General features: G+C 65.5%; 57 protein-coding genes and 1 pseudogene (1 of these 58 only partly in view). 36 read left to right on the plus strand and 22 right to left on the minus strand.

Going from position 1 to position 55,102, the window contains the following annotated elements:
- From aceB to ACOZ4I_RS17905, 3 genes are all read left to right on the plus strand, one after another.
- A protein-coding gene (gene aceB / locus ACOZ4I_RS17895) for a malate synthase AceB (RefSeq protein WP_424005250.1) crosses the window boundary here: on the plus strand, nt 1-56 show its 3' end. 1,252 nt of this gene lie to the left of the window's left edge; only the last 56 of its 1,308 coding nucleotides appear in the window; the start codon falls outside the window, past its left edge; its stop codon occupies nt 54-56.
- Nucleotides 57-223: 167 nt separating this feature from the next.
- On the plus strand, nt 224-3,244 hold the full coding sequence (locus tag ACOZ4I_RS17900; protein WP_424005251.1) for an FAD-binding and (Fe-S)-binding domain-containing protein: 3,021 nt from the start codon (nt 224-226) through the stop codon (nt 3,242-3,244).
- 62 nt (nt 3,245-3,306) lie between these two features.
- Nucleotides 3,307-4,029, plus strand: coding sequence for a fumarylacetoacetate hydrolase family protein (locus ACOZ4I_RS17905; RefSeq protein ID WP_424005253.1), 723 nt, complete (start codon nt 3,307-3,309; stop codon nt 4,027-4,029).
- Between the two features lie 287 nt (nt 4,030-4,316).
- On the opposite strand, the gene ACOZ4I_RS17910 is transcribed toward ACOZ4I_RS17905, so the two are convergent.
- The 3 genes from ACOZ4I_RS17910 to ACOZ4I_RS17920 all read right to left on the minus strand — a co-directional run bounded on the left by ACOZ4I_RS17910 (nt 4,317) and on the right by ACOZ4I_RS17920 (nt 5,718).
- Nucleotides 4,317-4,745 carry a CopG family ribbon-helix-helix protein gene (locus ACOZ4I_RS17910; RefSeq protein WP_424005255.1) on the minus strand — a complete coding sequence of 143 codons (429 nt, stop codon included), beginning with the start codon at nt 4,743-4,745 and terminating at the stop codon, nt 4,317-4,319.
- 379 nt (nt 4,746-5,124) lie between these two features.
- Nucleotides 5,125-5,283: a hypothetical protein gene (locus ACOZ4I_RS17915; RefSeq protein WP_424005256.1), complete on the minus strand. Its 159-nt coding sequence runs from the start codon at nt 5,281-5,283 to the stop codon at nt 5,125-5,127.
- A 78-nt stretch (nt 5,284-5,361) separates the two neighbouring features.
- Nucleotides 5,362-5,718, minus strand: coding sequence for a DUF7344 domain-containing protein (locus tag ACOZ4I_RS17920; RefSeq protein WP_424005258.1), 357 nt, complete (start codon nt 5,716-5,718; stop codon nt 5,362-5,364).
- 330 nt (nt 5,719-6,048) lie between these two features.
- Between ACOZ4I_RS17920 and ACOZ4I_RS17925 the strand changes: the two genes are divergently transcribed.
- Together ACOZ4I_RS17925 and ACOZ4I_RS17930 are read left to right on the plus strand one after the other, a co-directional pair.
- The gene (locus ACOZ4I_RS17925) at nt 6,049-9,279 is read left to right on the plus strand and encodes a PAS domain-containing protein (RefSeq protein WP_424005260.1); all 3,231 of its coding nucleotides are present in this window, start codon (nt 6,049-6,051) and stop codon (nt 9,277-9,279) included.
- Between the two features lie 83 nt (nt 9,280-9,362).
- A complete protein-coding gene (locus ACOZ4I_RS17930; protein WP_424005262.1) occupies nt 9,363-9,881 on the plus strand; it encodes an HTH domain-containing protein in 519 nt (172 codons plus the stop codon).
- 47 nt (nt 9,882-9,928) lie between these two features.
- Here the strand turns inward: ACOZ4I_RS17930 and ACOZ4I_RS17935 are convergent, their stop codons facing one another.
- Nucleotides 9,929-10,567 (minus strand): NAD(P)-dependent oxidoreductase, encoded by a 639-nt coding sequence (locus ACOZ4I_RS17935; protein WP_424005263.1) that lies wholly within the window; start codon nt 10,565-10,567, stop codon nt 9,929-9,931.
- A 677-nt stretch (nt 10,568-11,244) separates the two neighbouring features.
- Here ACOZ4I_RS17935 and ACOZ4I_RS17940 point away from each other — a divergent pair.
- The 4 genes from ACOZ4I_RS17940 to ACOZ4I_RS17955 all read left to right on the plus strand — a co-directional run bounded on the left by ACOZ4I_RS17940 (nt 11,245) and on the right by ACOZ4I_RS17955 (nt 14,339).
- A complete protein-coding gene (locus ACOZ4I_RS17940; RefSeq protein ID WP_424005265.1) occupies nt 11,245-11,847 on the plus strand; it encodes a hypothetical protein in 603 nt (200 codons plus the stop codon).
- 277 nt (nt 11,848-12,124) lie between these two features.
- Entirely contained in the window at nt 12,125-13,024 is a 900-nt protein-coding gene (locus tag ACOZ4I_RS17945) for an ABC transporter permease (protein ID WP_424005266.1), read from the plus strand.
- Nucleotides 13,021-13,770 carry an ABC transporter ATP-binding protein gene (locus tag ACOZ4I_RS17950; protein WP_424005268.1) on the plus strand — a complete coding sequence of 250 codons (750 nt, stop codon included), beginning with the start codon at nt 13,021-13,023 and terminating at the stop codon, nt 13,768-13,770. Before ACOZ4I_RS17945 ends, ACOZ4I_RS17950 begins: the two co-directional genes overlap by 4 nt.
- A complete protein-coding gene (locus ACOZ4I_RS17955; protein WP_424005269.1) occupies nt 13,767-14,339 on the plus strand; it encodes a hypothetical protein in 573 nt (190 codons plus the stop codon). The genes ACOZ4I_RS17950 and ACOZ4I_RS17955 overlap by 4 nt, the downstream gene beginning before the upstream one ends.
- 45 nt (nt 14,340-14,384) lie before the next feature.
- Here ACOZ4I_RS17955 and ACOZ4I_RS17960 read toward each other — a convergent pair whose 3' ends face one another.
- The 8 genes and pseudogenes from ACOZ4I_RS17960 to ACOZ4I_RS17995 all read right to left on the minus strand — a co-directional run bounded on the left by ACOZ4I_RS17960 (nt 14,385) and on the right by ACOZ4I_RS17995 (nt 21,171).
- Nucleotides 14,385-15,671 carry a hypothetical protein gene (locus ACOZ4I_RS17960; protein WP_424005271.1) on the minus strand — a complete coding sequence of 429 codons (1,287 nt, stop codon included), beginning with the start codon at nt 15,669-15,671 and terminating at the stop codon, nt 14,385-14,387.
- On the minus strand, nt 15,671-16,375 hold the full coding sequence (locus ACOZ4I_RS17965) for a hypothetical protein (RefSeq protein ID WP_424005273.1): 705 nt from the start codon (nt 16,373-16,375) through the stop codon (nt 15,671-15,673). The genes ACOZ4I_RS17960 and ACOZ4I_RS17965 overlap by 1 nt, the downstream gene beginning before the upstream one ends.
- Before the next feature lie 96 nt (nt 16,376-16,471).
- Nucleotides 16,472-17,251, minus strand: coding sequence for a DUF2270 domain-containing protein (locus ACOZ4I_RS17970; protein WP_424005274.1), 780 nt, complete (start codon nt 17,249-17,251; stop codon nt 16,472-16,474).
- Between the two features lie 87 nt (nt 17,252-17,338).
- Nucleotides 17,339-18,532 (minus strand): MBL fold metallo-hydrolase, encoded by a 1,194-nt coding sequence (locus tag ACOZ4I_RS17975; protein WP_424005275.1) that lies wholly within the window; start codon nt 18,530-18,532, stop codon nt 17,339-17,341.
- A gap of 183 nt (nt 18,533-18,715) precedes the next feature.
- A complete protein-coding gene (locus tag ACOZ4I_RS17980; protein WP_424005389.1) occupies nt 18,716-19,750 on the minus strand; it encodes a sulfite exporter TauE/SafE family protein in 1,035 nt (344 codons plus the stop codon).
- 68 nt (nt 19,751-19,818) lie between these two features.
- Nucleotides 19,819-19,962, minus strand: a pseudogene (locus tag ACOZ4I_RS17985) (DUF7512 family protein); the annotation flags it as partial.
- A gap of 280 nt (nt 19,963-20,242) precedes the next feature.
- Entirely contained in the window at nt 20,243-20,701 is a 459-nt protein-coding gene (locus ACOZ4I_RS17990) for a DUF6691 family protein (RefSeq protein ID WP_424005277.1), read from the minus strand.
- Entirely contained in the window at nt 20,698-21,171 is a 474-nt protein-coding gene (locus ACOZ4I_RS17995; protein ID WP_424005279.1) for a YeeE/YedE family protein, read from the minus strand. Before ACOZ4I_RS17995 ends, ACOZ4I_RS17990 begins: the two co-directional genes overlap by 4 nt.
- Before the next feature lie 241 nt (nt 21,172-21,412).
- Between ACOZ4I_RS17995 and ACOZ4I_RS18000 the strand changes: the two genes are divergently transcribed.
- From ACOZ4I_RS18000 to ACOZ4I_RS18030, 7 genes are all read left to right on the plus strand, one after another.
- Complete coding sequence (locus tag ACOZ4I_RS18000) at nt 21,413-21,670, plus strand: sulfurtransferase TusA family protein (protein ID WP_424005281.1); 258 nt, start codon at nt 21,413-21,415, stop codon at nt 21,668-21,670.
- Nucleotides 21,667-22,266: a DsrE/DsrF/DrsH-like family protein gene (locus tag ACOZ4I_RS18005; protein WP_424005283.1), complete on the plus strand. Its 600-nt coding sequence runs from the start codon at nt 21,667-21,669 to the stop codon at nt 22,264-22,266. Before ACOZ4I_RS18000 ends, ACOZ4I_RS18005 begins: the two co-directional genes overlap by 4 nt.
- A 113-nt stretch (nt 22,267-22,379) precedes the next feature.
- Nucleotides 22,380-22,781 (plus strand): helix-turn-helix domain-containing protein, encoded by a 402-nt coding sequence (locus tag ACOZ4I_RS18010; protein WP_424005285.1) that lies wholly within the window; start codon nt 22,380-22,382, stop codon nt 22,779-22,781.
- 132 nt (nt 22,782-22,913) lie between these two features.
- Nucleotides 22,914-23,312, plus strand: coding sequence for a DsrE/DsrF/DrsH-like family protein (locus ACOZ4I_RS18015; RefSeq protein ID WP_424005286.1), 399 nt, complete (start codon nt 22,914-22,916; stop codon nt 23,310-23,312).
- A 63-nt stretch (nt 23,313-23,375) separates the two neighbouring features.
- Nucleotides 23,376-23,618: a sulfurtransferase TusA family protein gene (locus tag ACOZ4I_RS18020; RefSeq protein ID WP_424005288.1), complete on the plus strand. Its 243-nt coding sequence runs from the start codon at nt 23,376-23,378 to the stop codon at nt 23,616-23,618.
- Nucleotides 23,619-23,654: 36 nt separating this feature from the next.
- Complete coding sequence (locus tag ACOZ4I_RS18025; protein WP_424005289.1) at nt 23,655-24,797, plus strand: NAD(P)/FAD-dependent oxidoreductase; 1,143 nt, start codon at nt 23,655-23,657, stop codon at nt 24,795-24,797.
- A gap of 10 nt (nt 24,798-24,807) precedes the next feature.
- On the plus strand, nt 24,808-25,482 hold the full coding sequence (locus ACOZ4I_RS18030; protein ID WP_424005291.1) for a DUF1641 domain-containing protein: 675 nt from the start codon (nt 24,808-24,810) through the stop codon (nt 25,480-25,482).
- Nucleotides 25,483-25,584: 102 nt separating this feature from the next.
- Here ACOZ4I_RS18030 and trxA read toward each other — a convergent pair whose 3' ends face one another.
- Complete coding sequence (trxA, locus tag ACOZ4I_RS18035; protein ID WP_424005292.1) at nt 25,585-25,980, minus strand: thioredoxin; 396 nt, start codon at nt 25,978-25,980, stop codon at nt 25,585-25,587.
- Between the two features lie 204 nt (nt 25,981-26,184).
- Here trxA and ACOZ4I_RS18040 point away from each other — a divergent pair, with 204 nt between their 5' ends.
- The 15 genes from ACOZ4I_RS18040 to fba all read left to right on the plus strand — a co-directional run bounded on the left by ACOZ4I_RS18040 (nt 26,185) and on the right by fba (nt 42,446).
- Nucleotides 26,185-26,406 carry a YgaP family membrane protein gene (locus ACOZ4I_RS18040; protein ID WP_424005294.1) on the plus strand — a complete coding sequence of 74 codons (222 nt, stop codon included), beginning with the start codon at nt 26,185-26,187 and terminating at the stop codon, nt 26,404-26,406.
- Between the two features lie 4 nt (nt 26,407-26,410).
- Nucleotides 26,411-27,679 (plus strand): M20 family metallopeptidase, encoded by a 1,269-nt coding sequence (locus tag ACOZ4I_RS18045; protein ID WP_424005296.1) that lies wholly within the window; start codon nt 26,411-26,413, stop codon nt 27,677-27,679.
- Nucleotides 27,680-27,768: 89 nt separating this feature from the next.
- Complete coding sequence (locus ACOZ4I_RS18050) at nt 27,769-29,682, plus strand: NosD domain-containing protein (protein WP_424005298.1); 1,914 nt, start codon at nt 27,769-27,771, stop codon at nt 29,680-29,682.
- Entirely contained in the window at nt 29,679-30,404 is a 726-nt protein-coding gene (locus ACOZ4I_RS18055; protein ID WP_424005300.1) for an ABC transporter ATP-binding protein, read from the plus strand. Before ACOZ4I_RS18050 ends, ACOZ4I_RS18055 begins: the two co-directional genes overlap by 4 nt.
- The gene (locus tag ACOZ4I_RS18060; protein ID WP_424005302.1) at nt 30,401-31,216 is read left to right on the plus strand and encodes an ABC transporter permease; all 816 of its coding nucleotides are present in this window, start codon (nt 30,401-30,403) and stop codon (nt 31,214-31,216) included. The genes ACOZ4I_RS18055 and ACOZ4I_RS18060 overlap by 4 nt, the downstream gene beginning before the upstream one ends.
- Nucleotides 31,217-32,022: 806 nt before the next feature.
- Nucleotides 32,023-32,805: an SDR family NAD(P)-dependent oxidoreductase gene (locus ACOZ4I_RS18065; RefSeq protein ID WP_424005304.1), complete on the plus strand. Its 783-nt coding sequence runs from the start codon at nt 32,023-32,025 to the stop codon at nt 32,803-32,805.
- Between the two features lie 60 nt (nt 32,806-32,865).
- Entirely contained in the window at nt 32,866-33,705 is an 840-nt protein-coding gene (locus ACOZ4I_RS18070) for a class I fructose-bisphosphate aldolase (protein WP_424005306.1), read from the plus strand.
- A 75-nt stretch (nt 33,706-33,780) separates the two neighbouring features.
- Nucleotides 33,781-34,560, plus strand: coding sequence for an HTH-type transcriptional regulator GlpR (glpR, locus tag ACOZ4I_RS18075; protein ID WP_424005308.1), 780 nt, complete (start codon nt 33,781-33,783; stop codon nt 34,558-34,560).
- Nucleotides 34,561-34,726: 166 nt separating this feature from the next.
- Nucleotides 34,727-36,190, plus strand: coding sequence for a substrate-binding domain-containing protein (locus ACOZ4I_RS18080; RefSeq protein WP_424005309.1), 1,464 nt, complete (start codon nt 34,727-34,729; stop codon nt 36,188-36,190).
- A gap of 41 nt (nt 36,191-36,231) precedes the next feature.
- Nucleotides 36,232-37,164: a carbohydrate ABC transporter permease gene (locus ACOZ4I_RS18085; RefSeq protein ID WP_424005311.1), complete on the plus strand. Its 933-nt coding sequence runs from the start codon at nt 36,232-36,234 to the stop codon at nt 37,162-37,164.
- Nucleotides 37,164-38,045, plus strand: coding sequence for a carbohydrate ABC transporter permease (locus ACOZ4I_RS18090; RefSeq protein ID WP_424005312.1), 882 nt, complete (start codon nt 37,164-37,166; stop codon nt 38,043-38,045). Before ACOZ4I_RS18085 ends, ACOZ4I_RS18090 begins: the two co-directional genes overlap by 1 nt.
- A 91-nt stretch (nt 38,046-38,136) precedes the next feature.
- Nucleotides 38,137-39,309, plus strand: coding sequence for an ABC transporter ATP-binding protein (locus tag ACOZ4I_RS18095; RefSeq protein ID WP_424005314.1), 1,173 nt, complete (start codon nt 38,137-38,139; stop codon nt 39,307-39,309).
- Nucleotides 39,310-39,454: 145 nt separating this feature from the next.
- A complete protein-coding gene (locus ACOZ4I_RS18100; protein ID WP_424005316.1) occupies nt 39,455-40,444 on the plus strand; it encodes a zinc-dependent alcohol dehydrogenase family protein in 990 nt (329 codons plus the stop codon).
- Nucleotides 40,445-40,604: 160 nt separating this feature from the next.
- Entirely contained in the window at nt 40,605-41,303 is a 699-nt protein-coding gene (locus ACOZ4I_RS18105) for a cyclase family protein (protein WP_424005318.1), read from the plus strand.
- Nucleotides 41,304-41,453: 150 nt separating this feature from the next.
- A complete protein-coding gene (fba, locus tag ACOZ4I_RS18110) occupies nt 41,454-42,446 on the plus strand; it encodes a class II fructose-bisphosphate aldolase (protein WP_424005319.1) in 993 nt (330 codons plus the stop codon).
- A gap of 183 nt (nt 42,447-42,629) precedes the next feature.
- Here the strand turns inward: fba and pdxA are convergent, their stop codons facing one another.
- The gene (pdxA, locus tag ACOZ4I_RS18115; protein ID WP_424005320.1) at nt 42,630-43,625 is read right to left on the minus strand and encodes a 4-hydroxythreonine-4-phosphate dehydrogenase PdxA; all 996 of its coding nucleotides are present in this window, start codon (nt 43,623-43,625) and stop codon (nt 42,630-42,632) included.
- On the minus strand, nt 43,618-44,886 hold the full coding sequence (locus tag ACOZ4I_RS18120) for a four-carbon acid sugar kinase family protein (protein WP_424005322.1): 1,269 nt from the start codon (nt 44,884-44,886) through the stop codon (nt 43,618-43,620). Before ACOZ4I_RS18120 ends, pdxA begins: the two co-directional genes overlap by 8 nt.
- A 163-nt stretch (nt 44,887-45,049) precedes the next feature.
- Here ACOZ4I_RS18120 and ACOZ4I_RS18125 point away from each other — a divergent pair, with 163 nt between their 5' ends.
- Entirely contained in the window at nt 45,050-46,363 is a 1,314-nt protein-coding gene (locus tag ACOZ4I_RS18125) for a DUF362 domain-containing protein (protein ID WP_424005324.1), read from the plus strand.
- 47 nt (nt 46,364-46,410) lie between these two features.
- On the opposite strand, the gene ACOZ4I_RS18130 is transcribed toward ACOZ4I_RS18125, so the two are convergent.
- The 5 genes from ACOZ4I_RS18130 to ACOZ4I_RS18150 all read right to left on the minus strand — a co-directional run bounded on the left by ACOZ4I_RS18130 (nt 46,411) and on the right by ACOZ4I_RS18150 (nt 50,499).
- Nucleotides 46,411-47,538, minus strand: a complete 1,128-nt coding sequence (locus ACOZ4I_RS18130) for a PfkB family carbohydrate kinase (RefSeq protein WP_424005326.1) — start codon at nt 47,536-47,538, stop codon at nt 46,411-46,413.
- 267 nt (nt 47,539-47,805) lie between these two features.
- Entirely contained in the window at nt 47,806-48,582 is a 777-nt protein-coding gene (locus ACOZ4I_RS18135) for an SDR family NAD(P)-dependent oxidoreductase (protein WP_424005328.1), read from the minus strand.
- Between the two features lie 369 nt (nt 48,583-48,951).
- Nucleotides 48,952-49,479 (minus strand): winged helix-turn-helix transcriptional regulator, encoded by a 528-nt coding sequence (locus tag ACOZ4I_RS18140; protein ID WP_424005330.1) that lies wholly within the window; start codon nt 49,477-49,479, stop codon nt 48,952-48,954.
- 71 nt (nt 49,480-49,550) lie between these two features.
- Nucleotides 49,551-50,120 (minus strand): nitrous oxide reductase accessory protein NosL, encoded by a 570-nt coding sequence (locus ACOZ4I_RS18145; RefSeq protein WP_424005332.1) that lies wholly within the window; start codon nt 50,118-50,120, stop codon nt 49,551-49,553.
- A 58-nt stretch (nt 50,121-50,178) separates the two neighbouring features.
- Nucleotides 50,179-50,499 carry a DUF7471 family protein gene (locus tag ACOZ4I_RS18150; protein ID WP_424005333.1) on the minus strand — a complete coding sequence of 107 codons (321 nt, stop codon included), beginning with the start codon at nt 50,497-50,499 and terminating at the stop codon, nt 50,179-50,181.
- Nucleotides 50,500-50,729: 230 nt separating this feature from the next.
- Here ACOZ4I_RS18150 and ACOZ4I_RS18155 point away from each other — a divergent pair, with 230 nt between their 5' ends.
- The gene (locus ACOZ4I_RS18155) at nt 50,730-51,071 is read left to right on the plus strand and encodes a DUF5789 family protein (protein ID WP_424005335.1); all 342 of its coding nucleotides are present in this window, start codon (nt 50,730-50,732) and stop codon (nt 51,069-51,071) included.
- A gap of 36 nt (nt 51,072-51,107) precedes the next feature.
- Here the strand turns inward: ACOZ4I_RS18155 and ACOZ4I_RS18160 are convergent, their stop codons facing one another.
- Nucleotides 51,108-51,326, minus strand: coding sequence for a hypothetical protein (locus tag ACOZ4I_RS18160; protein WP_424005336.1), 219 nt, complete (start codon nt 51,324-51,326; stop codon nt 51,108-51,110).
- A gap of 16 nt (nt 51,327-51,342) precedes the next feature.
- Between ACOZ4I_RS18160 and ACOZ4I_RS18165 the strand changes: the two genes are divergently transcribed.
- The gene (locus ACOZ4I_RS18165; protein WP_424005337.1) at nt 51,343-51,558 is read left to right on the plus strand and encodes a hypothetical protein; all 216 of its coding nucleotides are present in this window, start codon (nt 51,343-51,345) and stop codon (nt 51,556-51,558) included.
- A 410-nt stretch (nt 51,559-51,968) separates the two neighbouring features.
- Nucleotides 51,969-52,808: a VOC family protein gene (locus tag ACOZ4I_RS18170; protein WP_424005338.1), complete on the plus strand. Its 840-nt coding sequence runs from the start codon at nt 51,969-51,971 to the stop codon at nt 52,806-52,808.
- A 140-nt stretch (nt 52,809-52,948) separates the two neighbouring features.
- Here the strand turns inward: ACOZ4I_RS18170 and ACOZ4I_RS18175 are convergent, their stop codons facing one another.
- A complete protein-coding gene (locus tag ACOZ4I_RS18175; RefSeq protein ID WP_424005339.1) occupies nt 52,949-53,272 on the minus strand; it encodes a hypothetical protein in 324 nt (107 codons plus the stop codon).
- Between the two features lie 475 nt (nt 53,273-53,747).
- Between ACOZ4I_RS18175 and ACOZ4I_RS18180 the strand changes: the two genes are divergently transcribed.
- Entirely contained in the window at nt 53,748-55,076 is a 1,329-nt protein-coding gene (locus ACOZ4I_RS18180; protein ID WP_424005341.1) for a permease, read from the plus strand.
- Nucleotides 55,077-55,102: the final 26 nt, after the last annotated feature.

Below are 55,102 nucleotides of genomic sequence, written 5' to 3' on the forward strand. Positions count from 1 at the left end.
TCGAAGATATGTACGGCGAAGACGTCGTCGAGCGCGCGACTGCGGTCGGAAACTGAGCATCCCTCGTTCATCCCGGTGCGTCGACGGTGGTGAGATACCGACACCAGGGCAATTGCCGACGTTGCGTGCCGATACCATAGGTGGTGACCACTCGCGTGTCTCCATCGGGGCTCGTGTGAACACTCCCCACAGGATTTAATTATTATTACTGCGGAATTACAGTATGGCCATCGAGAACGTCGACCAGTCCCGCATAGTCAGTGAACTCGACGCCGACCGACCGGACGCCGATGCGTACCGCAAATTGGCGACGGCCCTCCGTTCGCGCGTCGACGGCGGCGTCGAGTTCGACGAGTACGCTCGCGTCCTCTACGCGACGGACGGGAGTATCTACCGCGCCGAGCCGGCCGGTGTCGTGTTTCCTACTGACGTAGACGATGTCAGAGCGGCGGTAGACGTAGCGACGAGCCACGGAGTGCCCGTCCTCCCGCGGGGAACCGGGTCGTCGCTGGCGGGACAGACAGTCGGTCCGGGATGCGTCGTTCTGGATCTGTCGCGGCACATGACCGATATTCTCGAGGTACGCCCGGACGAGCAGCGGGCGCGAATCCAGCCGGGCGTCGTGCAGGACGACCTGGACGACGCGCTCGCCGCGTACGGACTGAAGTTCGCGCCCGACCCGGCGTCGTCCAACCGGGCCACGGTCGGCGGCGGCATCGGGAACAACTCGACCGGCGCACACTCCGTCAGGTACGGCATCACCGACGCCTACACGGAGGCCGTGACGGCCGTTCTCTCGGACGGGTCGGTCATCGACGCGCGGGAAGTCGTCCTCGATTCGCCCGAATGGGACGAAATCGTCTCGAAGGACGACCGAGAAGCCGAGATTTACCGGACCGTTCGGCGGGTGGTCGAAGACAACGCCGATGAGATCGAGGCCCGCTACCCCGACCTCAAACGTCGCGTGACCGGCTACAACCTCGATCGGGTAATCTACGAGAACGAGGACGGCGACCGAGTGATGAATCTCGCGAAGTTGTTCGTCGGTAGCGAGGGGACACTCGGCGTCATCGTCGAGGCGGAGGTCTCGCTCGTGACAGTGCCCGAGGAGACGGCGCTGGCGCTCTATTGTTTCGACGACCTGGATGCCGCGATGGAGGCCGTTCCCGTCGCGCTCGAGTACGACGTCAGCGCCGTCGAGTTGATGGACGACGAGGTGTTCCGGCTCGCCGCCGACTCCGACGGCTACGCGGAGTACGTGGAGCCGATACCGGACCGGGCGGCCGCCGCGCTCATGCTCGAGTACGACTCCGAACTCCACGACGACTTCGAGGCGGCCGTCGCGCGGACCACAGCGCGGTTCGTCGACGAGGGAGCGGCCTTCGACGTGGTCGAAGCCTACACCGACGATGCCCAGGAGGAACTCTGGAAGCTCCGGAAAGCGGCAATTCCGCTCCTGATGTCGTTGGACGGCGACCCAAAGCCGTACCCGTTCATCGAGGACGCGACGGTGCCGCCGGACGAACTCGCCGACTACGTCCGAAAGTTCGAAGCGGTTCTCGACGACCACGACACGTCGGCCGCGTACTTCGCGCACGCCGGATCCGGGACGCTCCACATCCGGCCGATCCTCAATCTCAAAGCCGAAGCCGGAATCGAAGCGATGCACTCCATCACGGAGGACGTGACCGACCTCGTGCTCGAACATCACGGGTCGTTCTCCGGGGAGCACGGCGACGGGATGGCTCGCACGGAGTTCACTCCGAAGATGTACGGACCGGCACTCTGGGACGCGTTCAAGCAGGTCAAGACGGCGTTCGATCCCGAGTGGTGGATGCACCCCGGAAACGTGGTCTACCGCGACGGCCCGGACGACATCGGGCCGGCCGCCGACCGCGGCGTGGGCGCGGACATGCGCGAGAATCTCCGGTACGGAGCGGACTACCAGTCGATCGAACCGCAGACGACGCTCGACTTCGAAGGCGAAGGCGGGTTCTCGCATCTCGTCGAACTCTGCAACGGCTGTGGGACCTGCCGGCAGACCGGCGACGACGTGATGTGCCCCACCTATCGCGCCTCGAAGGAGGAGATACAGACGACGCGGGGCAGAGCCAATCTCCTGCGGGCGGCCATCAGCGGCGACCTTCCGGAAGAAGAACTCCACTCCGAGCGGTTCCAGGAAGAAGTGCTGGACCTCTGTGTCGGCTGCAAAGGCTGCAAGAGCGACTGCCCGACCGGCGTCGACATGGCGAAGCTCAAGGCCGAACTGAAACACCAGCACCACCGAGCGGCCGGGACAGACCGCCGAGAGCGCCTGTTCGCCAACATCGACACGGCCTCGCGGGTCGGGTCGGCGCTCGCTCCCCTGTCGAACTGGGCGAGCGAACTCCCCGGCGCTCGGCTGGTCATGCAGAAGCTCTTTGGCATCGCCCCGGAGCGAACGTTACCGACGTTCACCCGTGAGACGCTCGTGGACTGGTTCGAGGCGCGCGGGGGCACGACCGTCGCGCGGGCCGACGCCGACCGCTCGGCGCTCCTGTTCCCGGACACCTACACGAACTATTCGTACCCAGCGGCTGGCAAAGCGGCCGTCGAGACGCTCGAAGCGGCTGGAGTCCACGTGACCATCCCCGACGACACTGCCCCGTCCGGTCGCGCGGCGTTCTCGACAGGACTGCTCGACCGTGCCGAAGAACGGGCCCGCGCCAACGTCGACCGATTCGCAGACCGGGTCGCCGGAGGATGGGACGTCGTGTTCGTCGAACCGTCTGACGCGGTGATGTTTCAGGACGAGTACCCAGACCTGCTGGACGGGGCCGACGTGGCGGCCGTCGTCGACAGCGCCTACGGGATCATGGAGTACCTCGACACGTACCGCCTCGACGAAGCGCTGCCCATCGAGGACCGCTCGCTCGGCGTGGCGGACGCGATTAGCTATCACGGACACTGTAACCAGAAGGGGACGAACAAGGACCACCACGCCGTCGGTGTCCTGCGCCGCGTCGGCTACGATGTGGATCCGCTGGACACGACCTGCTGTGGGATGGCCGGAAGTTTCGGCTACCACGACGAGCACTACGACCTCTCGAAGTCCATCGGCCGCCTGCTGTTCGACGCAGTGGACGAGAGCGACGGCGACTACGTCGTCGCCCCCGGCGGGTCCTGTCGGTCGCAGCTCGGCGACCGGGACGGCGTCGACGACATCCCGCCGCATCCGATCGAAGCGGTCGCAGACCGGCTCTGATTCGGGTTCCGGAAGTGGTCCGGCTCCAGTAGACCTTTTACTCGCGACGGACAAGCCCGACTATGAAACTCGCACGGATGCAGACGCCCGACGGCACGGTCGACGGCCGCTACGAAGACGGCATCTTGACCACGGACCACGGAGAGTACGTCGTGGGCCGCGACGGCGACCTGACCGCGCCCTGTTCGCCGTCGGCGCTGTACTGCGTCGGCCGGAACTTCGCCGAGACGCTCGACCAGATGGACTACGACAGACCTGACGAGCCGGACTTCTTCATCAAACCGCCAGCGTCGGTGATCGGCCCCGAGCAGCCCGTTCGCTACCCCGACTGGACCGACGAACTGACCTACGCGGGCGAACTCGTCGCGGTGATCGACGAGCGCTGTCGGAACGTCGACGCCGACGACGTTCCCGAAGTCGTCAGCGGGTACACCGTGCTGAACGACGTCGACGCCCTCGATCAGCAGGGCCGGACGGCGCGCAAAGCCTTCGACACGTCCGCGCCGCTCGGGCCCTGGATCGAGACGGACCTCGACCCGCGAGAGATCGACATGGAGACAGTCATCAACGGCGAGACGCGCCAGGAGGCCAACACGGAACTGATGCTGTTCGACCCGTACGAAATCGTCTCCTTCCTGTCGCGTCGGTTCACGCTCCGCCCGGGCGACGCCATCGCCTTCGGAAGCCCCGCGAACCCCGGAACCGTCGCTCCGGGCGACACCGTCGAGATAACCTACGAGGGCGTGGGTACGCTGCGGAACGATATCGTCTCCGAACGCCGCTGACCAGCCCTGTACCCCATATGGCAAGGCAACCACCCATACGATACACAAAAGGATTTGAGCGCTTGAGAGATAATATGCGATAGTGAGGTTCTAATTAGACATACTAGGCGTAATCAAGATAGTATATGTATCCCTTCCCGTTTCAATCGCATATGTATTTTATGTAGGTCTTAAATGTCCAATTAAAATCCTACTTTGGCTATTTTGGTTCTATGAGAGGTCCTCAGGGCGAGTTTCGCGAAGAGATGTTGCTATCCGGTGCGATTCAGAGAAAGAAGAGAACGGAATCAGGTCATGTCGGCCAGCGGACCGAAGTCGTCCACCGGCAACACGGAGTAGTCGATCGTGAGCGTGTCCTTCGTCGCCCGGATTTTGCCGACGAACGTCGAAATCTCTTCGAGCGAGCCTTCCAGAACGAACAGTTCCATGCAGTGATGCCCGCCGACGTGACTGTGGAAGTTCGACGCGACGATGTCCTCGTGCTCGTGACGGAGGTGCATCATCTTCTCTTCGACGCTCGTCGTCTCGTAATCGAACACCACGGTGACGACACCCATCAGGTCGCGACCTTCGAGTTTCTTGTCCTCGAACTCTCCCAGCAGATTCCGGCTCGCTTCTCGGAGGACCTCACTCCGACCCGTATAGCCGTGGTCGTCCGCGAATTGGTCGATTCGGTCGAGCAGTTCCTCGGGCATCGAGACGCTGACAACGCTCATGTATAACAAATCAGTGCCGTTCAAATATTAAATATTGTTATTTGTAATCTAACGCCTGATAGCAGGCTCGGGTTCGCGCGATCGAACGCGTCGGTCCCGACTGCCCCACGGTGCGCTGTCAGCCGACCGGCAGGTCGATCATCGTTCCGGGACGGTGGCCGAGACTCGTACACAAAAATACAGGACACACGAGCGGAACTCGCCGATGTGCGCGAAGCGGCGATCGGTCTGACCCGGCGCGGCCGTTGACGGTGAACGACGTGATGGAGGCGATAGCCTGTTCGCGGCGGACGGTCCACAACAGGATCGACGAACTCGTCGAACAGATCGCTCACCGTGACCGACGAGTTCGTTCAGTGCGGTCACGGGCCGCGGCCGGTCACCAGTCGTCGGCCGCCGACAGCGGGTCGAAGATCTCGCCCCCGCACTGCTGGCATCTCCCGGCGGTGATACAGAACCCGTCGGCGGTCGGCGTGGCGACGTACACGTTCCCGCAGGCCCGGCACGCGACCGGACACCGCTCGTTCCAGTTTCTCACGTTCCACCCCCCACCGTCCACCGTCGGACGGGTAACCGCTCCGCCGCGACGCGACTCAGAACTCGTCGGCTCATCGCACTAGAGTGGTGAGATATCGGTCTCGTCGAGGTCTATTTCGGCCGCTCGCTCCAGATACGGGCGGAGCTGAGCGGCGTTGCGGTCCAGTTCTAGCATCTCGTCGGAGCGGTCGTACGCGATCACGTCCGCCGCCGCGAGTTTCGGGACGTGAATGTGGACCAGCGACGTGTACATCGCGAGTCGCTCGTCTAAGAACTCCGACGCCGGTGTTCCATGCTCCCACTCGGTAGCGCGACCGGCCACATCGGCCAGCCGCATGGGGTTGGCGTACAGATAGAGGCAGTAGAGAGTGTACCGCCGGCGGCGTGAGGCGATCAATTCGTGAATCGTGTCGAGAGAGAGCTCGGAGTCAGTCACCGGTGTCCCTCTGTCGCTCACCGGCGCGGCGCTCGCTCTCGGGCGACCTCGGCGAACCCGCCCGCTGTCGAGACAGCCACGGCAGGTGTCCTGATTCTGTCATCACTTGCGTCGGTCTCCTCGGGGATTAGTAAGTACGAGAGCGGGCGAGATAGGCACCACCTCTAGACACCTAGGAAAGAGACCGGGAAGGGCGAGCCGTTGCAAGCGCCGAGGTCGGTCGAAATTGGGACGCTTCTGCGGAAACAGATCCGTACGTAGAGGGTATATATCACGAATATTTGGCCGTGATGCTTTTCAGTTGTCACCAAGTGATGGTAGGTATTCAACATGTTGCGAGCGAGGGCCGGGGCGCTCTACGTCGGCCCCGACCACACCACCGCCGAAACGTACAGCACCACGTTGGAGCGAGCGGGATACACGGTCGATACGGCGATCTCTCCGACCTCGTGCGTCGACCGCATCACCCCGGACACGGAGTGCGTGGTCTGTTCGCTCGACCTCGACGACACGGACGGACTCGCGGTTCTCAGGTCGGTCCGCGACGCGTATCCCGACCTCCCGTTCGTCCTCGTCGCGAGCGACGGGAGTGAAGCCGTCGCCAGTGATGCCATCGCGGCTGGCGTGACCGACTACCTCCCGACGGACGGCGGGGTGCCGACCGACCTGGTCGAACGGGTCGACGCTGCCGTGGCGGCTCGGCGAGAGCAGGACTCCGGCGCGACCGAGGGGCGTGTACTGCGGGAGCTCGGCGACATCGTGACCTCCCACGACCAGTCGTTCACCGAGGAGGTCGAGTCACTCCTCCGGGTCGGTCGGGAGACGCTCGACATGGACTACGCGACGCTCTCGCGTGTCGAGGGCGAGGAGTACGTGCTCGAAGCGGTCGACGGACCCCGCGGGACGGACCTGAGCGCCGGCGACCGGTTCCCGCTCGGTGCGACGAACTGCGAGCGCGTCGTCGAGGCCGAACGGACGGTCGTCCGAGCCGGTATCGAGAGCAAGACGGCCGGAGCGGAGGACCCGCCGGTCCGCCTCGACGGGGGCCTCTCGCAGTACGTCGGGACGCCCGTCAGCGACGGGACCGACGTCTGCGGGACGCTGTGTTTTTACACCGAGGAGCCGGGGACCGCCTCGATAACGGACCGTGACGTCGCTGTCGTGGAACTGCTCGGTCGCCTGGTCAGCGACTGCATCCAGCGGGACCGCTACGCCGACCGGCTCTCGTCGTTCGAGGCCGCGTTCCCCGACGTCGGACTAGTCTTCGACGCGGACGGGCGGTTCCGTAACTGCATCGCCGGAGAGACCGCGTCCGCACTGCTCTACGACGACCCCGAGCACATGGTGGGCCGGACCGTCCACGAGGTCCTGCCCGAGGAGACGGCTGTCGCAATCCAGGGAGCGATCGACGAGGCGCTGGAGACCGGACGGCTCCAGTCCGTCGAGTACGAACTGGACGTGCAGGCGGGGACCAGGTACTTCGAGGGGCGAGCCGCCGCAGTCGCGAGGAGGGAATACGGTCGAGAACAAGTCGTGTTCGTCGCGCGCGACATCACCGAGCGCACGGAGCGCGAGCGGCGACTCGAACGGGCCGAGACGAGCTTTCAGAACGCGCAGGACGGGATCTTTCTCGTCGACGTTGCAGACGACGAGTTCGTTATCGAGCGCGTGAACCCCGCCTACGAAGCGATGACCGGACTCTCGGCGGAGGACGTCCGCGGGCGGACGCCACGCGACATCCTCGGCGACGAACTCGGCGGCGAGATCGTGGAACGCTATCGGGAGTGCGTCGAGCGCGGCGAGCCTCTCGAGTACGCCGAGCAGCTGCCACTGCCGACGGAGTCGACGTACTGGAACACGAAGCTCGCGCCGATCAGCGAGGACGGCGAGGTGAAACAGCTCGTCGGCGCGACGCGCGACATCACGGAGCGCACAGAGCGCGAGGAGGAACTCACGTATCGCCGGGCACTGCTCGAGGCGCAGGCCGAGACGGGCATCGACGGACTGCTCGTGGTCGACTCGGACCGGAACGTTCGCTACCACAACGACCGCTTCCTCGACATCTGGAACATCCCCCAGTCGGTCGCGGCTGCGCAGTCGGACCGGGAACTCCTCGACGCGGTTCGCGACACCGTCGCCGACCCAGAGGCGTTCTTCGAGAAGGTAGAGCACCTCTACGACAACCCCGATGAGGTGAGCCGCGACACGATTCGACTGGAGGACGGGCGATACCTCGACAGGTACTCGGCCCCCGTCGTCGACGGCGAGACGCAGTACGGGCGGCTGTGGGTGTTCCGGGACATCACCGACGAGAAGATACGCGAGGTTACGCTCAAACGCCAACGCGACGAGCTGGCCGCGTTGCACCGCGTCGACACGCTCACCCGCGGGATCATGAAGCGCCTCCAGCGCGCCGCGACTCGGGAGGAGATCGAGACGGCGGTCTGTGCACATCTCACCGAGACGGACCTGTATCAGACGGCCTGGATCGGCGCGGTGGAGCAACAGTCGGACGGTGACCCGACGATCACACCGCGGACGGCATCCGGCGTCGACGACGCCTATCTGGAGGGGATGCCGCAGGCGAACAATCCGGCGGTTCGAGCGGCCCGGACGGGGTCCGTCGAAGTCATTCCCGACGTGGAGACAGCTGACGGCGTCCCCGACTCGCGACGGGAGATCGAGATCGAACACGGTCACCACACGCTCGCGACGGTCCCGCTCACGACCGGTGACACGACGTACGGCGTCCTCGTCGTCTACGCCCCGCGAGAGCACGTGATCGACGACGAGGAACGGGCGGTGCTTTCGGACCTCGGACGAATCGTCGCCTACGCCATCCAGCGGGTGCAGAGTCAGCGCTCGCTCACCGCCGAATCCGTCTTCGAACTCCGGATACGGATCGAGGACACCGACCTCGCGTACGGTCGGGTGACCACCGAACTGGGCTGTGAACTCATCTTCGAGCGACAGGTCCCGACCAGCGGCAGCTCGGCGGTCCAGTACTTCGCGGTCGGGGGTGCGGATCCAGACCGCGTCGCGGCCCGGCTCGAATCGGCCGCGTTCGTCGAGACCTGTTCCGTTGCCCGCAACGGCGGCGACGGGACGGGGCTCGTCGAGGTGGTCGTCGACGGCTGCGGCGAGAGTCCGTTCGACGTGGTGACCAACCACGGCGCGTCCCTCACCGAAGCGCGCGTGCGAGACGGCGACATCTCGCTCACGGCGGAGGCTGCACCGGGAATCGACGTTCGCGGGCTGGTCGGCGCGATACAGGACGTCACCCCGGGAGCGACGCTCACGAGTAAGCGCCTCCGTGACCGGCGGACGACGACGGTCCCGGAGGTCAAGGGGTGGATCAGCGACGAACTGACACAGAAGCAAGAAGCGGCCCTGAGTACGGCGTACACCCGCGGCTACTTCGAGTGGCCGCGCGAGAGTAACGCCGAGGAGGTCGCGGCTCCGATGGACGTGTCCTCGGCGACGCTGCACTATCACCTCAGAAACGGTCTCCAGACGCTACTGAGTCTGTACTTCGAACCGGACTGTCGGCACACCCTGTAAGGCACTCGCACGTTCGAAGGGCGGCCCTCGGCTCTAGACACTTGGAAGACACACTTCTGGTCCCTGTCACGAGTGAATATTGTATGATGAATACGGCCGAGCGCCGACCGCGAGCGCGCATAACCGACGCGAGCGAGAACCGCACCGCCCGACCGTCAGCTGACGACTCGGCGGTCGGCACGCACGTCGACGCGTGGATTGGTCGAGACTCGCTTCGGCCGGCGACGTGGGAGCGCACTCGCGAACGGTTGGCGTCGCTGGAAGCGACGGGCCGAATCGAGTCGTACACCGTCCGAGAGTGGGGACAGGTCACGAGTCCGAACGGGCGAGGGAGCGAAGGGCGACCGCTCGGCTACCGGGACGTGCTTAGCGCGTTCGAGAACTGGGCCGAACGCGAAGGTGTCACGCTCCTGCCGGGGTTTCAGACCAGCAACGCGACCGCGAGACAGCCAGCGGAGACCTCGATCGAGTTCGTCCCGCCAGTGCCCTGTCTCGGTGTCTACGAGGCGGGGTCCCTCGACGCCGTCTTCCCGCACATCGACGGCGAGCGCGTCGTGACCGTCACGGACGGCCTCGCCGGCCTCAGGAACCGAAACGCGTAGCCGACCGCGGAAGACGCCCGAACGCAGGAACTGTTCTCCTCTGGGAGTTAGTAGCCAACGGCGAGTTGCGTGTGGACCGCGTCGCCGGTCTCGAGTTCGTCGGCGAACGCGACGGCGAAGTCCTCCATCGAGATGTGGCTGTCGCCGTCCTCGGTGGCGACAAGTTCGCCCCTCGCCGTCCGGTACTCGCCGGTTCGCTCGCCGGGTTCGATGAGCGCTGGGGGCGCGACGTACGTCCACCGGAGGTCGTCGACGCCGTCGAGGATACCGTAGGCGTCGATGGCAGCGCTCGCGACGGGCTTCCACTCCTCGGGGAAGTCCTCAGTCTCGATGAGTTGGGTGTCAGGCCCCACGTTCAGGATGCCCGCACCGCCCGTCCAGACCAGTCGATCGACCGACGCGCGCCGCATCCCGTCGACGACGGCCTCGAGCATCGTCGAGAGGCGGTCAGGTGATTCGTCGTCGCTCGGACCGAGCGCCGAGGCGACTGCGTCGTGACCCGCCGCGAGGCGGGCGATCTGGTCCGGTTGGGTCGCGTCCCCGGCCACGGCGACGAAGTCGGCGTCGTCGATGCCGTCGACCTCGCCGCTCCGTGAGACGCCGGTCACCGCGTGTCCGCGGTCGAGGAGTTCGCTCGCGATTCGTCGTCCGATCCGTCCGCTTGCACCGAGTAGGAGTACATCCATCGTGTGTTAGTTCGTAGTAGTCGTCAGTCGATGCCGTGGCGGTGGGCGTGCGGCCACGCCGCCATAGCTAGTCTTGCAGAGCGACCGTGATATATCTCAGCGAACGGCGGCATAACCAGGTCACATCGACGTCACCGGGGGTCGAATAGCGTGACTGCGCAGGATACACGAGAACCGACAGGGATGGTGGGTCGGTGACCGCCATCGACTGTCAGAGGCGATGGTGGCGAAGGTCCCAATATGACGGTCCCGATCCGAGAAAGATGTAGGTCGCCCTGTGTTGTAAACGTTGGTGGCGGAACAGACGCGGCGTATCGAGGGACTCGCCGCTCACTGGCATCACCGAAACATGGGAGAGGACCCATGTGCCTCTGACAGTGAAATTGGGCAACCCACACAACGGGTGACAGGGCCTGCCCAGTTGTGAGAATTATCACGACCCTCAAAAGTGTTCTGCTACATTCAGAAATCGAAACCGCATTCCTGACCCCGGATCCCTCGAATCGGCCGCCACTAATCCTCCAAGAGTGCCCGCCCTTCGAGTCCAAGATAGCGAGTCCCCGTATTTCTCAGGCTCGAAAAATATCATAAGCAGATAATACCTGCGTGATCGATGGGAGTTTCGAGAATCGGACCAGAACCGCCATACGTTGACGCTCCGACGACTCCCCTATCGTATGAGAGTCCACTCCGATGAGCAGAAGCTTGACCAGTCAACAGAGAAAGTACTGACCCGGCGGCGGGCGCTCGAAGGCGTCCTCAGCGTGGCGGCCACGGCGACCGCGCTCCCCGTTCTGAGCGGCGAGGCGGCGGCACACTTCCCCACGGCGTTGGCCGTCGACGTGCAGCCGGATAACGCACGGAACTTCATCGATCTCGAGGCCCACGACTCGGTGACCGTCGCCGTCAGTCCGTCGACCGTCTTCGAGAACGACGGCGAATCGACGACCTTCGAACCGACGGAGAGAGCAGTCCGGTATCGGTTCGGTTCGCGCCACGCGCTCGAAGGTGACGGTGGCGCACGACCGGTAGACGACGGCGAGGTCGTGCAACTGAACGACGGACACGGGAGCGGGAGCGAAGCGCTCGCACTGACGTTTCCGGTTGCCGACACTGGCTTCGACGGCGGAGAGGAGACCGGGTGGCTCTACTGGGAGCGCGACGAGTCGGGCGACCACGGTTACGCCGGCGTCGACTCCGTGCGGGTGTACGGGACGGACACCTCGAATCGGAAGCTGCTCGACCTCCTCAGACAGCTCGTGAGCGTCGACGACGAGTGACACCGCCCTGCGACCCCGAGCGGACGGGGCGACGAACCGGGTGAGGAGCAGGGAAGCCAGCTCCCGGGCACGGCCGACCAGGAACATCACTCGATCGCAGTGCTCGTCGAGTCGCGGCAGAAGCCGCTCGTGAACGCGTGATCTTCCGTGAGTCAGGAGCAGGCTCTCCGAACACGACGGATAACTGATGTCAATTTTCTCGGTGACAGTGGACGGACCCGTACTATTCATATTCGACGATAGTCACTACTATTGTCACGCAGTGTGGCGAATTCACATGGCCCTCCCCCGCTGGTTCCCGCTCGCGCGTAACGAAGCCAGGATACTTCTCACGTCGAAGGGTCCCTGGGCGCTCGCAGTGCTCCTGATCCTCTGGGCGTACCGTCCGAGTTACATCGCGTGGGACGGACTCGGCCCGGACATGACGGTCGGGTTCGTCCAGACGACCGCGACGATCGTCCTCCCGCTCGGTGCGCTGCTGTTGAGCTATCAGTCGATCGTCGGCGAGCGCCGCTCCGGGAGCCTGAAGTTCGTTCTCGGACTGCCGCTCACACGAACGGACGTACTGCTCGGCAAGGTCCTGGGGCGGAGTGTCGGAATCGCGGTGCCCGTCACGGTGTCCGCATCGGCACTCGGCCTGATCGGTCTCGTCAGGTTTGGACTCTTCTCGCCGCTTCGCTTCCTCGGTGTCCTCCTCGTGACGCACCTGTACGTCCTGGTCCTCGTCTCCGTCGCCACGGCGGTGTCGGCGGTGACGACGAGCACGGTCCGTGCGACGGGCGTGGTCTTCGGCGTCTTCTTCCTCCTGCTGACCGTGTTCTGGAAGGTCATCGCGTCGAACGTCTACAGCACTGTGAGCGGACGTGCGGCGAACCCGTACGACGCGCCCGCCGACGGCCTGCTGTTCGCGCTCCTCAGAGTCTCACCGGACCGGTCCTATCGGCTCCTGACGAACTGGGTTCTCGGCGTCGGGAACTCTGGCGCGGGCTTCGAGGCGGTGATCACGAAACTCCAGACGCCCACGTCCATCAACGTCTTCGCCGTTGAATCGGCGTTCGGGTCGGCGCCGATTCCGGTCTATCTCCACGAAGCGACCGGGGTCGTCGTGCTCGTGGTGTGGCTCGTCGTCCCGCTCGGCATCGCGCGGTACCTCTTCGAGCGAGGTGATCTGGTGTGACGACCCCGGCCATCGAAACGGACGGACTCACGAAACGCTACGGCGAGACCGTCGCCCTCGAGCGCCTCGACCTGTCCGTCACGCGAGGCGAGGTGTTCGGCTTCCTCGGTCCGAACGGTGCCGGCAAGTCGACGACGATCAATCTGCTGTTGAACTACGTCAAACCGACCGAGGGAACGGCCCGGGTCCTCGGATACGATCCCTGGGACGAGGTGGTCGAGTGCCACCGCCGAGTGGGTATTCTACCCGACCGGTACGACACCTACGACGGACTCTCGGCCCGGCGGCACCTCGAACTGGTGAGAGACACCAAGCGAGCGGACGACGACCCCGAGGCGCTGCTCGAACGGGTCGGTCTGGCCGACGCCGTCGATCAGCCGGCGGGCGAGTTCTCCCAGGGGATGGAACAGCGCCTGGCGCTCGCGATGAGTCTCGTCGGGGAACCGGACCTCCTGATCCTCGACGAACCGTTCACCGGACTCGACCCGCACGGTGTGGCGCTGGTGCGAGACGTGGTCGCGGCCGAATCAGAGCGCGGTGCGACCGTGTTCTTCTCCAGTCACGTCCTCGGACAGGTCCAGGTGGTCTGTGATCGGGTCGGGATCCTGCATCAGGGCCGGCTCGTCGACGAGGGGAGCCTCGACGAACTCCGGTCGAAACTCGACCTCGCTGACGACGCGACGGTCGAAGACGTGTTCGTCGATCTCACGGCCGACTCCGCCCGATCCGGGGAGGACGTTCGATGAGACGCCGCCGATACCTCGGCGTCGCGAGTGCGGCCCTCGTGGGGCTTTCGGGCTGTCTCGGTGACGCCGAATACACGGTCAGCGAGGTCTCCGCCCCGGAGACACAGGGACCGCTCACGCTCGGCGTGGAGCTAGTCGACAGTTCTGTGACCGTCGACAGCCCCGCTCGGCTGTCGTTCACGCTCCGAAACGACGGTGGCGGCGCGCTCAGCGTTCGAACCACCGGCGTCTGGCCGTTCGGACTCCTCGCACTCGCGCCGCCGGACGACCGCGGCCCGGAGAAAATTCTCCTCCTGTCCGACCAGTACGCCGAGTCGGACCACGTCGAAGTGTCGAGAAATAGCGTCGGAAACGACAACGAGCCGCTCGTCCGACAGCTAACCCCCGGAGAATCGGTGTCCCGGCAGTACGAGATTCACGGCGACCGGCTCTACGGCGCCGGACCGTACACGCTTCGGGGGTACTTCGAACCGGTCGTGCTCTCCTATCAGAGCCCAGGGGACACGGACTGGACGGCATTTCGTCCCGCGGTCACCGTCACGGTGAGAGAGCGGTCGCTGCTCCCCTGATCGAAGGCCGACGGCCCGGCCCGTCGAGCGGTCGGGACGGTCGACTCACGCCCCGAGCGCTTCGAGCACGCGCTGACACGCCGATGGAACGCTCCGGGCCCGCGCCGCCGCAGTCGTGTACTGTCGGATCTCGTCGTCGAGGCGCTCGGGGCGGACCTCGCCGCGATACCGAGCGAGCGCGTCGTCGGTGAAGGAAACGGCGGTCGCCGCGTCCGCGAGTACCGGCCGGGCCAGTGCCGGACGCGGACTCTCGTCGAGCGCCGTGCGGATCGCATCGAGCGCCCGAGTGCGCGTCGCGCGTACGTCCGAGACGTCTTCGACACGGAACTGCTCGCCGTCTGTGATCCGCTCGCGAACCCGGTCGTGCGCCGAGAAATCGACCAGCCCTCGCGTCGCGGACAGTATCGCACTCGCGGGACCGGGCGCTCCGGCGACCCGCTTGAGGCTCGAGACGGCGTCGTCTCGGAGTTCGGCCCGTAGTCGCCGGGACAGTTCCAGACTGTCTTCGGTCGACTCAGGAGGCAGGTCTGCTCGTCGGTCACGAAGCGCCGATGTAAGCGTGTCGACCGCGTTCGTCAACGACGCTTCGACCGTACCGGCGTCGTCCGCGAGCGACGACCCGAGGCGGTCGTACAGATAGCGGCTGTCGGCCACCAGCGCACGAGCGGTCTCGGCGTGTTCGCCCCACTCGGCGACGGCCAGCAGTGAGCCGGTGGCCGCGTAGATCGACGGGTCTCGCTCGCCGCCGACGCGGTCGAGGTTCCGTTCGATGCGGGCGTGGACTAGCGCCGCGTCGACGGGATCGCCGCCGAGGTATCGGTGGTCCGTTCGGAGCGTCTCGGCGTCGTTCAGGGCCCCGAGGTACTCGGCCCGAAGGTCCTCGTCAGTCGCCGTCCCGTCGGCGAACGCCCACCCGGCGGCGGCGTAGCGGGCCCGGGTGCGTGCGTCCCTGAGCGAGCGGAGCGCCGCGAATCGGGTCCGCGCCGTCCTGGCCTGTTCGACCGCCTCCGACGCGTCGTCGGCCGCATCGACGAGGCGTCGTCTGACGTGTCCGTTCGGGACAGCGTCGGGGCCGAACGGGATCGGGACCGTCTCGAGCAGGTCCGTGACACGGCGCGTCGTTTCGGCGAGTCGAGCGCGCTCGATATCGACCGGCACGCTCTCGACGACGATGGGGTCGGCCGCGCCGTCGTCGGTGAGGTCCGAGAGGTGGTAGCTCCGAATCGGGTCACGTGACGACCCGGAGAGTGAGTCGAGACCGGAACAGCCCGCGAACAGCGTCGCTCCGGCCGCCGCGAGGAACCCGCGACGAGTCGTGGACGCGTCGCGCATTACCGGGCACCTCCGTCAGGTGCTCGTCGCCCCATGCTCGACCCGCCACCACCACCGCTGCCACCTTCTGCCCGAGCGCCGCCGGGCGCACCGCATCGACTGCTTCCGCTGACACTCGTGCCGAACGAGCGCACCGATTCCGCGTCGAGCGCCACGGGGAGGCGAATGAGCCGCGACTCGAACACCGTCGCGCCGTCCCGGCAACGCTCGTCGTAGGGGCGAAGCGGGCGGACGTAGTCCGTCTCGATCTCGGTGGGTCCCCACGAGATCTGACAGAGCCGCAGGCGAAAGCACTCCTCGACCCGTCTCGTTTCGAGGTAGAGCGTCTCGGCGTCGAACGCCGTCTCGGCGACGAACGACGACACGCGGTCTGCGTCCTCGTCGGCGGCGACCCTGAGCTGGTCGGCTCGGTCCCGCGTGTCGATGATCTCGTACTGATCGCGAGTGCGATACGGCGACGGCGGTGGCGAATCCGTCTCGGTCGCGTCGGGGTCGACGAGCCGTATCGGTGGAACGTCAGAGCCGCCCCGGAGGCGGACCATCGGCGGATCGGTCTCGGAATCGCTCGCGGGAGGGGCGTCCTCGCTCTCGGTACTCGATCGGGACGAGCGCGCGCTGCCGCCGGAAAGCGTGTCACAGCCGGCGAGGGCGGTGACCGCTGCCGTCGCTACGTGGAGGAAGCGTCGTCGGGTTCGGGGGACCATTGTGCTACCTAGCTCAGTGTGGACAGCGGCTAAAGGAGATTGTGGAACCCGCCCGCGCCGTGCTGGCGAGCGTGACGGCCGCGGAATCGAGAGTGTCTACGCCTCGCCGTCGGGGTTCTGCCGCAGGTCCTCGTCGAGGAGTTCCCCGCGCGTGTGCCAGGTCCGCGGGCGACAGCAGATGGCGAGCGCGCCGAGGTAGACGACCACGACGGCGGCGGAGACGAACGCACCGGGGAGCGACCCGACGGCCGCGCTCGCCGGCCACGGCGTCTCGGCGAACGCGGTCACGCGCAGCACCCACGCGCCATTGAGGACGGTGAACAGCGGGAAGTACACGCGCCGGAGTCGGTGGGCCAGCGCCTCTTCGACGGAGATTTTGAGGCGAGGCGACAGATAGTCCTGAGCCAGTGACTCGCGCCAGCCCTCGTTCGCGAGGCCGATGTCCGGGTCGAGACCGACGGCCCAGACGTGCTGTTGCAGATCGCGTACGCGCGAACGCCACACGTCGTATGCGCGGTAGCGACGGGCCTCGATGACGAGGAACATCGCCACAGCGGCGTCACCGACCAGGATGACGTAGTGGGGATTCGACTCGCTCGAGAACGCCCACGTGAGGACGGCGGCCATCAGGAGCACCGCCCAGTTGGTCGTCTTGTCGAGGCGCTCGCGCCAGAGCTTCATCCGGTGGATCTCACCACGGTAGAGGTGCGCCATGGCAGAGCTCGGCCCCATGTCCCGGTCGAGGAGCCCCTCGCCGACGAACGGGTCGGAGCCGCGCCGGTCGTTGCCCGACTCGTCTGTGGCCGCGCCGTCTGCGCCGGATTCCGACGCTGTCGCCGAGGACTCGCCGGCGTCGGCCCGCTCGCAATCATTCATTGTCGGGCCTAGGCCGTCACAGTCCATAATGTTTGTGTGAGTATTGTCCAAAATTGTAAGAACTATTCGGCGACAGATCGCGCTACTTCAGTCTCCGGTCAGCGCGTCCTGGCTCGCGGCGCAGTTGTTGGGGCCGAGTTCCAGTTCGAACGCCTCCTCGTCGTCGGCGGACCGCTGGCCGAGGTTCGTCGCGATGATGTCCTCGTAGTTGGCCGGACGCGGAGGCATGTCCGCGAGCACGACGTCGACGAACTCGCCCTCGTCGGCCGTGAGGGCGTCCATCTCCTCGACGAGCGTGCCGATCGTCTCGGTGTAGGTCCCGTCGTCGGCCGGGTCCGCAGCATCGCTGAAGTGCGCGCCGCCGACGAGCACGTCGTCGTCCTGGGCGAGCACCGTCTGCTGGAGCGTCTCGTAGAGTTGCCGGGCCGCGTCGGGAGCCCCCTCGTCGCCCTCCTCCAGATCCGGACGGGCCACGCTCTCGATGAAAAGCCCGTCGCCGGTCGTCAGGAGGCTGTCGCCGACGAGGTAGGATGTCATGCCGGTGGTGTGGCCGGGCGTGTGGAGCGCCTCGACCTCGGCGTCGCCCACTTCGAAGATGTCGCCGTCTGTTGCGGTCTCCAGGTCGTCGGCGTAGGTCACGCCGCGTTGGACGGCCGCCTCTGGGATGACCCCGGTGACGCCCTCGTCGTCGAGCGCGCGAACGCCGCTGATGTGGTCGGCGTGGATGTGCGTGTCGAACGCGTACGTGAGTTCGACGCCCAGTTCCTCGGCGTCCGCGAGGTAGCGGTCGGTGAAGGCCCGCAGCGGGTCGACGATTGCTGCCTCGTCGCCGTCGACGACGAGGTAGCCGAGACAACCGCTGGAGGGGCGCTGGTACTGATAGACCGTGCCCGGTCCGTCGTACCTCGTGACCTCCTCGCGCTCGTAGATCCTGGCCCACTCGTTCATGCCGCCGGCGAGGTGGACCACGTCGCGGCCCGCCTCGGCGAGCGTGCCGGCGACGTACTCGCTGGCCCCGCCCTTCGCGCACAGGACGACCAGCGGGTCACCTTCGGGGACCTGTTCGTACACCTCGTCGTCGACGTCGTCGTCGAGGAAGTGGAAGTACGGGACGTTCGCGATGTCGACGGTCTCGCCCTCGACGTGCCACTCCTCGAAGTCGCCCTCCATCCGGGCGTCGAGGATCGTCACGTCCTCGCCGTCGTCGATGCGTCGCTTGAGTTCGCGCGGTTCGAGTTCGTCGACCTCGGCGTCTGGGGTCGGGAAGTCTTCCGGGTTCATTGTACACTCACCGATTAGCGACTGATCGCCTTATATCTTGTGTGTTTTGTGCAATACTCCAAACTCCAGTGTGGCGGAGACGGGCCCATCGAACACGAACAGTACGTCGCGCGAAAGCAGAAACCATCGGTTCGAGGGGTGACAGTCAAAAATTCGAATTTCCGTCGGTGTGATTGCTCGCGTTCAGGCGTCAAGGTCGACAGGCCGCTCCGAGGGAACGTTGCGTAGTTCGCGCACGGCACTGTAGGTGACCGCTCCGCTGACCAGCAGCGCTGCTCCGAGGATGATGGCGAGGCTGACGGAGTCCAACACCGGCATCTCCAACAGGCCGCCGATCTGCCGCACGGCGACCGCGAGCGCGCCGAGGAGCAACATGATGCCGAAGTACACCTTGATGTCCTCCTCTGCGACGAGGGCCGTCGCCGCCGCACCCAGGCGCGCCCCGAGGGCGCTCCCCGCGAGCAGCGGCACGACGATGCTCAGGTCGACCGCGCCGGACTGCGCGTACAGCAGGCTCCCGATCCCGCCCGAGAAGACGATCTCGAAGAGGTCCGTCCCCACGGCGATGGGGACCGGGACGCCGATGAGGTAGAACAGCGCGGGCATGCGGATGAAGCCGCCGCCGACGCCCAGGAAGCCCGAGAGCAGTCCGGTCGCGAACGCCACGCCGAGGATGAGCCACAGGGAGACGGTGTAGCCCCCACGGAGGTGGATCATCGGCCAGACCCGGTAGGACTGGATTGTCTGTGCGATCTCGGGGATCTCCGCGTCTTCGACGCTGGCGTCCTCGACGTCGTGATCCAGACCGCCCCCACCGTCCCCTTTCAGGGCTTCGCGCGTCACGAACGCGCCGATACCGCCCAGCAACAGGACGTAGGCGACGCTGACGACCGAGTCCGCCAGGCCCATGTGCTGGAGTGCCTCCAGCCCGATCTTCCCGACTTCGAGGCCGGCAGTGGTGCCGGCGATCATCAGGAAACCGAGCTTGTAGTCGACCTGCCCGAGGTCGCGGTGCTTGAGCGTGGCGATGACCGAGGTCCCGAAGACGAACGCGAGCCCGGACCCGACTGCGACGTTCGGCTCGTAGCCCATCACCAGCAGTGCCGGCGTCACGAGGAACGACCCACCCATCCCGAAGAAGCCGAACAGGATGCCGATCAGCAGGCCGAAGCCGGCGAACGTCGCCAGCAGCGCCGCGCTCACGCCCATGATTTCCATCATCGGTTTCCACCCCCGTTCTCGGCCGTGGGACACCGACGCAAGACCGCGTCAGCGAGCGCACATCGCCCCTGCAAGACACGCTTCAGCGAGGGACCGAACACCGCTTCGAGGCCGCCGTACCCCACGTACAGCACGATCGCTTCGACGAGTACCACGCCGACGAGCGCGGCCGCCTGGAGGCCGGGTCCGAGCGATTCAATTCCGAACATGGTTCTCCGACGTTCCCTCCGATATTGTGTTTCTGGTGAAATACTGCACAGTCGTGCTACTCGGCAGAGATAGATAACGGTTGTGGGCCAGTAGTACAATACTATATCGGGATAACGAATCGGTGGTGATGCATAACGTATGAGTGGCTACGGGCCTCGGATAGGGGCCGGTGCATGGGCTCCGACCGCAGGACGAAGGGGTCACGCGCGGCTCGTCGGGTGAGTGTGTGAGAACAGTGGTGAAAACGAGAGTCGGGGAGAGAACCGAGAGGCTGCGGATTCAGTCGGCCGCCGTCGGGCCGGCGGTAGCGTCGGTCAATTGCGAGCGGAGGAACCCCTGTGCGTACGCGCCGAGGAACATGCCGCCGATGGCCCAGAGAATCGGCCAGTTACCGATGCCGACGCTCGCGTACGCCGCGCCAGGACAGATGCCGGAGACGCCCCAGCCGACGCCGAATATCGCGCCGCCGGCCACGACGTTGCGGTCGAAGGACTTCAGCCGGCGGACGTACTCCTCGCCGGTGAGCGGAGCCCGCCCGCGCAGACGCGTCGCGACGGCGAAAGTCACACCGGAGACGACGGCCGCGCCGCCCATGACGAACAAGAGGCCGAGGTCCTCGAACTGGAGGAATTCGAGGACGACCTCGGGTCGGGCCATGTGGCTGTACGCGAGCCCGAACCCGAAGATCAGCCCGCCGAGGAGGACGCTCAGGTGGAACGCCGCGCCGCGCCGGCTCACGGCGTCACCCCCAGGGCCTGTACGAGCTGTGCGGTCCCGATAGCGATGGCCATGAACGTGGCGACGTTCACGAGCGACGTTCGCGACATCGAGCCGACACCGCAGACGCCGTGGCCAGAGGTACATCCCTTGCCGAGGCGCGTCCCGACGCCGACGAGTATCCCGCCGCCGAGCAGTCGCCACCACTGGACGTCCGTCGTCCAGGCGCCGCCCTGCCAGCCGACGGCGTAGACGGCTGCGCCGAGGACGATGCCGAGGGTGAACACGACGCGCCAGTCGCGCGAGGCGACGTACGAGCCGCGGTTGAAGCGTGGGACCGACGAGACGTACGAGAGCGTCGACTCCAGGAACGTGCTCGCGCCCGCGATGATTCCGGTCGACAGATAGATGAACGCGACGCCGCCGCCGATGAGCGCGCCACCGATCGCGTACCGCGCGATACCGTGGGGGAACAGTTCGGCTCCGATCATCGGTTCGAACCGCCTCCCGGGCCGAGTCTGCGTGCGTTTTCGGTCATGTAACACCCGACTGTACTGGCCGAATACGCAAAAGGATTTTCATAGAACACCACTAATTACACAATACTAATTCGCCGTCGTCGGCCTATACTGGTCGACAAACCGCATATACTCGTTTTGAGGAACTACTGTAGTGGGCAATACCGACACAATTAACAAGTCCCCACCCAGTATTGTACGATGAAGACAACACATGAGTCTCGAAACAGATGTGACCCAAACGCTCGACGTGAAAGGTGCCGCCTGCCCGATGCCGGTGGTAAAGACCAAACAGGCCGTCGACGACCTCTCGGCGGGCGACCTCCTCGAAGTCGTTGCTACAGACTCGGGGAGCATGAGCGACATCGACGGCTGGGCCTCGGGGACCGACGGCGTCTCGCTGGTCGACCAGGAGGAACGGGACGAGGGCGGTGAGACCGTCTACGTCCACTACGTGCAGGTGGAAGAATGAGCACGGAGACAGAGGACGCACCGGACGCTGACGCGCCGGCAGCAGAGGGCGAAGCGGCCGACGTGGAAGCCCTCCGCGAGCGCGTCGACGAACTGGAGGAGCAGCTGTCCGACGCCGCAGTCGAGACGGACGACGATACGAAGTCGATGGTCATCGTCGCGACGAAGGGGACGCTCGACATGGCGTACCCGCCGCTGATCCTCGCCTCGACCGCGGCCGCCTTCGGCTGGGACGTGACGGTGTTCCACACGTTCTGGGGCCTCGACATCCTCCACGAGGAGCGCTCGAAGGACCTCAAGCTCAGCGCCGTCGGGAACCCGAACATGCCGGTCCCGAACGCCATCGCGTCGCTGCCGGGGATGGACCGGATGACGACCAAGATGATGCGAAAGCGCATCGACGACAACGAGACGGCGAGCATCGCGGAACTGCTCGACACCTGCTTCGACATGGGCGTCGAGATGCAGGCCTGCCAGATGACCATCGACCTGATGGACTACGACGAGGACGACTTCTACGACGGCGTCACGGTCGGCGTCGGCGCCGCGACGGCGCTCGAACGCATGGCCGACGCCGACGTGCAACTGCTCGTCTGACCCCGGTCGACCCCGCCGACCTCGCCGTGTGCGTTCGTGCTCCCACCGACTGCCCGCAGTGTTGTGCATGATTTGCATAACCCTTTTTATCGGTAGAGACCGTAGAAGAACGTATGCCAGACTCGATGGCCGAGATGCTCAGGCAGGACATGGAGTGCGAGGGCTTGCTCGAGTGTCTCCACGGATTGAAAGACCTCGACCGAGAGTGTTTCCAGGTGCTCGCCGAGAGCGACGGGGCGCTGACCGTCGACGAGATCGCCGACCGGATCGAACGCGAGCGCTCGACCGCCTACCGCTCGATCCAGCGACTGCTCAACACGGGCCTCGTCCAGAAAGAGCAGATCAACTACGACCAGGGCGGCTACTACCACGTGTACTACCCGGCCGACCCCGACGCGGTCGCCGACGATATGCAGCGGCTCCTGAACGATTGGTACGCCCAGATCGGCACGCTCATCCAGGAGTTCAGGACCAAGTACGAGGACACCGCCGATCCGGTTCCGGTCGACGACTGACGGATTGCTTTTCGCGCGAGCGTGCTGACTCGACCGCTCCGCTCTCGACCCTAATTTCGGACAGCAGTATTCTTAGGTATTGGGAATAGTGCACAATATTATCCTCCCGGGGCTCGAAGCGTCAACTGCACCATGTCAGGCTACGCAATCGTCCTCGCCTCGCGCGAACTGTCCCGCGTGCAGGCGGTCAGCACTATCGCGTCGGTCGCCGCGGCCTCCGACGTACCCGTACAGATATTCGCGACCATGGACGGGCTGCTCCCGTTCCAGACGGAGACGGTCGAGTCCGGCGACTTCGATGTCGGTCCGGTCGGCGCGAAGATGCTCGAGGCAGACGGCGCGGAGATGCCGCTGTTCTACGAGCAGTTCGCGCAAGCGAAAGCTATCGGCGACATCGAACTGTACGCCTGCGAGATGGCGATGGACCTCCTCGAGACCGACCTCGACGACTACGTCGACGTCTTCGACGACACGCTCGGCGTGTCGGGCTTCCTCAACCGGGCGCGAGACAAACAGGTCGTCTTCGTCTGACGGCCTACTCAGTATTGCACGACAACCGCACAGCGAACACCACAGACCACGGAACCCACGACAATGAACGACGCAGAATACGACCCCGACGTCACCATCGACTCCCGCGACGCCACCTGCCCCGGTCCGCTGATGGACCTCATCGGCAAGGTCAAAGAGGCCGAATCGGGCACCGTCATCGAACTCCAGACCACCGACAGCGGCTCCAGGAGCGACGTACCGGAGTGGCTCGACGAAGCGGGCCACGACCTGCTCGACAGCGTCGACAACGGCGACTACTGGAGCCTGTTCGTCAGGACGAACTAGCCCAGTATCGGCGTTCGAGAACACCCACGACACACCATGACCGAACACATCGTCATCGTCGGCGGCGGCACCGGCGGCACCGTGCTCGCGAACCGGCTCGCCGAGAAGCTCGGCCCGGAACTGGAGCGCGGTGCCGTCGACGTGACGCTCGTCTCCGACGACAGGAACCACGTGTACAAGCCGGTCTTCCTCTACGTCCCGTTCGGGAAGAAGACGGTCGGCGACGCGAAGCGACCGCTCGCCGACCTGGTAGACCGAAAGATCGACATCGAGATCGACCGAGTCCAGAGCGTCGACACCGACCGAAAGACCCTCGATCTCCGCGACGGCGGCGAAATGGCCTACGACCACCTCGTGCTGGCGACCGGCGCGGGGCTCGCACCCGAGAAGGTGCCCGGACTCGCCGCGGGCGGCCACCACTTCTACGGCCCGGACGGGGCCGAGGCACTGCGCGACGAACTGGCGACGTTCACCGAGGGCCATCTCGTGCTGTCGGTCATCGGCACGCCCCACATGTGCCCGGCCGCACCCGTGGAGTTCGTCCTCATGGCCGACGACTGGTTCCGCGAGCGCGGCCTCCGCGAGGACGTCGAGATCACCTACACCTACCCGATCCAGCGCGCCCACGGCATCCAGAGCATCGCCGACTGGGCGAGCGAGGTCTTCGCGGAGCGCGACATCCGCCTTGAGACGTTCTTCAACGCCGACGAGGTCGACCCCGACGACCGGGTGCTCCACTCGATGGAGGGCAAGGAACTCGACTACGACCTGCTGGTGGGCATCCCGCCCCACGAGGGAAGTGACCTCGTCTCGGCGGCCGGCCTCGGCGACGACGGCTGGGCCGAGGTCGACAGGCACACCCTCGAATCGCCCCACGCCGAGGACGTCTTCGTCGTCGGCGACCTCGCGGACGTGCCCACGAGCAAGGCCGGGAGCGTCGCCCACTACGAGGCGGGGACCGTCGCCGATCGCCTCGCCAGCCGCGTCCGCGGGCAGGCCCCGACGGCAACGTACCACGGCAAGACGGTCTGCTTCATCGAGAGCGGCATGGACGAGGCGACCTTCGTCGAGTTTGAGTACGGCACGCAGCCGACCGTCCGCGCCCCCTCGAAGCCCATCCACTGGGCGAAACTGGGCTACAACGAGTCCTACTGGCTGACCGCCAGGGGGCTGCTCTGAGGTGAGTCGAATGGCCGAACAGAATCAGCAGCAGGACGCCGAAACCGGAGCGAGCGACGGGGAACGGACGCCCGACGCCGAGACCGACCTCCCGCCGGAGGTACGCGAAGCCGTCGCCGAGCGCCCGGCCGAGGTGGCGCGGTTCCTCGGCAACCTCGAACAGGTGAACGACCTGCTGGACGGCGCGGCGCTCGGGACGGCCGCGATGGACGACGAGATGGTCCAGACGCTCGCGCGGACGGGGACGAACCTCGGAGCTGCGGCCGACGGCCTCGCCACGCCCGAGACCGCACAGTTGGGCGAGGCGACCGGCGAAAACGCGACGGAACTGGCAGAGGCGATCGAGACGCTCGCGGAACTCCAGCGCTCGGGCACGCTCGACGACGTGCTGGCGCTCGCGGACACGCTCTCGCTCGCCACCGCCGCGCTCGACGACGAGATGGTGACGAACCTGGCCGCCACGGGGTCGCGTCTCGGCGAACTCGCCGACACCGCGGCCGACGAGGAGGTCGCACAGTCCCTCGAATCGATGCTGGCGGCGCTGGGCGAGGCCGGCGAGCAACCCCCAGCGTCACCGGGCGTGCTCGGACTCGCGCGGGCGATGCGGGACCCGGAGGTCAAGGCCGGACTCGGGTTCCTGCTCGCGGTGGCGAAGGCCCTCGGCCGCGACCGCCGCGAGGCGTGAGCCGGCCGAAACGGTTTTGATCGACAGTCGAAGGCGGCGACGCTCGCGATGTTGCTCACTCTGACGGTGACGCGTTCAAAAAAACGAAGAACGGAGCCGCGCTCAGCCGTGGCGCTCGATCAGGGCGACCAGCTGGTCCTTGTTCTGCATGCCGACGAGGCGCTCGACCGGCTCGCCGTCGGCGAACAGCACGAGCGTGGGAACGCCCTGGACGCCGTACTGGCCGGCCAGCTGCTGGTTCTGGTCGACGTCGACCTTGGCGACGGCCGCGTCCGTCTCGGCCGCGATTTCGTCCATCACTGGCGCGATCATCTTACACGGGCCACACCAGTCTGCGTAGAAGTCGGCGAGCACGACCGCGTTCTCGCTCGTGACCGCCGACAGCTCTGACGCGCCGTTCACGTGGACCGGTTCGGCGGGCGCGGCGTCGTCGCCGGCCTCGTCTTTCAGCTTCTCGGCCTTCTCCGCACGGATCTCGTCGATTGGAATATCGCTCATCGAGCTGAACTACGGGCCGGTCGTACTTTACTGTTTTGTACATTTTAGACAATACTAGTGTCCATCCCAACGTGACAGAACAATCGGCCCGAACGGGAGAGTGGGTCTATGCCTGATTGCTTCGCAGTACAATACTCGTCGGCCAGTTCCCACGAACCGGCATTGACCGAAACCTACAAAGTAGTGCACGATAAATACAATCCTATGGAACGAAACGTCGGAACGCTCGACCGCAACGTTCGCATCGTCCTCGGAGTACTCGCTGGGCTCGTGGGCGTGCTAGCACTGGCCGGCTACCTGGCGGCCAGCGCACTCGTCGCGGCGCTCGCGATCGCCGTCGGCGCAATCCTGTTCGTCACGGGGGCGGCCCAGCGTTGTCCCATCTACGCCGGAACGGGGATTACCACCGCCGAGAAGCGCCGCTAGCTGGATGGACCTGCCCGAGCCGCTACGGACCGCACTACAGCACCGAGGGGATGCACCGGTCGAGGAACTGCTGGATCTGCTCGCCGTCGACACCTCGAACCCGCCGGGTGAGACGGCCACACTGGTCGACGCCGTGGAAGCGCGCTTCGACCGGCTGGGCGTCGCGACAGAGCGCGTCGTCGCCGACCCGGCGAAGCCGAACCTGCTCGCGAGGATCCCCGGTGATGGGTCGCGAACGCTCCTCTACAACGGCCACCTCGATACCGTTCCGTACGACGGCCGCGCGTGGGAACATGACCCCTTAGGCGAGCGCGACGGCGACCGCGTGTACGGCCGCGGGGCGACAGACATGAAGGGGCCGCTCGCCGCCATGCTCGAAGCGGCGGCCGTCTACGCGGAGACGGAGACGACACCGCCGGTGAGCCTACAGTTCGCGCTCGTGAGCGACGAGGAGGTTGCCGGCGAGCCGGGCCTGCCGGCGGTCCTCGACGCCGGCCGACTCGACGCCGACTGGTGCGTCATCGGTGAGACGACCTGCGGCGGGGACCGGCGCTCCGTGACCGTCGCGGACAGGGGGAGCGTCTGGCTGACACTCGAAGCCGCCGGCAGCGGTGCGCACGGCTCCCGTCCGATGCTCGGCGAGAACGCCATCGACCGCCTGTACGGAGCCATCGAGGCGATCCGCTCACGGTTCGGGACGGAGCCGTTCGACCTGGTTCCCGAGGTCCGATCGATCGTCGACGAGTCGGTCGCGTACTACGAGCCGACGATGGGCGAGGCGGCCGCGCGCGACCTGTTCGCCCACCCAACGATCAACCTCGGAACGCTTTCGGGCGGTAAGAGCGTCAACAGCGTCCCCGTGTCGGCGCGGGCCGAACTCGACGTTCGGCTGACCGCCGGCGTCCGAACGCCGGAGGTGCTCGCGCGGCTCCGCGACTGCGTGGCCGACTGCGAGGGCATCGAAATCGCGGACGTGAGCTGGAGCGTCGGGACCTACGAACCGCTCGACAGCCCGCTCGTCGCGGCCGTGACCGAGACCGTCGCGGACGCGACCGGCGACCGCGTCTACCGGCGGAGCGCCACCGGCGGCGGCGACGCGAAGAAGTTCCGCGAGACGGGCGTTCCGACCGTCGAGTTCGCGCTCGGTACCGACACCGCCCACGCTGCCGACGAGTACACGACCGTGGACGCCCTGCGCGGGAACGCGCGAATCTACGCCGCGCTCCCGTACCACCTGGCCGAGGTCGGCGACCGGCCAGCGGGCAGCGCGTAGCGAGCGGCCGTTGTTGAGCAGCCGACGGAAGCGGCGTTTCGACCATCGAACCAAACGACGTTTTGTCGGGACGCTCGAACGGACGGTAGATGCGACCACGGCCGACGACGGGACAGACGCTCGCCCTTGCAGCCGTCGCTGTCGCCGCGATAGTGTTCGGGGCCGCGTTCGCCGCCGACCTGGGGAGCGCGCGCCCGGACCCGGTCCCCTTCGACCGGACCGTCGAGCGCGGCATCACGATGGCGGACGCGCAAATCGCCCGGAACCGGGCGATCAGCGTCCCGAAGGTCGAGGTGTTCTACTCGCAGTACCGCTACGTCGTCGGCTACGCGGGCGTCGACATGGCGGTGACGGCGCTGTCCGAACCGGGCCACGAGCGGCAGTTCGGCTACCCGCTCGCCGTCTACGTCTCGGACTACAGCGACAAGCCGGTCCGCTGCGGTGAGTCGAACTACCTCGAAACTGACGTTCCGCCAGACTGGGTGCTCGCGAGCGACGCGTCCTACGTCGTCGACGGGCGGGCGCGCGTCCCCTCCGGTCCGGCCATCGTTCCGTTTTCCGACCGGGGAGACGCCGTGACCTTCGCCGCTGACTGCGGCGGGCGGGTCGTCGGCTGGGAGCGGATCGAGAATCGCTCGTTCGACGTGGACGAGGCCGAGGCCGTGCGAGAGCAGGTCGAACCGCGCCGCGAGCGCGCCGCAACCGCCGTCGAGAGCGTCCAGCGGTACCGCGACCGGCCGGTGTCGGTGATCGTCGGCCGCGACGTGTCGACAGTGCAGGCCGGCGTCGACGCGGCGCCGCCGAACACGACGGTCCTCGTCGAGAACGGCACCTACCGCGAGCGGGTCACCGTCGACAAGCCCGTCACGCTGCGCGGCGCGGGCGCGACGCTCGACGGCCGCGGGAACGGGACCGTCGTGACCGTGACGGCCGACCGCGTCGGCGTCGTCGGCTTCGAGGTGGTCGGTATCGGCACCCAGACGGTCGGCAATCGGTCGGCGTCGGACTCCGAGGCGTGGGACGCGGCGGTGACGACCGCCTACGGGAACAGTGACGCCGCGGTCACCGGCCGCAACGCGTCGGGGCTGTACGTGGCCGACCTCGCCGTCGACACGCCCGCGAGCGGCGTCGTACTCAGGGAGTCCCCGGGGGCCGTCGTCGAGAACGTCACGGTCGACGGGACCGACGACTGGCGGGACGGCTTCATGGGCGTCGTCGCGATGCACGCACCCGTGGTCGTCCGCGACTCCGCCTTCCGCGGCGGCCGCGACGGCGTCTACCTCCACCGCGCGGACGGGACCGTCGTCCAGAACAACACCTTCACCGAGAACCGCTTCGGCGTCCACCTGATGTACACATCGCACGCGCTGATCGCCGGCAACACGGCTCGCGAGCAGGAGTACTCCGGCGTCGTCGTCATGACCGACCCCGCGGCCAACGCCGTCGTCGGCAACACCGTGCGAGGCTCGGGGGCCGGCATCTCGATGTCGGGGTCCCGGAGCTACGTCGCGGACAACGTCGTGGTCGACACCGGCCGGGGCCTCTCGACGAACGCAGCGCGATCGCTGTACGAGCGAAACGTTCTCTACGGGAACGACGTCGGCGTCGCGGCTTCGACGGTCGTCCCCTCGAACATCGTCACCGAGAACGACTTCGTCGCGAACGACCGCCATGCGGTCTCGGGCCCGGGGCCGCTACGGATCTACACCCACGAGGGCCGCGGGAACTACTGGAGCGGGGCCGCCGACGTGGGCGGGACCGCCGGCCCGACGCTGTCACAGCCCTACTCCCCGACCGATCCGGTCGACCGACGACTCCATCGGACCGACGCGGCGTTCGTCCTGCGGGCCGCCCCCAGCGTCCGGGGCCTGCGCGCGCTGCGGGGGACGACTCCGGGCTTCCGCCGCGGCAGCATCGTGGACACCGCACCGCGTTCGACGCCCGCGAATCCGGAGACTGTCGCCATGCTTCGAAACCAGACCCACCGGGAGGCATCGACGTGACGGGCGAGACGTACCTGTCGGCCAACGAGGTCAGCAAGACCTACGGCAACGTGACCGCGCTCTCGGACGTCTCGCTCGACGTGTCCGCCGACGCCGTGACCGGCCTCATCGGCCCGAACGGGTCGGGCAAGACGACGCTGTTGCGCGTCCTGCTCGGCCTCGACCGGCCGACGGGCGGGACCGTCGAGTACGACGGGCCGGAGGCTGTCCGCCGCCTCGGGTACCTGCCACAGCGGCCGACGTTCCGGCCGGGATTCACCGTCCGCGAGACCATCGGCTTCTACGCCGACCTCGTGGCCGACGATCCGGACCGACTGCTGGAGCGCGTCGGTCTCGGCGACGTGGCCGACCGACCCGTCGCCGGGCTCTCCGGCGGGATGACTCGGCTGCTCGGCATCGCGCAGGCGCTGGCCGGCGACCCGCCCGTGGTCGTCCTCGACGAACCGGCGAGCGGGCTCGACCCGGCGATGAGCGAACTGATCTTCGACGTGGTCGCATCCATCGCCGACGACGGCCGGGCGGTCGCGCTGAGCTCGCACGAGCTATCGCTCGTCGAGCGGACGGCCGACCGCCTCGCCGTCCTCGAAGCGGGCGCGGTGGTGACCGTCGACACACCCGCGGCGCTTCGGGAGCGGACCGGCGGTCCGCTCCACGAGACGTTCACCTCGCTGCTGGACCGTGAGGACGCTGTGGTCACCGCCGCGGAGGTGGGCGACGCGTGAGCCACACGGCCCGCTTCTGGACGGTGTTCGTCAGAGAGGTCCGCGCGGCCCTTCGGACGCGGGCCTACCTCGGACTGCTCGCGGTGCTCGCCGCCACGGTGTTCGGCGTCGCCCGCGCAGGCGGCGGCCCCACCGGTGGCTACGTCCCGACGGTGATTGACCTGCTCGTCGCCGTCGAGGTCCTCGTCCCGACCGTCGCCTTCGCCGTCGGCTACCGGGCCATCGCCGACCCGGCCGCCCGCGGCGAACTCGACGTGCTGGAGACGTACCCGCTCCCGTCGTGGGCCTACGTCGGCGGCGTCTACGCCGGCCGGAGCGCGGTCCTGCTCGCCCTGGTCGGCCTCCCGCTGGCGACGCTGGGCGTCCACGTCGCCACGACGGCCGGCCCGGAGACGACCGTGTTCGCCAGCCACCGCGGCGTCGACTCGCCGCTGCTGTACGTGCGCTTTCTCGCACTCACCCTTTGGTACGCCCTCGTATCGCTGTCGCTCGCATTCGTCCTCTCCGCGCTCGCGGGCTCCCGGGGCCGCGCGCTGGTGCTCGCGCTCGCGGGCCTGCTCGTCGTCACTGTCGGCGGCGACGTGGCCGTCTTCGCGGGACTGGACGGCGGCCTCGTGACGAGCGAGACGCTCGGCGGCGCGCTCGCGATGACGCCCGCCGGGGCCTACCGCGGGCTGGTCTTCGATCAGGTGCTGTACGTTGCGGTCCCCGGACGCTCGGCGTTCGTCTCCGGCGCGGTCGCAGTCGGGTCGCTCCTGTTCTGGTGGGTCGGCTCGCTCGTCGCGACGGAACTCGTGACCGACGCACGGTGACGAATCGGGTCACGAGGGCGGGAGAACACGACTTGGATAGTTCGACAGCGAAATCCCGATTTAGTTTCGTCAGATATCCATATACAAGTCGAAATGAGTGTTTGAAAAATGTTAATCGAGTGTTGTAGTGTGGATTATTCCGATATCCGTAGCCATATATGGCATAGTAAGAATATAATGGGAGAGTTTGTGTCCAGATAGAGGTACCGCGGACAGAGAGAGCAGCGACACGTGTCGAATAACACGTGTACAGCCGTTAGGAGAATCGACGGTCCACAGGGGGTCTTGGAGAGTGTTACTCCGGCCGAGCCAATGCCGGGGAGTGGACGCTGACCCGTGACGAGAGGACCCATAACGAGTGTACCCCTGTTATGAGAGGCGCATCGATCACCGTCGTAGTGTGGCGCGTGTGAGGAGCCGAATCCGCGAAACGGACTGCACCGTGAACTGCGCCCGCGTCACGTGACCTGATCGGTGACTCCACTTCGTTGACAGATGAGCGGGCCGCTGGGATAATGCGTCGCACCCATACGTAATACTGCAGATGATCTCTTAAATTATCGAAATCAAATGCAAAAGATTCCACCGACTCAGAACCGCATCGATGCGTAATTCGGCTGCGATCGCCGCTTCGAGTCTTGGTGTATGATACCAAGACACGTTCCAGGTGTCGTTTTTCACCCATTTTTCACTCGAATTAACAGCCAGCGACGAGAAATGACCGAGAACGACAGTCGTCTCATGGGGAGCGACGCGACCGATCGTCCCCCAAATCTTTAACATATATCATGACAGAGTGGGTGACGATGCCTGACTACAGTGCAGATTTCGATGGAGACACCGTCGTAATCACAGGAGCGACCTCCGGAATCGGACGAGAGATTGCCACTCGATTCGCGAAGGCGGGAGCCACAGTTATCAACGCAGACATCGAGTCTGAACCCAAGGACGCCGACGTGCCGACACACGAGTTCATCCGTGAGCAGGGCGGTACGGCCGAGTTCGTCCAGACAGATGTATCGGACGCAGACGACATTCGCGCGGTCGTCGATCACGCTGGAGAGTACGGCGGCGTCGACGTGATGGTAAACAACGCGGGACTGTTCATCGGCGGGAACCTCCTCGAGGTCAGCGAAGAGGAGTTCGAGAAGATCCACCAGGTCAACGCGAAAGGCGTGTTCTTCGGCTGTCAGGCCGCGGCACAGGACATGATCGACCGCGGGACGGAGGGCGCAATCGTGAACACGGCATCGATCAGTTCGTTCGTGGCCCAGCGCGAGCAGATACAGTACGACTCCACGAAGGCCGCCGTGAAGATGATCACCCGCGGTGCGGCGCTCGAACTCGCAGAGCACGATATCCGGGTGAACGCCATCGGTCCCGGACAGATCGCAACCGAGTTCATCGATGGCTGGTCCGAGACAGCGCCCGAAGCGGCGGCGAAGGACGACCTCATCAAGCCGGTTCCGGCCGGACGTGCGGGCACACCAGAAGACGTTGCCGGTGCAGCCCTCTATCTCGCCAGCGAGGACGCTTCGTACGTGACCGGCGAGGTGCTCATGGTCGATGGCGGGTGGCGGATCATCTGACTGACGCGCCCGGCAGGAGAATAATTATATACGTGCACCCACAGAAGTCAACTGGAGCCAATGAGTACAGAGCAACTCCTCGATACTCCCTCTGGGAACGCAGTCGTCGTAGCGCTAGATCACGGTCTGAGCCTCGGGTCGCCCGACGGATTCCACAATCCGGACGAGACACTCGACAAAGTGCTGGCCGGACAGCCAGACGCGGTGCTCGTCGGCCCGCATTTCGCCCGTCACTATCAGGACCGCCTGCAGGAGGCAGACGTCGACGTCGTCCTCACGGCAGACGTCGTGACGTGGTCGACCAGCCCGGGCCGAGATCACGGCGAAGACATCTGGACGCCAGCGTTCGACGCGGACTTCCTCGCGGAGCTCGACCCCGTCGGTGTCAAGACGGTCCTCGTCTACGGCCGCGACGACACCGAAACCTTCCGCAAGAACGTCGAATACATCGGACAGCTCTCGCAGGAACTGCGTGGCACCGGTATCCCGCTCGTCGTCGAACCGGTCATGTGGGGCGAACGCATCCCGGACCAGCTGGAGACCGACGTCGACTACGTGGCCGATGCGATGCGGATGGGATGGGAGTTCGGCGCTGACATCCTCAAAGCACCGTACACCGGCAGCGTCGAGTCGTTCGAGCCGCTCGTCGAGAACTCGCCCGTCCCCGTGATGATTCTGGGCGGCCCGGCCACCGGCACGACCCGCGCCATGCTCGAATCCGTCGAAGGAGCGATGGAGTCGGGTGCGCGCGGACTGATGATCGGTCGGACGATCTGGAAGTCCGAAGATCCGGAGCGAACCGTCTCCGCGCTCATGGATATCGTCCACGACGGTGCGTCCGTCGAGGAAGCGTGGGACGGAGCGGAGCCGGCCGCGGTCGCAAGCGGGCGAGAAAGCTAAATACGCGTCGCCGTTACGTCTGGTCATGGAAACCGCACCGGTGTACGGAACGAACGGGCCCTGGGGTGTCGCCTCGTGACGACCCCGGAACGACGCCGTCGTTCGATCACGGAGCTGGTCACGAAGCACGGTAGCCTCTCGGTCGAGGAACTGGCCGACCGTCTCGACGTGTCAGAGTCGACCATCCGACGTGACCTTCGTGATCTCGCCGACCGAAATCTCGTCGAGCGGACGCACGGCGGCGTCGCCCCGATGACGAACGTGGGTATCGAGCGGTCGTTCAATCGGCGACTCATCCAGCACCTCGAACGTAAACAGGCAATCGCCGACCGGGCCATCGAGGAACTCTCTGAAGGGCACGTCGTGTACTTCGATGCCGGGACGACAACAATGCAAGTCGCGAAGATGGTCCCGGACGACGACTCGATCATCGCCGTCACGAGTTCTCCGATGCTAGTGCTCGAACTGTCGAAATCCGACGGTACGGTGAAGACGACCGGTGGAGAGTATCGGCGTGAGACCAAGGCACTGGTTGGCCCGACGACGGAGGACTACATCCGCAATTCCAACTTCGACCTCGCGTTCATCGGTGTCAACGGTATCGAGCCCGATGGTATGTTGTCGGCACCGAACGAGTCAGAAGCGAAGATCAAACAGCTCGTCGTCGAACACTCGGCACGGACTGTCGTGGTCACCACTGCGGAAAAGTTCGATGAGCAGAGTTTCCGCCGATTCGGATCGATCGACGAGATCAACCTCCTCATCACCGATGAACGTGTGCCTGAAGACTACCGCGATCTGTTCGACGACACAGAGCTCGTCGAGGACGTTTTCGATGGAAGCAGCCGCGACTGAAGCATGTGATTGCGGACGTGGCCACCACCCAGGGTTCGCACTCGAGTGACCAATTCAGGCCGCTGCTCCGTCGCTGAAGTCTTCAGGGGTCGCTATCGTCGTGAGGCCCCTGTAATGGAAAGGATTAAATATTATAGTCTCAATATTGGGCACGAGGCCGTTAACTATGTCCAACGATACTACTCGACGGACCTTCCTGAAAGCGTCAGGTGTGGCAAGTACAGGCATTCTCACTGCCCTTGCGGGATGTACCCGAGGGGGAGACGGTGGTTCCAGTTCCGGGAGTTCGGGCGGTTCGAGTGACGGAGGGTCCGGTGATGGCAGCTCGGGCGGTTCGAGCGACGGTGGCTCAAACGGCGACCTCGCGATCCCGCTCAGCGAGTACGATAGTGCGGACATCGACTGGCAGCAGTTCGACGGGTCGTCGATCAACATCGGTGCCGTCCAGCACCCGTGGGTCGACGCGATCAAACCCGCGATTCCCGTCTTCGAGGAACTGACCGGGATCACCGTCAACTGGAACATCCTGCCAGAACAGCAGTTCCGGACCAAGCGCCAGACGGACGCCAGCACCGGTGCTGGTCAGTTCGACGTCTTCTTCATGGACCAGGTGGTCAACCAGTTCCGCGAGGAGGGCTGGCTCCAGCCGCTCGACCCGTACTTCAACGACGGGAGCCTCTACGACGAGAACTTCTACAAGCCCAACGACCTCTTCGAGGCGTCCCGCTGGCAGGCCCACGGTGGGGGCTACAGCGACAACTGGACGGGACTGCCGATCACCGTCGAGGTCCAGACCCAGTTCTACCGACAGGACCTCTACGACAAACACGGGCTCGAGGTCCCGGAGACGTGGCAACACCATCGCGAGAACGCGAAGGTCATCCACGAGGAGGAGTCCGACATCGTCGGCACGGCCGGCCGCGGCCAGAAGGGCTACGGGATGAACATCTACATCCTCAACACGCTCCTCCGCCAGAAGGGGACCAGCCTCTGGACCGAGTTCCCGACCGACTCCGGGCTCGACACCGACGGCGTCATCGAGGCGGCAGAGTACTACACGAGCCTCCTCCAGGACTACGGGCCCGAGGGCGCGTCGAGCCAGACCTGGTCGGACGTGCTCTCGACGATGCAGGAGGGGCGCACCGGCCACATCGTCGCCGACGCCAACATGTTCTGGGGCGGCCTGACGAACGACGAGTCCAGCGTCGCCGACACCGTTCGAATCGCCAAAGTTCCCAAGCCGGAGGGCGGCGAGCTCAATCCGAACGCGTTCAACTGGCAGATCTCGACGTCGAAGAACGCCTCGAACTCCGAGCAGGGCTTCCTGTTCATGCTCTGGGCGACCTCCCCACCGACCGATCTCTGGATGAACACGGAGAGCAGCGGCGTCTTCTCCGTGCGTCAGTCGGTCTGGGAGAACGACGACTACCGTTCGAAAGTCGGTGAAGACTACGCACAGGTGTCGCTCGAATCCCTGCAAGCGGCCGCCCCTGACCCGTTCGACCGGAAGTACCCGCAGTGGGGCCAGCGCTACTCCGAGGAACTCCAGCGGGCCATCGCCGGCCAGAAGTCCGCCGAGGACGCGATGACGCAGGCTGCATCGGTCGCCGAAGACATTTACAGCGGCTGATCGGTGCCGCTGGAGCGAACTCGCCACAACCACACCCCATTATGAGTACACCAACGCAGACGGAAACGACAAGCAACCGGGGGCTCGCCAGACTGAGCGAACTCTGGAACGAGTACCTGCCGTACTGGTTCATGGCTCCGATGGTACTGGTGATGGTGATGATCACCTTCTTCCCCGGGGCCTACGACCTGTATCTCAGTCTGATTGCAGAGCCCACGCTGAACGTTTTCGAGGCCGAATTCGTCGGTCTGAGTAACTTCGAGACCGCCTTCACGCGCGGTGGCGCGCTGCACTCGTTCGTCATCACGATCACCGTCGTCGTCAGTGCGCTGTTCCTCGAGAGCGTCCTCGGGTTCTTCCTGGCGGCACTGGTTTCCGGCGTCGACTCCGGCCGCGCGAAATCGTTCTATCGGGTCCTGTTCATCATTCCGATGGCAGTTGCGCCCGTCTCGCTCGCCACGATCGGCCGGATCATGCTGAACACCGAAATCGGAATCATCCCGTACGTCATCAACACGGCGACGCCGTTTGCCGCGCCGGCGTTCCTCTCGGAGATTCCGCTGCTGACGGTGATCCTGCTCGATACGTGGAACTGGACGCCGTTCATGTTCATCATCTTCTACGCCGGCCTCTCCTCGGTGCCTGAGACGCTCGTCGAGGCATCGCGAGTCGACGGCGCGCCGCTGTGGCGCCGCTACGTCCACGTCATCATTCCGTACATGAAGCCGGTGGTGTTCGTCGCCACCCTCATCCGGCTCATCGACCTGTTCCGGACGTTCGGCGTCGTGTACGGACTCACCAACGGCGGTCCCGGAACGGCAACGCAACTGGTGAGCATCAACATCTACGAGCAGATGTTCATCAACAACCAGTACGGCGTGGCCGCGGCGATCGCCGTCGTCTACCTCATCTTCGTCATCGCGATCGCGAACATCGTCATCGCGAAGGTCGGCTTCGAGGGGGTGTGGGACTGATGGCGGCTCCAGATCTCGACTCCGCGGCGACCGGGTCACAGTGGCTCGACAAGGAAACCCGCGAGAAACTCGTCACGGGGATTCGCCACACAATCCTGCTGGTGTGGTCGTTCATCGTGCTGTTCCCGCTGTACTGGCTGGTCTCCATGTCGTTGAAGCCGCCGGGACAGGCGAACTCGCTCCCGCCGGACTGGGTCTTCCTGCCGACGGTGTACAACTACATCCAGCTCGCCCAACAGGGGGAGTTCGTGACGGCCTTCGCCAACAGCCTCATCATGGTGGGCGCCTCGGTGATCCTCGTCCTGTTGATCGGCGTGCCGGCGGCGTACGTCCTCTCGCGGTACGACATTCCGATGGAGCGGGACGTGCTGGTGTGGATTCTCTCCTCGCGGATGCTCCCACCCATCGCCGTCGTGCTCCCGTTCTTCTTCATCTTCCGGGCACTGAACCTCTTCGACACGCGAATCGGGATGGTGCTGATGTACGTCAGTATCAACCTCTCGCTTGTCGTCTGGGTGATGAAGGCGTTCTTCGACGGCATCCCCGAGACTCTGGAAGAAGCCGCCCGCGTCGATGGGGCGACCAGATTCCAGAGCTTTCGCAAGGTCGTCCTGCCGGCGGCCAAACCCGGGATCTTCTCGGTGGCCATCATCAGCTTCATCTTCGCCTGGATCGAGCTGCTGTTCGGGCTCGTGCTGACGAGCTTCGAGGCCGTGCCGGTGACGCTATTCGTCTACTCGTTCATCGGCTCCCGATCCATCGAGTGGTCGATGCTGGCGGCTGCTTCGACGGCGATGATCCTCCCCGTCATGATCTTCCTGATCGCGGTGAACAAGTACCTCGCTGCCGGACTCAGCTTCGGTGTGGTGATCAAAGAATGAGTACGCATTTGCACGGACGAGACGCACTGCTCGCAGACCACGCCCACGCGGTGAGGGGCCGTTCAACGAGCCGCACCACGGAGGAACGCTAATGGCAAAGATCACGATAGACGACGTCATAAAGCGATTCGGTGACGGAGACGACTCGATCGTCGCGGTCGACGACGTGTCGCTGGACATCAAAGACGGTGAGTTCGTGGTCTTCGTCGGCCCGTCGGGGTCGGGGAAGTCGACGCTCATGCGCATCGTCGCTGGACTGGAAACGCAATCAGCGGGCGACGTTCACATCGGTGACACGCTGGTGAATCAACTCGGGCCGCGAGCGCGGGACATCGCGATGGTGTTCCAGAACTACGCGCTGTACCCGAACATGACCGTCGAGGAGAACATGTCCTTCGGCCTGAAGATGTCGACGGACATGTCCGACGACGAAATCGAGCAGAAAGTCCGCTCGGCGGCGGAGATGATGGACATCGACATGCTGCTGGACAACACGCCCGGCGAACTCTCGGGCGGCCAGCAACAGCGCGTCGCGCTCGGTCGGGCCATCGTCCGGGATCCGAACGTGTTCCTGATGGACGAGCCGCTGTCGAATCTCGACGCCAAGCTCCGCACGGAGATGCGTACCGAGATCAACCGCCTCCAGAGCGAACTCGGCGTCACGACGCTGTACGTCACCCACGACCAGACCGAGGCAATGACCATGGGCGACCGACTGGTCGTGCTCAACCACGGCGAACTTCAGCAGGTCGGAACGCCCCTGGAGTGCTTCTACCGGCCGGTCAATCAGTTCGTCGCCGGGTTCCTCGGCTCGCCGTCGATGAACTTCTTCGACGGCTCCGTCGAGGGCGGCACCCTGCGGGCCGACGGCTTCGACTACGACCTGACCGAGCGAATGCAACGCTCGGTCAACGGGCAAACCGACGTCGTTCTCGGGGCGCGCCCCGAGGACATCTCGCTCCACGACGACGCGGCATCGAGCCACGAGTTCGAGGCCGTCATCGACGTCGTCGAACCGATGGGAAGCATCTCCTACGTCTATCTCACGGCAGTCAATCAGGAGCGCGAGGAGACGTTCATCGTCGAGGCGGACGGCCAGCGGCCCCTCGCCGAGGGCGAGCACGTCTACGTCGAAATCCCCGACGAGGACGTCCACCTGTTCGACGCGCAGACGGGTGAGACGATCCATCAGCGGAGACTCGACGAACAGGCGGAAGTCGCCCTCGAAGAACGGATGCAGACTGTCAGCGGGTCCACGGACTGAACCGTCCGAGAGCGGACTGTTTCGGTCTGGCCGTGGGGGGACTTCTGGAGTGGTCGTCGGTATCTTTATATTCGATCATAGAGATATTTCACACGATCCCTGTATGAAGAGCGCAGTGCTTACTGACGAGCGAAACGTGCGCGTAATGGATAGAGAGCGCCCGACACCCGGCGAGAAGGACGTGATCGTGAAGGTCGGGGCCTGTGGCGTGTGCATGACCGACTATCATCTGTACCACGGGACCTTTCCGGCGGAGTTTCCCGTGGTCCCCGGCCACGAGAGCGCAGGCGAGGTCGTCGCCAGTGGCGACGACGTAACGAACTTCGAGACGGGCGATCGGGTCGCCATCTTCCCGGGGATTCCCTGCGGCGAGTGCGACTTCTGTACCGAGGGGAAACAGAACCTCTGTGAGAACACGGTCTCGATGGGGGGCGCGGGTGACGAGATCCTCGACGGTGCGTTCGCGGAGTACATCCGTGCGCCCGCGCAGTGTCTGCAGGATATCGGCGACCTCTCGTATTCGGAGGCCGCCTTCGCTGAGCCGCTCGCCTGTTGCATCAACGGCGTCGATCGGGCAGACGTAGAGAGCGGTGACACCGTCGTGATCGTGGGTGCCGGACCGATCGGATTGCTGCTGCTCCAGGCGTTTCGAACGAGCGGGGCGGGGCAGATCGTCGTCTCCGAACCGATCGAGCGTCGCCGAGAGATCGCTCTCGAACTCGGGGCCGATCACGTCGTCGACCCGACGGAGCGAGCGCTCGGAGAGCAAATCGACGAACTGGTCGACCGAGTCGACGTCGCCGTCGAAGCCGTCGGGCTTCCGACGACGATCGAGGACGCGCATTCGATCACCGCACCCGGCGGGACGACGGTCGTATTCGGCGTCCCGCCACAGGACGAAACGATCGAGCTCGATCCGTTCGACATCTACTACCACGAACTCGAAGTCGTCGGCGTGTTCGCGCTCACGCACAACACCTTCTCACGCGCCGTGACGCTGTTGCAGGGCGACCGGATCGAGACGGAGGCGCTCATCACGGACGAGTTCGATCTCGACGGCCTCCAGACCGCGTTCGATCAGATGGAGAACAACGAGGGACTGAAGAAGATGATCTACCCGAACGAGGCAGAGTGACTGACGGAGACGTCGGCACGAGGGCGAGTCGCTTCGGGACGAGCAGTTAGAACGACTCCGACGACGTTCAACGGCATGATCGCGTTCGATTCGTGAGACGAGTGGCTCGGACATCCCGCTGAGCACAATACTTATTTTTTCGTGGGCAGTCGGTTCTATCATGTTCGATTCAAAGAGAGTCATCGAACTGTCCAACCCGATCCGTGAGAACATCCCCGTGTGGCCGAGTTTTCCACCGGTCGAGGTCGAGCAGACGTCGATCGCCGCACGCGACGGCTTCACGATGGAACGACTCGAGATGCGGAGTCACACGGCGACTCACATCGACGCACCGGCGCACTTCATCCCCGAGGGCAAGACCGTGGACGACTTCTCCATCGAGCGGTTCATGGGCGAGGGCGTCGTCGTCGACCTGACGCCCAAAGAGCCCGAGGAGGCGATTACCCGTGCCGACATCGAGGCCTACGAGTCCGAGATCCGGCCCGGCGACGTCCTCATGCTCCACACCGGCTGGGACGAGTACTACGGGCAGACGCCCGAATACCTCTTCGAGTTCCCCTATCTGACCGGTGAGGCCGCGGAGTACGTCGCCTCGCTCAACCCGAAGGCGGTCGGGACGGAGGGGGCCAGCGTCGGCGGCTGGTACGACGAGGTGCCGGCCCACGGCCCGTCGACCGACGTCCACCCGTCGGACTCACATCTCCCGCTGCTCGAGAACGACGTGCTCCCCATCGAGGAGTTGCGGAATCTCGACCAGGTCCTCGACGGAGCGGAGAGCCGACGCGCGGACTTCTTCTTCCCGCCGCTCAACGTCGAGGGGACAGGCGGGTGTTCGGTCCGTGCCTTCGCGCTCGTGTAGTTTGTCGCAGACGAACAGCGCTGTGGCGCTGGTTCGTGATTCGATTCGACAGCAATAGCGCGTCTCAGCGGGAGAGAGGCCGACAGTGACGAAGGTATTCGGGAGTGGGTTTACTGTATCGGCGTCCGGATTCCGATTCGGTGCCAACGCATGCCATTCAAAGGCGGTTCTGAGCTTTCGGACGTATACGACGACGCGCTCGAAGAGGGCTTTGGCCTGGTCGCGAGCAACATCGCGGAGCCGAACACGATGATGGGGTTGATGGAAGGGGCCTCGCGGGTCGAGTCCGACCTCCTGGTGCAGATGGCCAGCGGCGCCTGCACATTTGCCGGGAACGGCGACCCCATCGCGGGGCTACGGGCGATGGCCAACTACATCGACCTCATCGCCGAGCAGTACGACATTGGCGTGTTCCTCAACATGGACCACCAGACGGACCTGGCGACCATCGAGAAGCAGGTGGAGCTCGACATCCCGTCTTCGATTATGATCGACGCCTCCCACGAGCCCTTCGAGGAGAACGTCGAGAGGAGTCGCGAGGTCGTCGAGCTGACCGAGCAGGCCGACGGCGACATCCTGGTCGAGGCCGAGCTTGGGCAGATCAAGGGCGCCGAGGACGAGATCGAATCCGAGGACGCCTTCTATACCGCCCCAGAACAGGCTGTCGAGTTCGTCGACCGAACCGGCTGTGACCTGCTGGCGATCTCCGTCGGCACCCAGCACGGCGTCGCCAAGGGGAAGGACCTCGAACTGCGCCCGGACCTCGCACGGGACATCCGCGAGGCGCTGACCGACCACGGGCTCGACACGCCGCTGGTGCTGCATGGCTCCTCCGGCGTCCAGCCCGACCAGCTCCGACAGATGCTCCAGCACGGTATCTGCAAGATGAACAAGGACACTCGCTACCAGTACGAACACACCCGCACCGCGTTCGATCTCTACAACGAGGCCCCGACCGACATCATCCCGCCGGAGGGTGTCGACGACGACCGCGACACCTTCTTCAACGGCGTCGACTGGTCGCCCGACAAGGACCGCTTCGACCCGCGCGTCGCAGACCGACAGATCAGAGAACGCATCGCCGAGGTCCACGCGGACCTCGCCGAGGTCGCCGGTAGCGCCGGGCAGAGCCGTTACGTCTGAACGGGCAGCGGGTCTCGTCGCCCCGGGGCGGTTCCAGAGACAGACTCACACCGTTACTTCTCGCAGTTCGCCTTCTGAAGTGGGTCCGCCGCAGACCCGACGGTAACGTACGCACAATCGGCCACCGAGTCCGTACTGTGACGCACGCAGTAGTCGTTCGTCCAGGAAAAACGGTCACTGGCTCTATCGGGCGAGTCTGACGGCCGTCGACACCGCATCGATCATGCTCTGTTCGGAGGCGACCCCCTCACCGGCGATGTCGAACGCGGTGCCGTGGTCGACGCTCGTCCGGACGATCGGGAGACCGATGGTGACGTTGACGCCGCTCACTGCGTCGCCGTCGCCGGTGAAGCCGAGCATCTTGATCGGGATGTGGCCCTGATCGTGATACATGGAGACGACGCAGTCGAACTCGCCCGACGCGGCCCGAACGTAGACCGTGTCCGGGGGGAGGGGACCGGTCACGTCGACGCCGGTCTCGGCGACGCGGTCGATCGCCGGTTCGATGATCTCAGCTTCCTCGTCACCGAGGAGGCCGCCGTCGCTCGCGTGCGGGTTCAACCCCGCGACGGCGACGGACGGCTCGTCGATGCCGAGGTCGCGGAGCGCCTCGTCCGTCACGGCGATCGTCGACGCGACGTCGTCGACCGCGAGATCGCAGGCCTCACGCAACGGAACGTGCGTGCTGACGTGTGTCACTGTCAGGTCGTCCTCGATCAGCATCATCGAGTAGTCGTCGGTGTCGGTGTAGTCTGCGAGCATCCCGGTGTGGCCCGCGTACTCGCTCCCCGCCATCCGGGTCGCCTGTTTGTTGATCGGGGCGGTGGCTATCGCGTCGATCTCGCCGGCCTGTGCCAGTTCGATCGCCCGCTCGACGTATTCGAGGCTCGCTTCGCCGTTCGCTTGCGAGAGTTCGCCGTACTCGTGATCGGAGACGTTGTCGAGGTCGATCACCGGGAGCACTCCGGGGTCGGCAGCCGCCTCGTCCGGCGAGTCGACGCGACGGACAGTCAGGCTGGACGCGAACCGAGCGACCGCGTCCTCGAGGACCGACGCGTCGCCGATGACGACCACGGTCGCCGTCTCGGCGAGGTGCGGGTGCGATTTGACGATGACTTCGCTACCGATGCCCGCGGGGTCACCCATGGTGACGCCGACAGTAGGGGCTCGTTCACTCATCACGCAAACCCAGACGAGCGAGGGACTTAATGATTGCCTGCCGGTCTCCGAACCCGCCAGCCTTCGTGACGACCGCGGTTCCGTCGGCGACGCCCCCCTCGACGGTCGCGAGGGGGATGCCCGGCGCGACGCCGTCGCCGGCCATCCGGAGCGCCGTCGCGTCGAGGGCCTCGAGGAGCGCCCGAGCGGTCTCCCCTCCGGTCACGAAGAGGTTCGACGCCCGGCCGTCGCCGACGACCGTCGCGGCGCCGTGCGCAAGCGCGTCCGTCACACGACGCCGGACGGTTGACCCGTCGACGCCCGCTCGCTCACCGGCCGCCATCGCCCGTTCGACGTCGCTGGGAGCGTCGGCGCTGTGGAGTAGCACACCGCCGTGTTCGTCGACGGCAGCGGTGCCACGAGCCGCCAGGTCGGCCCCCGCGGTGGATGGGTCGGAGACCGCCGTCTCGAGGTTGAGCCGTCGCCGCCGGTCGTCCGACACCGCTTCGATCTGTTCGAGCGTCTCCGGTGCGACGCTGCCCGAGACGCCCACGACCGGCCGGGTCGAGTCGACGTCGATTCCCGCTCCAGACGGCGTTCCAGGGACGCCGACGTAGCGTGCGAGCCCGCCGCTTCCGACGTACAGACACCGCTCGTCGAGTTCGTCGGCCGCGGTGGCGATAGTCGCGAGGTGACTGTCCGTGACGGCGTCGCAGGTGACGACGACCGGGCCGGCTGTCGATGACAGCGACGCCAGGGCCTCACGCACAGCGGCGGTGCCGCGCGCGACGGTCCCCACGCCGAGGTGCTCGACGGGATAGTCACTCGACGCGAAGACCTCCGGGAGCGAGTCGTGCGTCGGCGGGCGCTCGTCGTCCTGACCGGGTGGTGACTCGGTTACCGGCTGGCCGTCGACGAGGTGAAGCCCGTTCGCCGTCACCCGCCCGTTGCCCGGAAACGCCGGTGCGACGACGACGAGCGCGGGGTCGACGGCGTGCGTCGCGGCGTCCACCTCGACGCGGACGTTCCCGCGAAGGGTCGAATCGATCTTTTTGAACACGACCGATCCATCGGCGTGTCCGAGGGCCGATCGAACGCGCTCGGCGGCGATAGCAGGGTCTGCGTAGCGTGAGTCGGTGTTGTACACGGTGACGTCCCCCCGTGGCTCCGCGTCGGTCTGTGTGGAGAGGACGACGCGTGTGTCGTACTCGCGCGCCGCGAACTCGTGGCCCGCGTCACAACTCCCGGTCAGATCGTCTGCGACGACCAGACAGCGGGTCATCGGTTCCCCTCCCGCCGTCTCTCGCGGGACTGACGCTGGGCTGGCCTGTGGCAGTCCATGGTTCGTCTGGGGACGGGCTCCGTAAAGAAACATTCGCACGGTCACCGACACACGGGTGAGAGGGGCAACACATAAGTTTCGGATGTATAATACTATGATATCCATGGAGTTCGAGTTTCCAGAGCGCGAGCGGTTAGAGGCGGCCACCGACGCCGAACTGTCCGATCTGCCGCGCGCCTACCGTGTCAGTTGCGAGCGGGAGCAGCCGACCGTTCAGGATGTCACGGCGGCCTCGGTCGACGCGGTGAACGACGTCCCCGAACTCGACGACCTCGAACCGGGGAGCACTGTCGGAATCACCGCCGGAAGCAGAGGTATCGACGTCCTCCCGGATGTGCTCGAAGCCGTCGTTTCGGAACTGCAGTCCCGTGGCCTCGAGCCGTTCGTCTTCCCGGCGATGGGCAGCCACGGCGGCGCGACTCCCGAGGGCCAGCGCGAGACGCTCGCGACGCTCGGTATCACTCCCGACCGACTGGGCTGTGAGATTCGCTCCTCGCTCGCCGTCGAGCAGGTGGGAACCGATTCGACCGGAAGGCCGGTCTACGCGGCCGACGACGCGCTCGATGCCGACGCCGTCCTGCTCGTCAACCGGGTCAAACTGCACACCGACTTCCAGGGCGACGTCGAGAGCGGGCTCTGTAAGATGGCCGTCGTCGGACTGGGCAAACAGCGCGGGGCCGACAACATGCACAACGCCGCCCTCGACCGGGGATTTCACGAGGTCATCCCGGAGTGGGCGGGGATCCTCGTCGAGGAGACGCCGATCGTCGGCGGTGTGGGCATCATCGAGAACGCCGCCGAGGAGGCCGCCGAAATTCACGGTCTTCCTGCGACGGACCTCGTGGATGGGGAACCGGAGCTACTGGAGCGCTCGAAGGACTTCTTCCCCCAACTCCCGGTCGACGACCTCGACCTGCTCGTCGTCGACGCGATGGGCAAGGAGATCAGTGGGACCGGACTCGACACCAACGTCATCGGCCGGGTTCGGTTCCACAATCAGGCGGAGGTCGACGAGCCCTCCATCACTCGAATTTACGTCCGGTCGCTAACGCCGGCCTCCCACGGAAACGCCCTCGGGATGGGGCTCGCAGATCTCGTTCACCAGGACCTCGCGGCGGCCGTCGACTTCGAGGACACGTACGTCAACATCGTGACCAGCGGCGAGACGAACCGGGCGAAACTGCCCTTCGTCGTCCCGAGCGACGCGACGGCGTTCGTGCTCTCGGCGTCGATGACCGGCGTCGCCAGCGCGAGCGACCTCCGCATCGCCCGCATCGAGAGCACGATGGAACCCGGGGAGCTGTGGGTGTCCGAACCGGTCGCCGCGGAACTCGTCGACCGGGACGACGTCACCGTCCACGGAGACGAACCGTGGCAGTTCGACGAGCACGGCGACCTCGCCATGTCCTGGGAGTGAGGCCACACCGTCTTCGGCATCAGTGAATTACCGCGTAGTTCGGTGTGCTACTCGAACTGCGCGCCGTACGTAGTGACAGCCGAGACGACGTCCTCGTAGGACGGTGTCTCCCCCGTTCGGACGAACTCGCGAGCGAGCGCGTTGCCCAGCGCGACCGCGGCTGCTTCCGGCAGGCCCTCGACGAGGCCGAGTGACAGCCCTGCGTTGAAATGGTCGCCGGCGCTGGTGGTCAACTCCGGCGACTCGACCGGAGCGACGCGGACGCTCGTCGTTCCGTCGTCGCTTACGACGACGGACTCGGTCACGCTGTGCCCGACGAACCGATCGACGGCGAGGGAGTCGAACGCGACGCGGGCGTCCGCGACGAGTTCGTCACTGGTGTGTGCACCGAGGACGGCCGCGAGTTCCTTCGTCTCGTACCGGTTCGCCGACACGGTCACGTCGACCTCGTCGGCGAGGCGGCGCGTCGCCGCAACGATCGATTCCAGTATCTCGGGGTCGAGTTCCCGGATGTTGGCCGGGTCGAGCAGGACGCGCTCCGGTGGGTCGGTCAGTTTCGGAAAGACCGTCTCGCGGAGGCCATCGAGGATTCCCGCCATTCCGGGCATCACCGCCCAGTAACCGATGCCGAGCAGCTTCGCCCCATCGAGTTCGTCGACGAGCGTTTCAATTCCGACCCGTGACCGGATGGTCTCCCAGTCCAGTGTCGCGGCGCCACCGTTCTCCATCAGCATGAGCTTCCCGTCGTCGAATTCGATCGCGTCGGTGATTCCCGGATCACCCAGCGAATACAGAGTGCAGGCTTCGAACTCCTGTTCGAAGATATCGCGCACCGGATCTCCGCACATTCCGACGAGCGTCGGATCGAAGCCGAGCGTCTGGTACGCGCGCGAGAGATGGCTGACGTGCCCACCAGTCCGCTGGCCCTGGCGCTCCCAGGAGATAGAAAGCGAGCTATCGGCGGCCGCCGACGTCACGATCTCCTCGCCGAACTCGCGCAGTGTCGTGATGCGGTCGCTGTCTGCCGCGCCGGCGTTCGTCCCCGCTTGCCGGACGTTGTCGACGAACCCGTCGAAGCCGAACACCACGTTTCCACCGCTCGGCGCGGATGGAAGGTTCTCTCGGCACGCCGCCGCCGCCGCCCGCGTCTGGGCATCTGGATAGCTAGTTGCCATTCGCCTCACGACCCGAGGCCGCTACCGTTCGTCTTCGAAGCGAGCCGGAGACAGTTTCATCGGCTCTGGATGGTGCCGATGCATCTGGCGGGAACTCGGTGGCGTGGACGCGTCGACCAGTTTCATCTGACCGTCGGAGTGGCCGTTGACTGATCTCTACGCCTGTCGTGTCGAGTCCAGTCGGTACGCGCGGATCTGCTGACGAACCCATACACAGCGTTACATCGGGGGGTGTATAAAAAATTCGGGCACAGTGTCCCCGTGACGCTATCGAGCGTCGAGCCGCCAGCTATCGATCGGGACCTGTCCGCCGTCGACGCGGAGTTCGTGGCCGTTGACGTAGTCGCTCGCCGGAGCGGCCAGGAAGGCGACGGCCTGTGCCACGTCTTCGGGTTCCGCGAATCGTCCCAGCGGGTTGTTGTCGAGGATCTGTTCGGTGACGGCGTCGCTGAATCCCTCGACCATCCTCGTGTTCGCCCAGCCCGGCGCAACGGCGTTGACGCGGACGCCCTCCCGGCCGAGTTCGAGCGCGAGACTCTTCGTGAGTCCGAGCAGGCTGTACTTCCCGACGTCGTACGCCGGCGACATGCCGACGCCGTTCTTCGTGTGGATCGAGGTGAAGTTCACGATCTTGCCGTAGCCCGCCTCGACCATGCCGTCGACGACGGCTCGCGTGCAGTTCAGCGCCCCGTGGAGGTGGACGTCGAGGTTCAGGTCGAAGGTGTCGTCGTACTGTTCGTCGAGGAAGGGACCAGCGTCACCGACACCCGCGTTGTTCACGAGGATGTCGATCCGACCGAGTTCCTCGGTCGCGGTTTCGACCATCGCTTCGACGGCGGACTCGTCGCTCACGTCCGCGGGCAGTCCGACGGCGTCCACGCCGAGGTCGGCGATTTCCGCCGCCGTCTCGTCGGCGACCTCCTCGTCGACGTCGTTGACGACGACAGCTGCGCCGTTGTCCGCGAGTTCCTTCGCAGTCGCTTTGCCCATGCCTCTGCCCGCACCAGTGACGAGCGCAGTCTTCCCTGTGAGATCGAGTTGCATACGTGAGTCGGTTCTGTACCGTACCTGATAAGTATTCGGGGCTGGCCGGTCGGTACGGCCACCCGCTGTCGTGGCCGTGGGAACTCGACGCGTCAGTGCTGCATTCTGTATCAGACATGGCATTTTTATCACTCTTATAGAGAGTGTTCGAGTTCGAATAACCCAGATTCGGCTATATTAGACCAATATAGTCAAATATTGACTCAGATGAAGATATTTATCGGCGCTGTTTTACTAAATGTGAATGGAATGAGTCCATATATACACGGCACGTGAAATGAGTCATGTATTTGATTTCCGGTCGACGGTTTCGATGAAGCCCATTGGAATGCCACAAGACGGTCCCAGATGGTGCCTGCAGAAACCCGCTCAGTCGTCGTCCGCCGTCCCTGCCAGGGTCCCGTCGACGAGACGCACGAAGCGGTCGACGAGGCGGTCGGCCAGCGAGGGCGTGACCTCGCCGAGCAGTCGCCGCGTCTCCTCCGGGCGAGTCAGCGAGACGACGACCGTCCCGCGCGCGCCGTAGGACTTCTCCAGTACGCCCGCCTCGCCGAGCGACGAGACGTGCCACGCGACCGTGCTGCGGGCAACGTCGAGACGCTCGGCGAGGTCACCGGCGGGCAGCGAGCCCGATTCGAGGAGGTGAAGCAGGACCGCGCGGGCGGTCTCCCGGCGGGCGAACGCGAGGACGCGGCGCTCCCAGGGGTCGTAGCCCTCGCCGTAGTAGTGGGTCTTACCCCGGACTTCCTCGGCGACCACGTCGCCGCCGCGTCGGAGCTTCCGGAGGTGGTACTGCGCCTGCCCGGTCGCGATGTCGAGGTCTCGCGCCAGCGCGTTGAAGTGAACGCCCGGATTGGCCTCGACGTGGGCGCGCACCTGCTCTCTGACCGTAGACATATAGTTCTGGGCGAACCTAGCCTGACGACACTAAACACGCTGTCGATAGTTCCCAGCGGCCGGGAATTCGCTCACATGCTGCCGACCAGTTCACGACTGATCGACTCGGCCGCCAGCGTCTCGCCGCCGTACTCCTCGGCGAAGGCCTCGGCGTCGGCCTCGTCGCCGAACGGGACGAGCGCCGGACCCATCGCGCCCTCTACGTCGGAGTTCGCGACGACGGTCAGACCGTCGCTGGACGCGAACGCCGCCACGTCGAGGTGTCGCGAGATGACGGTCGCGCCGCCGTCGGTTCGCACTTCGTAGTCGACGGCGCTGTAGTCGGTGAGGTAGGTCACGTCGGGGGTCCACCCCGACTGCTCGTTCGCGAACCGGTGTCGGTAGGTGCAGGATGCGCTGCAAAAGCGTGCCGGCGGGTCGTGGCCGTCTACCGAGTTCTCGCGATAGTAGGTCTGGCCGGTCGGCCCAGGGTGCTGGCCGATGACCATGCCGCACTGGTCGCAGGACTCGTCGCCGGAGAGAGCGACGGGGTCGGCCGTCTCTTCGGTGCCCTGGCACCCGGCGAGCGCAGCCGTCGCAGTCGCGCCAGCGACGCCGGCGAGCACGCGCCTGCGCGTCACCGCGTCGTCGTTCGCTGTCATAGACGAAACTTCGCCCAGCCGCCCCATAGCGTTCTTGGTGCGCCCGTCGAAACGCCGGTCAGTCCGCTGTCTGAGGAACGTCGACCGCGTAGATGGCACCGAGGACGAGCAACGCGATCAGGAAGTCGAAGCCGTGTTCCGTGAGGTGATGGACCGGCATCGGGACGGTGCCGAGGACGGTGCCGATGCCGACGACCGACCGGACGACGAGCAGACCGATCGCCGTCGACAACAGGAGATACGGACGCGTCCGACGGCGGAAGGCACCGGCCGCGGCCACCAGAAAGAGCGACAGCGTCCCGAGCGTCGCGAGCGCGATGACGGCGAGCAACAGCGCTGCCGTTCGCGGGCCGAACCAGTCGCCGGCGACTTCGATCATCTCTCACTCGCCCGTTCGCAGTCGGGGGACGAATCGGTTTCGGCGAACGGACGGTACCGGTGGAAAGACCGACGAACGCGTCCTCCGAGACAGAACGACCCCTGGGCTGTCGGACAGACACGGTTCGGCTCTCGAATAGAGGGTCCTTAGCCGAACACGCCGTGGTTCCCACGACCGATCCGGCGAGTGCCAGCAGATCACCTTTGCCCGGACTCCACATGGATGAGTACATGGGAACCGAAAATTCCGCAGACGCGAGTGGCGACACGGGAGACAGTCGCGAACATGGCGTGGAGCTCGGGTCACTCGCCGACGAGTTAGCGGGGCACGACTACCCGACGACCACCGACGAACTCCTCGACGAGTACGGCGCTGCCGAGATTGAACTGACGGGCGACACCCGCACGTTCCGGGAGGTGCTCGGGGAGATGGGGAACGAGAGGCAGGAGTACGAGTCGGCCCAAGACGTCCGCCAGATGATCTACAACATGGTCGGCGAGGACGCAGTCGGTCGGAAGGGGTACAGTGATCGGGGCGGTATCGCCGGCGAAAACACCGACGAAACCGTCTGAGTCGACCGCCGTCCGCGTCAGTCGACGGACGACTCGTCAGGCGATCGTCGTCGGGGACCCGCCGAGAAAGGCGTCGCCGAGGCGAACCAGACGGGAGACGACGGGCACGGTATCGAGGTGGACGACTGGCCACCAGACGTCGACTGCGGGGAGGTGTCGGCGCACGAGGCGACAGTCGAGGTCGCGTTCCCGAGGAATCCACGCTGGACCGACGAGCGAGACTGGCAGACGCAAGCAGACGAGCCAAGCGGCCACGGCTCCCATTCCCGATGTGGAATCACAGAACGATCAGTCGAATCCGTGGGACACGCTCTCCGTGTGGTCGACGGTGCTCGACGCACTGTTCGCGTTCGTCACCAAGCGCTACCGGCGGGGCGTGATCCTGCTCGCCGCTGCGGCGCTCTCGTACCGCGTGCCGAAGTTCGGTCTCCTCGTGTCGACCGCGCTACGCGGCCACCAGTACCTCTCTGGCTCCCAGTCGAACTGAGCGGGCACGTGCTCACGGCCAGCAGAAACCATCCGCGCAGTCGGATCGCCGTCAGTCCACCGCCGCGCTGTTCGGCGACGGTGGGAGTGGGAGACCGCGACCGGGCTGTCCCATTCGACGTGACGGGCGACGCGGCAGTTATCTCCCGTCTCTTCGAGAACCCACAGGTGCGTCGATAAGTTGGCGGCCGCCTGTTCGAGAGCCGTATCGGTAGCATCGGTGTGACCTGGTTGGACCGACGTTCGCTGAACTATATTACGGTCAGACGCCACTACTTCGTGTGAAGAGATGATCGATGTCGTGGGTGAGTACCCGACGGCGTCGTAATCGGACACGCAACACGCGACCGCTGTCCAGCCGAACCGCCGGTCACCATGGCGCGTTCGGGGAGAGCGACGACGGCGACAGCCATGACACAGCCACCAATCGTTCCAGAGACCGCGAGAATCGGCCGGACTGCACTGCTCGTGACCGACCTCGACGAGATGGTCGAGTTCTACCGGACGGTCGTCGGGTTCTCGGTCCTGACCCGTTCGGAGTCGGCAGCGACGCTCGGCGCGGGCGGGACGCCGCTGCTCGAACTGACCACCGACGAGACGCCGACGCCGCGAGACCCGGCGCAGGCGGGGCTGTTTCACACCGCGTTTCTCGTGCCCTCGCGCACCGCCCTCGGTGCGGCCGTCGAGCGCGTTCGGGACCGGGGCCAACTGGACGGAGCATCCGACCACTTCGTGAGCGAGGCGGTCTACCTCAGGGACCCGGAGGGCAACGGGATCGAGATATACACCGACCGACCGCGAGACGAGTGGCCGCGGACGGACGACGGCGGTATCGACATCGGCACCGTCCCGCTGGACCTCGACGCGATCGTCGACCAGTCCGACGGGGCCGACGCAGTCCCGGCGGAGACGACTGTCGGCCACGTTCACCTCGAAGTGACGGACATCGACGCGGCACGAGCGTTCTACGTCGACACGCTCGGCCTCAGCTTGCAGACGGCCGCCCCGTCGGCGCTGTTCGTCGCCGCGGGCGACTACCACCATCATCTCGGGCTCAACAATTGGAACCGTCGGTCCCAGCCCGCCGGTGGCCGTGGTCTGGCGTGGTTCGAGTGGCTGGTCCCCGACGAGGACACGCTAGCGGCCGTCCGCCGCCGACTCACAGACGCCGACGTGTCGTATCGCGACGCCGACGACGGGATCGAAATATCCGACCCCGACGGCATCGGAATCCGGTTCCGCGTCGCGTAGTGTACCGGCTAAACGACCGCTGGAAGCACACGTTTGTCCACGGGGCTGGTAAAGCTGGGTCCCTGTCGAGTCTGTCCCCGAATGCGGCTAAGTGAGACAGCAATTACGAGAGGGCGAAGTGTCTCTCGGAGGTCCCGTCGTCACTCGACTCGTTGCCACGAGGGCATCGTCTCGAACGATTCGATGGCCGCCCGAAGCTCCGTGCAGATGGCTCCGTAGAACTGTTCTCGGCCCACTGGGGTCCGCGTTCGGATGACGGCGGTTTCGCTGGTGACCTTGGTGACAGATACCTCCCACCGTCGGTCCGCGTGCGTCCACGTACCGAGGGCCGTCGACTCCTCGTCGTCGACGATGCGCGTTCCCAGCTCCCAGCTCAGTCGAGACAGGTACGAGAGCTCGAACGGGACGACGTCGGGGAGACCGGCAGCGCGGCCGGCATCGCCCTGGGCGCTATGGACTGCCATGCCAAGGGAATCGCCATCGTTCAGTAAAAATATGTCCATTTCCCGCCGGAGCGGGACTGCACCGCGCACGTCGTCGTATTCAGGCGAATTATTGCATGGCGCAGCCAGGCGCTACGGACCGAGACGGATGGACGCACCGGGTTCGGGCCGATTGCTGACGACCGACCGGCGACCCGTCGCCGTCCCCAACGGTCAACCCAGATGTGTTACGGGCCTTTTCCTTGGGAATCTAAACCCCCGCTACCGTCCCGTCAGCGAGGGCGTCGGAGTGTCTCTGCAGATTTCACGCGGTTCTGGCCCTGAACCGTCGCGGCGAAGGCCACCGCGCTCGGCAATCGCGTTCGTGGACCGATTCGGGGCTGCGCTCTAAATTCGCCCCCGCAGGACGGATTTGGAAACCAAGGAAAGATGGGGAGACAAAGTTCAATTCGCTAGTCACAATCCGGTTAGGGACGGAGCCCCTCGTTCAGAACACATGGAGCGCAAAGAGTACGCGATCCTGGCTGTCATCGCAGCCGCGACGGTCGGTATCGGCGTGGTCACCACGACGAAACCACTGCCGACGTTCTTCGCCGAGAGCACTCGGCAGTTCGTGACGACGACGGCGGCGATGGCGTGGATCACGTGGTGGGCGCTCGTGATCGGGTTCGCCATCGCCGGCGGCGTCGAGGCGTGGACCTCGGACGAGAAGGTCTCGGAGCTGCTGGAGGGACACGGTGCCCGGGAGATCGGGTACGGGTCGCTGTTCGGCTTCATCTCCTCGTCGTGTTCCTACAGCGCCATCGCCACCGCGAAGAACCTCTTCAAGAAGGGCGGGTCCGCCGCCGCGACGCTCGGGGCGTTCATGTTCGCCTCCACGAACCTCGTTATCGAGATCGGAGCCGTCATCTGGATCCTGCTCGGCTGGCAGTTCCTGCTCGCCGACGTGGTCGGCGGGTTCATGCTCATCGGCATGATGGCCTTTGGCTTCGTCTATCTCACGCCCCAGGAGGTCATCGAAGAAGCCAGAGACAACATTCAGGACGAGGGCGACCGGACCGCCAGAGACCCCGTCTGCGGGATGGAGGTCGACCCCGACGAGACAGACTACTCCGTCGAGCACGACGGCCGGACGTACTACTTCTGTTCGGAGTCGTGCGAGGAGAGCTTCGACCCCGAGGCGGCCGACACCACGATCCTCGAGCAGGCCACGTCCCTCTCGGGGTGGAAGGCGCTGGCCGACAAGCAGTGGAAGGAATGGGGGATGCTGTGGGACGAGATCGCTATCGGCTTCATCTTCGCCGGCCTCATCGCCGGCTTCATCCCCGAACAGGTCTGGACGAGCGTGTTCTCGGGCGCGACGTTCGGCCTGCCGGTGTACGTCTTCTGGACCGCGGTGCTGGGCACCGTCATCGGCGTCGCCACGTTCGTCTGCTCGGTCGGGAACGTCCCGTTCGGCGCGGTGTTGTTCTCGAACGGCCTGCCCTTCGGTTCCGTCCTGAGCTACATCTACGCGGACCTCATCGTCCCCCCGATCATGGACGCCTACCGCGAGTACTACGGGACGAAGTTCGCCGCCATCCTCTCGGCGATGATCTTCGTCGCCGCCGTCGTCACCGGGTTCGTCATCCACTTCGTCTTCCTGGGACTCGGCCTCATCCCCGACCCGGAGAGCGTCCAGATCGCCGAGGTCCAGATCGAGATGAACTACAAGCTGGTGCTGAACGTGCTCGCGACCGGCTTCTTCCTGTTCCTCTACTGGCTCCACCGCACGGAGTCCGTCGGCGAGAGCGGACCGGGCGGACACGCGCAGGCGGCCGACTGAGTGGTCGCTGATCCGTAGGGCCGTCG

Source organism: Haloarcula salina (assembly GCF_049603855.1).
Lineage (GTDB): Archaea > Halobacteriota > Halobacteria > Halobacteriales > Haloarculaceae > Haloarcula > Haloarcula salina_A.

What these genes read in the sequence shown, in the direction of transcription:
- ACOZ4I_RS17900 (WP_424005251.1), top strand. Translation starts at nt 224, where the DNA reads ATGGCCATCGAGAACGTCGACCAGTCCCGCATAGTCAGTGAACTCGAC.
- ACOZ4I_RS17905 (WP_424005253.1), top strand. Translation starts at nt 3,307, where the DNA reads ATGAAACTCGCACGGATGCAGACGCCCGACGGCACGGTCGACGGCCGC.
- ACOZ4I_RS17910 (WP_424005255.1), bottom strand. Translation starts at nt 4,745, where the DNA reads ATGAGCGTTGTCAGCGTCTCGATGCCCGAGGAACTGCTCGACCGAATC.
- ACOZ4I_RS17925 (WP_424005260.1), top strand. Translation starts at nt 6,049, where the DNA reads ATGTTGCGAGCGAGGGCCGGGGCGCTCTACGTCGGCCCCGACCACACC.
- ACOZ4I_RS17930 (WP_424005262.1), top strand. Translation starts at nt 9,363, where the DNA reads ATGATGAATACGGCCGAGCGCCGACCGCGAGCGCGCATAACCGACGCG.
- ACOZ4I_RS17935 (WP_424005263.1), bottom strand. Translation starts at nt 10,567, where the DNA reads ATGGATGTACTCCTACTCGGTGCAAGCGGACGGATCGGACGACGAATC.
- ACOZ4I_RS17940 (WP_424005265.1), top strand. Translation starts at nt 11,245, where the DNA reads ATGAGAGTCCACTCCGATGAGCAGAAGCTTGACCAGTCAACAGAGAAA.
- ACOZ4I_RS17945 (WP_424005266.1), top strand. Translation starts at nt 12,125, where the DNA reads ATGGCCCTCCCCCGCTGGTTCCCGCTCGCGCGTAACGAAGCCAGGATA.
- ACOZ4I_RS17955 (WP_424005269.1), top strand. Translation starts at nt 13,767, where the DNA reads ATGAGACGCCGCCGATACCTCGGCGTCGCGAGTGCGGCCCTCGTGGGG.
- ACOZ4I_RS17960 (WP_424005271.1), bottom strand. Translation starts at nt 15,671, where the DNA reads ATGCGCGACGCGTCCACGACTCGTCGCGGGTTCCTCGCGGCGGCCGGA.
- ACOZ4I_RS17965 (WP_424005273.1), bottom strand. Translation starts at nt 16,375, where the DNA reads ATGGTCCCCCGAACCCGACGACGCTTCCTCCACGTAGCGACGGCAGCG.
- ACOZ4I_RS17970 (WP_424005274.1), bottom strand. Translation starts at nt 17,251, where the DNA reads ATGAATGATTGCGAGCGGGCCGACGCCGGCGAGTCCTCGGCGACAGCG.
- ACOZ4I_RS17975 (WP_424005275.1), bottom strand. Translation starts at nt 18,532, where the DNA reads ATGAACCCGGAAGACTTCCCGACCCCAGACGCCGAGGTCGACGAACTC.
- ACOZ4I_RS17980 (WP_424005389.1), bottom strand. Translation starts at nt 19,750, where the DNA reads ATGGAAATCATGGGCGTGAGCGCGGCGCTGCTGGCGACGTTCGCCGGC.
- ACOZ4I_RS17995 (WP_424005279.1), bottom strand. Translation starts at nt 21,171, where the DNA reads ATGATCGGAGCCGAACTGTTCCCCCACGGTATCGCGCGGTACGCGATC.
- ACOZ4I_RS18000 (WP_424005281.1), top strand. Translation starts at nt 21,413, where the DNA reads ATGAGTCTCGAAACAGATGTGACCCAAACGCTCGACGTGAAAGGTGCC.
- ACOZ4I_RS18005 (WP_424005283.1), top strand. Translation starts at nt 21,667, where the DNA reads ATGAGCACGGAGACAGAGGACGCACCGGACGCTGACGCGCCGGCAGCA.
- ACOZ4I_RS18010 (WP_424005285.1), top strand. Translation starts at nt 22,380, where the DNA reads ATGCCAGACTCGATGGCCGAGATGCTCAGGCAGGACATGGAGTGCGAG.
- ACOZ4I_RS18015 (WP_424005286.1), top strand. Translation starts at nt 22,914, where the DNA reads ATGTCAGGCTACGCAATCGTCCTCGCCTCGCGCGAACTGTCCCGCGTG.
- ACOZ4I_RS18020 (WP_424005288.1), top strand. Translation starts at nt 23,376, where the DNA reads ATGAACGACGCAGAATACGACCCCGACGTCACCATCGACTCCCGCGAC.
- ACOZ4I_RS18025 (WP_424005289.1), top strand. Translation starts at nt 23,655, where the DNA reads ATGACCGAACACATCGTCATCGTCGGCGGCGGCACCGGCGGCACCGTG.
- ACOZ4I_RS18030 (WP_424005291.1), top strand. Translation starts at nt 24,808, where the DNA reads ATGGCCGAACAGAATCAGCAGCAGGACGCCGAAACCGGAGCGAGCGAC.
- trxA (WP_424005292.1), bottom strand. Translation starts at nt 25,980, where the DNA reads ATGAGCGATATTCCAATCGACGAGATCCGTGCGGAGAAGGCCGAGAAG.
- ACOZ4I_RS18040 (WP_424005294.1), top strand. Translation starts at nt 26,185, where the DNA reads ATGGAACGAAACGTCGGAACGCTCGACCGCAACGTTCGCATCGTCCTC.
- ACOZ4I_RS18045 (WP_424005296.1), top strand. Translation starts at nt 26,411, where the DNA reads ATGGACCTGCCCGAGCCGCTACGGACCGCACTACAGCACCGAGGGGAT.
- ACOZ4I_RS18050 (WP_424005298.1), top strand. Translation starts at nt 27,769, where the DNA reads ATGCGACCACGGCCGACGACGGGACAGACGCTCGCCCTTGCAGCCGTC.
- ACOZ4I_RS18065 (WP_424005304.1), top strand. Translation starts at nt 32,023, where the DNA reads ATGCCTGACTACAGTGCAGATTTCGATGGAGACACCGTCGTAATCACA.
- ACOZ4I_RS18070 (WP_424005306.1), top strand. Translation starts at nt 32,866, where the DNA reads ATGAGTACAGAGCAACTCCTCGATACTCCCTCTGGGAACGCAGTCGTC.
- ACOZ4I_RS18080 (WP_424005309.1), top strand. Translation starts at nt 34,727, where the DNA reads ATGTCCAACGATACTACTCGACGGACCTTCCTGAAAGCGTCAGGTGTG.
- ACOZ4I_RS18085 (WP_424005311.1), top strand. Translation starts at nt 36,232, where the DNA reads ATGAGTACACCAACGCAGACGGAAACGACAAGCAACCGGGGGCTCGCC.
- ACOZ4I_RS18090 (WP_424005312.1), top strand. Translation starts at nt 37,164, where the DNA reads ATGGCGGCTCCAGATCTCGACTCCGCGGCGACCGGGTCACAGTGGCTC.
- ACOZ4I_RS18095 (WP_424005314.1), top strand. Translation starts at nt 38,137, where the DNA reads ATGGCAAAGATCACGATAGACGACGTCATAAAGCGATTCGGTGACGGA.
- ACOZ4I_RS18100 (WP_424005316.1), top strand. Translation starts at nt 39,455, where the DNA reads ATGGATAGAGAGCGCCCGACACCCGGCGAGAAGGACGTGATCGTGAAG.
- ACOZ4I_RS18105 (WP_424005318.1), top strand. Translation starts at nt 40,605, where the DNA reads ATGTTCGATTCAAAGAGAGTCATCGAACTGTCCAACCCGATCCGTGAG.
- fba (WP_424005319.1), top strand. Translation starts at nt 41,454, where the DNA reads ATGCCATTCAAAGGCGGTTCTGAGCTTTCGGACGTATACGACGACGCG.
- pdxA (WP_424005320.1), bottom strand. Translation starts at nt 43,625, where the DNA reads ATGAGTGAACGAGCCCCTACTGTCGGCGTCACCATGGGTGACCCCGCG.
- ACOZ4I_RS18120 (WP_424005322.1), bottom strand. Translation starts at nt 44,886, where the DNA reads ATGACCCGCTGTCTGGTCGTCGCAGACGATCTGACCGGGAGTTGTGAC.
- ACOZ4I_RS18125 (WP_424005324.1), top strand. Translation starts at nt 45,050, where the DNA reads ATGGAGTTCGAGTTTCCAGAGCGCGAGCGGTTAGAGGCGGCCACCGAC.
- ACOZ4I_RS18130 (WP_424005326.1), bottom strand. Translation starts at nt 47,538, where the DNA reads ATGGCAACTAGCTATCCAGATGCCCAGACGCGGGCGGCGGCGGCGGCG.
- ACOZ4I_RS18135 (WP_424005328.1), bottom strand. Translation starts at nt 48,582, where the DNA reads ATGCAACTCGATCTCACAGGGAAGACTGCGCTCGTCACTGGTGCGGGC.
- ACOZ4I_RS18140 (WP_424005330.1), bottom strand. Translation starts at nt 49,479, where the DNA reads ATGTCTACGGTCAGAGAGCAGGTGCGCGCCCACGTCGAGGCCAATCCG.
- ACOZ4I_RS18145 (WP_424005332.1), bottom strand. Translation starts at nt 50,120, where the DNA reads ATGACAGCGAACGACGACGCGGTGACGCGCAGGCGCGTGCTCGCCGGC.
- ACOZ4I_RS18150 (WP_424005333.1), bottom strand. Translation starts at nt 50,499, where the DNA reads ATGATCGAAGTCGCCGGCGACTGGTTCGGCCCGCGAACGGCAGCGCTG.
- ACOZ4I_RS18155 (WP_424005335.1), top strand. Translation starts at nt 50,730, where the DNA reads ATGGGAACCGAAAATTCCGCAGACGCGAGTGGCGACACGGGAGACAGT.
- ACOZ4I_RS18170 (WP_424005338.1), top strand. Translation starts at nt 51,969, where the DNA reads ATGACACAGCCACCAATCGTTCCAGAGACCGCGAGAATCGGCCGGACT.
- ACOZ4I_RS18175 (WP_424005339.1), bottom strand. Translation starts at nt 53,272, where the DNA reads ATGGCAGTCCATAGCGCCCAGGGCGATGCCGGCCGCGCTGCCGGTCTC.
- ACOZ4I_RS18180 (WP_424005341.1), top strand. Translation starts at nt 53,748, where the DNA reads ATGGAGCGCAAAGAGTACGCGATCCTGGCTGTCATCGCAGCCGCGACG.